The sequence below is a fragment of the Microbacterium sp. A8/3-1 genome (genome assembly GCF_040267695.1).
GTDB lineage: Bacteria > Actinomycetota > Actinomycetes > Actinomycetales > Microbacteriaceae > Microbacterium > Microbacterium luteolum.
The window spans coordinates 2,373,543-2,430,941 of record NZ_CP158357.1 but is presented as its reverse complement, the minus strand read 5'-3'; the positions used below and the strand labels follow the sequence as shown (position 1 = coordinate 2,430,941).

53 protein-coding genes (2 of these 53 running past the window's edge) are annotated in these 57,399 nt (G+C 69.1%); 46 read left to right on the top strand and 7 right to left on the bottom strand.

Annotated features, from left to right (window positions below; all coding sequences use genetic code 11):
• Both ABS642_RS11920 and ABS642_RS11915 read right to left on the bottom strand, forming a co-directional pair.
• A protein-coding gene (locus ABS642_RS11920; protein WP_350350223.1) for a pirin family protein crosses the window boundary here: on the bottom strand, positions 1–100 show its beginning. 818 nt of this gene lie to the left of the window's left edge; the window shows 100 of its 918 coding nt (coding positions 1–100); it begins with the start codon at positions 98–100; its stop codon lies off the left edge, out of view.
• The gene (locus tag ABS642_RS11915) at positions 97–408 is read right to left on the bottom strand and encodes an N-acetyltransferase (RefSeq protein WP_350350222.1); all 312 of its coding nucleotides are present in this window, start codon (positions 406–408) and stop codon (positions 97–99) included. Before ABS642_RS11915 ends, ABS642_RS11920 begins: the two co-directional genes overlap by 4 nt.
• Positions 409–497: 89 nt before the next feature.
• On the opposite strand from ABS642_RS11915, the gene recQ reads away from it, so the two are divergent.
• The gene (gene recQ, locus ABS642_RS11910) at positions 498–2,555 is read left to right on the top strand and encodes a DNA helicase RecQ (RefSeq protein WP_350350221.1); all 2,058 of its coding nucleotides are present in this window, start codon (positions 498–500) and stop codon (positions 2,553–2,555) included.
• A 9-nt stretch (positions 2,556–2,564) separates the two neighbouring features.
• Here the strand turns inward: recQ and ABS642_RS11905 are convergent, their stop codons facing one another.
• A complete protein-coding gene (locus ABS642_RS11905) occupies positions 2,565–3,839 on the bottom strand; it encodes a TetR/AcrR family transcriptional regulator (protein WP_350350220.1) in 1,275 nt (424 codons plus the stop codon).
• A gap of 134 nt (positions 3,840–3,973) precedes the next feature.
• Between ABS642_RS11905 and ABS642_RS11900 the strand changes: the two genes are divergently transcribed.
• From ABS642_RS11900 to ABS642_RS11890, 3 genes are all read left to right on the top strand, one after another.
• The gene (locus ABS642_RS11900) at positions 3,974–5,272 is read left to right on the top strand and encodes an MFS transporter (RefSeq protein ID WP_350350219.1); all 1,299 of its coding nucleotides are present in this window, start codon (positions 3,974–3,976) and stop codon (positions 5,270–5,272) included.
• A complete protein-coding gene (locus ABS642_RS11895; RefSeq protein WP_350350218.1) occupies positions 5,269–7,038 on the top strand; it encodes a glycoside hydrolase family 3 N-terminal domain-containing protein in 1,770 nt (589 codons plus the stop codon). Before ABS642_RS11900 ends, ABS642_RS11895 begins: the two co-directional genes overlap by 4 nt.
• Positions 7,039–7,190: 152 nt before the next feature.
• Positions 7,191–9,275, top strand: a complete 2,085-nt coding sequence (locus tag ABS642_RS11890; protein ID WP_350350217.1) for an acyl-CoA dehydrogenase — start codon at positions 7,191–7,193, stop codon at positions 9,273–9,275.
• 10 nt (positions 9,276–9,285) lie between these two features.
• Here the strand turns inward: ABS642_RS11890 and ABS642_RS11885 are convergent, their stop codons facing one another.
• Positions 9,286–10,233, bottom strand: a complete 948-nt coding sequence (locus tag ABS642_RS11885) for a hypothetical protein (protein WP_350350216.1) — start codon at positions 10,231–10,233, stop codon at positions 9,286–9,288.
• An 89-nt stretch (positions 10,234–10,322) separates the two neighbouring features.
• Between ABS642_RS11885 and ABS642_RS11880 the strand changes: the two genes are divergently transcribed.
• From ABS642_RS11880 to ABS642_RS11685, 40 genes are all read left to right on the top strand, one after another.
• Positions 10,323–11,369 carry an NAD(P)-dependent alcohol dehydrogenase gene (locus tag ABS642_RS11880; RefSeq protein ID WP_350350215.1) on the top strand — a complete coding sequence of 349 codons (1,047 nt, stop codon included), beginning with the start codon at positions 10,323–10,325 and terminating at the stop codon, positions 11,367–11,369.
• Positions 11,370–11,397: 28 nt separating this feature from the next.
• Complete coding sequence (locus tag ABS642_RS11875; RefSeq protein ID WP_350350214.1) at positions 11,398–11,967, top strand: DNA-3-methyladenine glycosylase I; 570 nt, start codon at positions 11,398–11,400, stop codon at positions 11,965–11,967.
• A 131-nt stretch (positions 11,968–12,098) separates the two neighbouring features.
• Positions 12,099–18,155, top strand: a complete 6,057-nt coding sequence (locus tag ABS642_RS11870) for an Ig-like domain-containing protein (protein WP_350350213.1) — start codon at positions 12,099–12,101, stop codon at positions 18,153–18,155.
• Positions 18,156–18,201: 46 nt separating this feature from the next.
• A complete protein-coding gene (locus ABS642_RS11865) occupies positions 18,202–19,173 on the top strand; it encodes a MoxR family ATPase (RefSeq protein ID WP_282214765.1) in 972 nt (323 codons plus the stop codon).
• A complete protein-coding gene (locus ABS642_RS11860; RefSeq protein WP_350350212.1) occupies positions 19,173–20,435 on the top strand; it encodes a DUF58 domain-containing protein in 1,263 nt (420 codons plus the stop codon). Before ABS642_RS11865 ends, ABS642_RS11860 begins: the two co-directional genes overlap by 1 nt.
• Positions 20,432–22,834 carry a transglutaminaseTgpA domain-containing protein gene (locus ABS642_RS11855; protein WP_350350211.1) on the top strand — a complete coding sequence of 801 codons (2,403 nt, stop codon included), beginning with the start codon at positions 20,432–20,434 and terminating at the stop codon, positions 22,832–22,834. The genes ABS642_RS11860 and ABS642_RS11855 overlap by 4 nt, the downstream gene beginning before the upstream one ends.
• A complete protein-coding gene (locus tag ABS642_RS11850; RefSeq protein ID WP_350350210.1) occupies positions 22,831–24,138 on the top strand; it encodes an RDD family protein in 1,308 nt (435 codons plus the stop codon). The genes ABS642_RS11855 and ABS642_RS11850 overlap by 4 nt, the downstream gene beginning before the upstream one ends.
• The gene (locus ABS642_RS11845; protein ID WP_282214761.1) at positions 24,135–24,950 is read left to right on the top strand and encodes a protein phosphatase 2C domain-containing protein; all 816 of its coding nucleotides are present in this window, start codon (positions 24,135–24,137) and stop codon (positions 24,948–24,950) included. The genes ABS642_RS11850 and ABS642_RS11845 overlap by 4 nt, the downstream gene beginning before the upstream one ends.
• On the top strand, positions 24,950–26,356 hold the full coding sequence (locus tag ABS642_RS11840) for an FHA domain-containing protein (RefSeq protein WP_350350209.1): 1,407 nt from the start codon (positions 24,950–24,952) through the stop codon (positions 26,354–26,356). Before ABS642_RS11845 ends, ABS642_RS11840 begins: the two co-directional genes overlap by 1 nt.
• The gene (locus tag ABS642_RS11835; RefSeq protein WP_350350208.1) at positions 26,353–27,975 is read left to right on the top strand and encodes a serine/threonine-protein kinase; all 1,623 of its coding nucleotides are present in this window, start codon (positions 26,353–26,355) and stop codon (positions 27,973–27,975) included. The genes ABS642_RS11840 and ABS642_RS11835 overlap by 4 nt, the downstream gene beginning before the upstream one ends.
• A gap of 1 nt (position 27,976) precedes the next feature.
• Positions 27,977–29,422 carry an RDD family protein gene (locus tag ABS642_RS11830; RefSeq protein WP_350350207.1) on the top strand — a complete coding sequence of 482 codons (1,446 nt, stop codon included), beginning with the start codon at positions 27,977–27,979 and terminating at the stop codon, positions 29,420–29,422.
• 58 nt (positions 29,423–29,480) lie between these two features.
• Positions 29,481–33,995, top strand: a complete 4,515-nt coding sequence (locus ABS642_RS11825) for an FtsK/SpoIIIE domain-containing protein (protein WP_350350206.1) — start codon at positions 29,481–29,483, stop codon at positions 33,993–33,995.
• Between the two features lie 109 nt (positions 33,996–34,104).
• Entirely contained in the window at positions 34,105–34,398 is a 294-nt protein-coding gene (locus tag ABS642_RS11820) for a WXG100 family type VII secretion target (RefSeq protein ID WP_279303202.1), read from the top strand.
• 120 nt (positions 34,399–34,518) lie between these two features.
• Complete coding sequence (locus ABS642_RS11815; protein ID WP_116634138.1) at positions 34,519–34,743, top strand: hypothetical protein; 225 nt, start codon at positions 34,519–34,521, stop codon at positions 34,741–34,743.
• A gap of 10 nt (positions 34,744–34,753) precedes the next feature.
• On the top strand, positions 34,754–36,466 hold the full coding sequence (locus ABS642_RS11810) for an ABC transporter substrate-binding protein (RefSeq protein ID WP_350350205.1): 1,713 nt from the start codon (positions 34,754–34,756) through the stop codon (positions 36,464–36,466).
• 10 nt (positions 36,467–36,476) lie between these two features.
• A complete protein-coding gene (locus tag ABS642_RS11805) occupies positions 36,477–37,250 on the top strand; it encodes a hypothetical protein (RefSeq protein WP_350350204.1) in 774 nt (257 codons plus the stop codon).
• A complete protein-coding gene (locus ABS642_RS11800; protein WP_350350203.1) occupies positions 37,250–37,894 on the top strand; it encodes a hypothetical protein in 645 nt (214 codons plus the stop codon). Before ABS642_RS11805 ends, ABS642_RS11800 begins: the two co-directional genes overlap by 1 nt.
• Positions 37,884–38,267 carry a hypothetical protein gene (locus ABS642_RS11795; RefSeq protein ID WP_350350202.1) on the top strand — a complete coding sequence of 128 codons (384 nt, stop codon included), beginning with the start codon at positions 37,884–37,886 and terminating at the stop codon, positions 38,265–38,267. The genes ABS642_RS11800 and ABS642_RS11795 overlap by 11 nt, the downstream gene beginning before the upstream one ends.
• A 2-nt stretch (positions 38,268–38,269) precedes the next feature.
• On the top strand, positions 38,270–38,533 hold the full coding sequence (locus ABS642_RS11790; protein ID WP_350350201.1) for a hypothetical protein: 264 nt from the start codon (positions 38,270–38,272) through the stop codon (positions 38,531–38,533).
• A gap of 178 nt (positions 38,534–38,711) precedes the next feature.
• Positions 38,712–39,092, top strand: a complete 381-nt coding sequence (locus tag ABS642_RS11785; RefSeq protein ID WP_350350200.1) for a hypothetical protein — start codon at positions 38,712–38,714, stop codon at positions 39,090–39,092.
• Complete coding sequence (locus ABS642_RS11780; RefSeq protein WP_350350199.1) at positions 39,092–39,529, top strand: hypothetical protein; 438 nt, start codon at positions 39,092–39,094, stop codon at positions 39,527–39,529. The genes ABS642_RS11785 and ABS642_RS11780 overlap by 1 nt, the downstream gene beginning before the upstream one ends.
• Positions 39,526–39,849: a hypothetical protein gene (locus tag ABS642_RS11775; protein WP_350350198.1), complete on the top strand. Its 324-nt coding sequence runs from the start codon at positions 39,526–39,528 to the stop codon at positions 39,847–39,849. Before ABS642_RS11780 ends, ABS642_RS11775 begins: the two co-directional genes overlap by 4 nt.
• A gap of 53 nt (positions 39,850–39,902) precedes the next feature.
• Positions 39,903–40,259: a hypothetical protein gene (locus ABS642_RS11770; protein WP_350350197.1), complete on the top strand. Its 357-nt coding sequence runs from the start codon at positions 39,903–39,905 to the stop codon at positions 40,257–40,259.
• Complete coding sequence (locus ABS642_RS11765) at positions 40,256–40,540, top strand: hypothetical protein (RefSeq protein WP_282214746.1); 285 nt, start codon at positions 40,256–40,258, stop codon at positions 40,538–40,540. The genes ABS642_RS11770 and ABS642_RS11765 overlap by 4 nt, the downstream gene beginning before the upstream one ends.
• A gap of 13 nt (positions 40,541–40,553) precedes the next feature.
• A complete protein-coding gene (locus tag ABS642_RS11760; RefSeq protein ID WP_350350196.1) occupies positions 40,554–41,297 on the top strand; it encodes a hypothetical protein in 744 nt (247 codons plus the stop codon).
• Positions 41,294–42,484, top strand: coding sequence for a hypothetical protein (locus ABS642_RS11755; RefSeq protein ID WP_350350195.1), 1,191 nt, complete (start codon positions 41,294–41,296; stop codon positions 42,482–42,484). The genes ABS642_RS11760 and ABS642_RS11755 overlap by 4 nt, the downstream gene beginning before the upstream one ends.
• A gap of 84 nt (positions 42,485–42,568) precedes the next feature.
• Positions 42,569–43,447 (top strand): hypothetical protein, encoded by an 879-nt coding sequence (locus ABS642_RS11750; protein ID WP_350350194.1) that lies wholly within the window; start codon positions 42,569–42,571, stop codon positions 43,445–43,447.
• A gap of 81 nt (positions 43,448–43,528) precedes the next feature.
• On the top strand, positions 43,529–44,230 hold the full coding sequence (locus ABS642_RS11745; RefSeq protein WP_282217534.1) for a hypothetical protein: 702 nt from the start codon (positions 43,529–43,531) through the stop codon (positions 44,228–44,230).
• A gap of 3 nt (positions 44,231–44,233) precedes the next feature.
• The gene (locus ABS642_RS11740; RefSeq protein ID WP_350350193.1) at positions 44,234–44,875 is read left to right on the top strand and encodes a hypothetical protein; all 642 of its coding nucleotides are present in this window, start codon (positions 44,234–44,236) and stop codon (positions 44,873–44,875) included.
• Positions 44,876–44,989: 114 nt separating this feature from the next.
• A complete protein-coding gene (locus ABS642_RS11735; RefSeq protein ID WP_350353431.1) occupies positions 44,990–45,661 on the top strand; it encodes a hypothetical protein in 672 nt (223 codons plus the stop codon).
• On the top strand, positions 45,661–46,245 hold the full coding sequence (locus ABS642_RS11730; RefSeq protein WP_350350192.1) for a hypothetical protein: 585 nt from the start codon (positions 45,661–45,663) through the stop codon (positions 46,243–46,245). The genes ABS642_RS11735 and ABS642_RS11730 overlap by 1 nt, the downstream gene beginning before the upstream one ends.
• A complete protein-coding gene (locus ABS642_RS11725) occupies positions 46,242–46,712 on the top strand; it encodes a hypothetical protein (protein WP_350350191.1) in 471 nt (156 codons plus the stop codon). The genes ABS642_RS11730 and ABS642_RS11725 overlap by 4 nt, the downstream gene beginning before the upstream one ends.
• Positions 46,713–46,766: 54 nt before the next feature.
• Positions 46,767–47,351 carry a hypothetical protein gene (locus ABS642_RS11720; protein WP_350350190.1) on the top strand — a complete coding sequence of 195 codons (585 nt, stop codon included), beginning with the start codon at positions 46,767–46,769 and terminating at the stop codon, positions 47,349–47,351.
• Positions 47,352–47,391: 40 nt separating this feature from the next.
• Complete coding sequence (locus tag ABS642_RS11715) at positions 47,392–48,300, top strand: hypothetical protein (protein WP_350350189.1); 909 nt, start codon at positions 47,392–47,394, stop codon at positions 48,298–48,300.
• Positions 48,301–48,326: 26 nt separating this feature from the next.
• Positions 48,327–48,797 (top strand): hypothetical protein, encoded by a 471-nt coding sequence (locus ABS642_RS11710; RefSeq protein WP_350350188.1) that lies wholly within the window; start codon positions 48,327–48,329, stop codon positions 48,795–48,797.
• Between the two features lie 67 nt (positions 48,798–48,864).
• Positions 48,865–49,569, top strand: coding sequence for a hypothetical protein (locus ABS642_RS11705; protein ID WP_350350187.1), 705 nt, complete (start codon positions 48,865–48,867; stop codon positions 49,567–49,569).
• A gap of 3 nt (positions 49,570–49,572) precedes the next feature.
• The gene (locus ABS642_RS11700) at positions 49,573–50,229 is read left to right on the top strand and encodes a polymorphic toxin type 15 domain-containing protein (protein WP_282214735.1); all 657 of its coding nucleotides are present in this window, start codon (positions 49,573–49,575) and stop codon (positions 50,227–50,229) included.
• 9 nt (positions 50,230–50,238) lie between these two features.
• Entirely contained in the window at positions 50,239–50,799 is a 561-nt protein-coding gene (locus ABS642_RS11695; RefSeq protein ID WP_350350186.1) for a T6SS immunity protein Tdi1 domain-containing protein, read from the top strand.
• A 4-nt stretch (positions 50,800–50,803) separates the two neighbouring features.
• Positions 50,804–51,490 carry a hypothetical protein gene (locus ABS642_RS11690; protein ID WP_350350185.1) on the top strand — a complete coding sequence of 229 codons (687 nt, stop codon included), beginning with the start codon at positions 50,804–50,806 and terminating at the stop codon, positions 51,488–51,490.
• 145 nt (positions 51,491–51,635) lie between these two features.
• Positions 51,636–52,358 (top strand): hypothetical protein, encoded by a 723-nt coding sequence (locus ABS642_RS11685; RefSeq protein ID WP_350353430.1) that lies wholly within the window; start codon positions 51,636–51,638, stop codon positions 52,356–52,358.
• An 18-nt stretch (positions 52,359–52,376) separates the two neighbouring features.
• Here the strand turns inward: ABS642_RS11685 and ABS642_RS11680 are convergent, their stop codons facing one another.
• Positions 52,377–52,847, bottom strand: a complete 471-nt coding sequence (locus ABS642_RS11680; protein ID WP_116634161.1) for a dehydrogenase — start codon at positions 52,845–52,847, stop codon at positions 52,377–52,379.
• Between the two features lie 54 nt (positions 52,848–52,901).
• Positions 52,902–53,891, bottom strand: a complete 990-nt coding sequence (locus tag ABS642_RS11675; protein WP_350350184.1) for a malate dehydrogenase — start codon at positions 53,889–53,891, stop codon at positions 52,902–52,904.
• Between the two features lie 52 nt (positions 53,892–53,943).
• Here ABS642_RS11675 and ABS642_RS11670 point away from each other — a divergent pair, with 52 nt between their 5' ends.
• Positions 53,944–54,834, top strand: a complete 891-nt coding sequence (locus tag ABS642_RS11670) for a neutral zinc metallopeptidase (protein WP_282214731.1) — start codon at positions 53,944–53,946, stop codon at positions 54,832–54,834.
• Between the two features lie 19 nt (positions 54,835–54,853).
• Entirely contained in the window at positions 54,854–55,825 is a 972-nt protein-coding gene (pip, locus tag ABS642_RS11665; RefSeq protein ID WP_350350183.1) for a prolyl aminopeptidase, read from the top strand.
• 6 nt (positions 55,826–55,831) lie between these two features.
• Here the strand turns inward: pip and ABS642_RS11660 are convergent, their stop codons facing one another.
• Positions 55,832–57,399 carry the 3' portion of an aldehyde dehydrogenase family protein gene (locus tag ABS642_RS11660; RefSeq protein ID WP_350350182.1) on the bottom strand. Its footprint extends 229 nt past the window's final position, so the window shows 1,568 of its 1,797 coding nt (coding positions 230–1,797); its start codon lies off the right edge, out of view — the gene reads right to left on this strand; it ends in the stop codon at positions 55,832–55,834.

The window sequence follows — 57,399 nt, the reverse complement described above, 5'->3', positions numbered from 1 at the left end:
GCAGGTTGCGATGCGGAAGTGCACGCAGGACATTCATGCCGCGCACCCCGCCGAGCGGAACCTCGCGGGGCTCCAGGACGATGCGGCGCTGCCCGATCATTCGGAATCGGCCGTTCGGGGGCGCGGCCAGCGGATCTCGGCGCCCTCGATCTCATGCGTCTCGAGGTACTTCGCGATGTAGGGGCAGAGCGGCACGATCGCCTCGCCGCGACCCGCGGCATCCGTCAGCGCCGCCGCAGCGAGCTTCCCCGCGAGACCCTGACCCTGGAACTCGTCGTCGATCTCGGTATGGAGGAAGCGGATGGAACCGGGACGCAGATCGAACGCGGCGAAACCGGCGAGCACGTCGCCCGAGCGGATCTCGTAGCGCGATTCCTCGTCGTTGCGGGTGACGGTGATGTCGGTCATGGGTGCTCCTTCATGCGTCTGCATCCAACCTACGCCCGTATCTGTGGACGGGCGCCGCCGACGTCGGCGGGGATCGTTACGCTGGAGGGATGCCGCAGACTCCCCGTGACCCGTACGCGGATCTGCCGTACGCCGACGAGCCCTACGACGACGGCTGGGAGTCGTCCACTCCGCCCGAGCCGATGGACTGGGAACCGCAGGGAGCGGGGTTCGAACCGCCGCTCGACTGGGGTCCCGGGCCGGTCACCAAGGTCGCATCGAGATCGTGGGTCCCTGAGCCTGTCGAAGGGCGCGCTGTCCGAAAGGCCACGCCGAGCCGCTACGCCACCGCAGCCGAGGCGCTGCACACCGTCTTCGGCTACGACGAGTTCCGCGGCGACCAGGCCGCCATCGTCGACCAGGTGATCGCCGGGGGCGACGCGGTCGTGCTGATGCCCACCGGCGGCGGCAAGAGCATCACCTACCAGGTGCCGGCGCTCGTGCGCGAGGGCACTGGTCTCGTGATCAGTCCGCTCATCGCGCTCATGCACGACCAGGTCGACGCGCTGCGCGCCAACGGCGTCAAGGCCGCGTACCTGAACTCGACACAGGCGATCGACGAGCGCCGAGAGGTCGAGCGCGCCTACGTCGCCGGTGAGCTCGACCTCATCTACGTCGCCCCTGAGCGCCTGTCGAGCGCGCAGACCACAGCGCTGTTGCAGCGCGGCACGCTCAGCGTCATCGCGATCGACGAGGCCCACTGCGTGTCGCAGTGGGGGCACGACTTCCGTCCCGACTACCTCGCGCTGGGCGACCTCGGCGAGCGGTTCCCCGGTGTGCCCCGCATGGCGCTCACCGCGACGGCGACCGCCGCGACGCACAAGGAGCTCACCGAGCGGCTGCACCTCGACACGGCGAAGCACTTCGTGGCGAGCTTCGACCGCCCGAACATCCAGTACCGGATCGTGCCCAAGGTCGACCCGCGCAAGCAACTCGTCTCCTTCATCAAGTCGCAGACCCCGGCGACCGACGACGGCGCCCAGCCGGCCGGCATCGTCTACGCGCTCAGCCGCAAGTCGGTCGAGCAGACGGCCACCTACCTCGCGGCACAGGGTCTCGACGCCCTGCCGTATCACGCGGGGCTCCCGGCCGAGGTGCGCGCGGCGAACCAGTCGCGCTTCCTGCGCGAAGACGGCGTGGTCATGGTCGCGACCATCGCTTTCGGCATGGGCATCGACAAGCCCGACGTGCGCTTCGTCGCGCACATCGACCTGCCGAAGTCGGTCGAGGGCTACTACCAGGAGACGGGTCGCGCGGGTCGCGACGGCGAGCCCTCGGTCGCCTGGATGGCGTACGGCCTCGGCGACGTCGTGCAGCAGCGCCGCATGATCGACCAGAGCCCGGGTGACCGCACGTTCAAGATGCGGCTCGGGCAGCACCTCGATGCGATGCTCGCCCTGTGCGAGACGGTCGAGTGCCGTCGGCAGAACCTGCTCGGATACTTCGGTCAGGATTCGCAGCCGTGCGGCAACTGCGACACCTGCCTCGACGACACCGAGACGTTCGACGGCCTCGTGCCCGCGCAGAAGCTGCTCTCGACGATCGTGCGTCTGAAGCGCGAGCGCAATCAGTCGTTCGGTGCCGGGCACCTCGTCGACATCCTCCGCGGCGCCTCGACCGAGCGCATCCGTCAGCAGGGTCACGACAAGCTCGCGACCTACGGCATCGGCGCCGATCTCTCCGACCAGGACTGGCGCAGCGTCGTGCGGCAACTCCTCGCCCGCGGCATCCTCGTCGCGCAGGGCGACTACGGCACCCTCGCTCCCGGTGAGGCCGCGGCCGCCGTGCTGCGCGGCGAGACGCCCGTGCCGCTGCGCAAGGACACGATCGGGCGCCCGGCCTCGTCGACCCGTGCTCGCAAGGCCAGTGCGGCCGACGCCCTGGATGCCGGGGACCGCGGGCTGTTCGAGGCGCTGCGCGCCTGGCGTGCCGAGACCGCCCGCGAGCAGGGTGTTCCGGCGTACATCGTGTTCGGCGACGCGACCCTGCGGGCTCTGGCCGAGCATCGCCCGGCATCCCTCGGCGATCTCGACGGGATCACCGGCATCGGCGCGAAGAAGCGCGAGGCCTACGGCGAGGGCGTGCTCGCGGTCATCGCCGCGGCCTGACCGGCCTGGTCAGCTGACCGGCAGCACGTCGTCGATGTGCGCACGCAGGTGCGCGGCGACGTCGACGGCGTCCCGGTCGTACAGCCACTGATACTGCAGGCCGTCCCACATCGCGACGAGCCAGATGGCCTCGCGAGCGGGGTCGCGGTGCTCGGGCAGGTCGCCGTCGACCTGGGCGAGGCGGAAGAGCTCGGTGAAGTACGCGATCGCACTCCGGAAGCGGTCCGTGAAGTACTCGTGCGCCGGATGCGACGCCGGCACGGCCTCGCAGGAGAGCACCGCGTACACCTGGATCAGGCCGGGCTCCTCGAGCGCGTTCACCCGTGCGCCGTCGGCGATGCCGCGGAGCAGCTCCCCGGCGCGCTCCGATGCGCGCACGACGCCCCTCTCGCGGATGGCGCTGTCGCGCTCGGCGAGCACGGCGCTGAGCAGCAGCTCCTTGGTGGGGTAGTGGTGCAGCAGGGTCGACTTCGAGACGCCGACGGCCTCGGCGATGTCGCGCAGGCTCGTGTCGCCGTAGCCGTCGCGCGAGAACAGCCGCATGGCGTCAGCGACGATCTGCGCGCGACGCCGGCGTCCGACCGCGTATCCGGGGTCGACGTCGACCGGCTCGTCGCCGAACGGGGGAGGCAGGGGCCCCGAGGCCTCTGTCGCGGGCTCGCCGTCGTCGGGGTCGCGCCAGCCGACGGGCAGTGCCCACAGCGCCTCGCGCTCTTCCAGCATCTCGACCACGTCGACCTCGCCCGGCAGGTACTGGGCGAGCAGCTGTAGTCCGTCCCAGCCGGCGGTGTGGCGTGTGATCTCGCCGTCGACGTCACGCTCGGAATCGATCGCGCCGAGGTGCTGAGCGTCTGCGAGCACGTCGCGGCTCAGGCTGCGCAACTGCGCGTAGCGCTCCCGCATCCGCTCGTGCGCGGGGTGTCCCGGAGACGATGCCTCCCCGGTCAGCGCGGCGAACAGCTCGAGATAGCCCACGGTCCGCGCATTCCGTTCGGCGAGCTGGGCGAAGATCAGCTCGCCGGGTTCGGATGCCGCGGCCACCGCGCTGAAGACCGCCTCGTTCTCCGCTTCGAACTCGCCGACCACCTCGGCGAGCAGGGCGTCCTTCGATGCGAAGTGGCCGAGCAGGCCCGGATGGCTGACCGATGCCGCCGTGGCGATGTCGCGCAGGGAGGTGGAGCGATAGCCGTGGCTGACGAAGAGCTCGCGCGCGGCGGACACGATCCGTCCGCGCGTCGCGGCGGCGCGGTCGTGCCGTGAGCCCTGGGGCACCGTCGTCGTCATCGCATCCTCTTCCCTGCTCCTATCCTGTCTCATTACCAGGCGGTCGGCATTCACTTACCAATCGGTCGAGATTGATGTAAGGTCGTCCCAGAGCCGCCTCGCCCGAAGATGTGCGGCGCATCGAAAGGACTGTCATGACAGAGCTGTCATCCGCCGCGACTGCGGCAGCGGTCGGCACGACCGGCTTCAAGGCCCCGGGAACGACGCCGCCCCGGACGCCCCGCGGGTACACGCCGGGCCTCGCCGCCGTGAACTTCGGCGTCTATCTCGCCCTGCTCACCCCGGTGATGGTGTCGATGGCGTTCAAGATCCAGCACATCGACCCGACCAACACCGAGGGCAGCCTCGGCCTCGTCATGGGGGTCGGCGCGGCATTCGCCCTCATTGCGAACCCGCTCGTCGGACGCCTCTCCGACCGCACCACGTCGCGGTGGGGCATGCGTCGTCCGTGGATCCTCGGCGGCGCGATCGTCGGCCTCGGCGGCTTCGCGCTGATCGGCGCGGCCGACTCCGTGCTCGTCGTCCTGCTCGCCTGGTGCCTGGTGCAGGCGTCGATGAACGCCGTGCTCGCAGCGGCGAACGCGACACTGCCCGACCAGGTGCCCGTCTCGAGCCGCGGCAAGGTCTCCGGCATCATCGGGATCACCACGCCCATCGGCATCCTCGCCGGCAGCTTCCTCGTGAACTTCCTCCCCGGCGACTTCGAGCGCTTCGTCGTGCCCGGCGCGATCGCTCTCGTGCTCGTGATCGTCTTCGTGCTGCTCCTCAAGGACCGCCGTCTCGCCCAGAAGCCCGCCGAGAGGTTCACGATCGGCACCTTCTTCGGCTCGTTCGTGTTCAACCCGCGCAAGCACCCCGACTTCGGCTGGACCTGGCTGACCAAGTTCTTCGTCATGTTCGGCTACGCGGGCATCGCCACCTTCCTGCCGCTGTACCTCGTGACCAAGTTCGGCCTCGACGAGCAGGGGGCGGTCGGTATCATCCTCGCCGCGAACCTCGCGTCGATGGCCGCGATGGCGATCTCCTCGCCGCTGGGCGGATTCCTCTCCGACAAGATCGGCAAGCGTCGCCCGTTCGTCGCCATCGCGGGTCTCATCATGGTGGTCGGCCTCGTGATCCTCGCCGTCGCCCCCGACATCACGACCGTCATCGTGGCGCAGGCGATCATCGGCCTCGGCGCCGGCTCCTTCCTGTCGGTCGACCTCGCCCTCGCGACCGAGGTGCTGCCCAACCCCGACGACGTGGCGAAGGACCTCGGCGTGCTGAACATCGCCAACGCCCTGCCGCAGTCGATCGCCCCCGCCATCGCCCCGGGCATCATCGCGCTGGGCGCGGCTACGCCGCTCGGCGGCTACACCACCTGGTACCTCTTCGGCGCGCTCGTCGCGCTCGCCGGTGCCGTTCTCGTCTACCGCATCAAGGGAGTCAAGTGACCATCTCCGACACCACCGCCACGACCACCGCCCGCCCGTGGCTGAACGCCGACCTACCGGTCGACGAGCGGGTGCAGCTCCTCCTCGACGCGATGACGATCGAGGAGAAGGCCGGGCTCTTCTTCCACACGATGATCGCGATCGGCGATCTCGAGGAGCCGAACCCCGTCTTCGCGACGCCGTCGGCGAGGGAGTTCCTCGAGACGAAGCGGATGACGCACTTCAACCTGCTCGGCGCCGCTCCCACGGGCCGGGAGATCGCGGCGTGGCAGAACGCGCTGCAGCGGCTCGCGGCATCCACGCGTCTCGGCATCCCTGTCACCCTGTCGACGGACCCGCGCCACTCGTTCAGCGAGAACCCGGGTGCGTCGATCCTCGCCGGTCCGTTCTCGCAGTGGCCCGAGACCCTGGGCCTCGCCGCGACGCGCGACGAGGAACTGGTCGAGCGCTTCGCCGACATCGCGCGTCAGGAGTACACCGCGGTCGGACTCCGCGTGGCTCTGCACCCGCAGGTCGACCTCACGACCGAGCCGCGCTGGGCGCGGCAGACGGCGACCTTCGGCGAGGATGCCGAGCTCTCCGGCCGACTGGGCGCCGCCTACATCCGCGGGTTCCAGGGTGTGGCCTTCGGCCCCGGCTCGGTCTCGACGATGACCAAGCACTTCCCCGGGGGTGGACCGCAGAAGGACGGCGAGGACCCGCACTTCCCGTACGGTCGCGAGCAGGTCTACCCGGGCGGCGAGTTCGAGCTGCACCTCAAGCCGTTCGAGGACGCGCTCGCCGCAGGCACCCGGCAGATGATGCCGTACTACGGCATGCCGGTCGGCACCGAGTACGAGGAGGTCGGCTTCGGGTTCAACAAGTCCGTCATCACCGGCCTCCTGCGCGAGCGCTACGGTTTCGACGGTCTCGTGTGCACCGACTGGGGGCTGATCAACGACTCCGAGATCTTCGGCCAGCCGTTCCCGGCGCGCGCCTGGGGAGTCGAGGACCTGACGCCCCGCGAGCGGATGAAGAAGGTGCTGGATGCCGGTGCCGACCAGTTCGGCGGCGAGGCCGACCCGGAGCTGCTGCTGGCGCTCATCGCCGACGGCGAGATCACCGAGGAGCGCATCGACGTCTCCGCGCGCCGGATCCTGCGGGAGAAGTTCGAGCTGGGGCTCTTCGAGGATCCCTTCGTCGATGAGGATGCCGCAGACGAGGTCGTCGGCCGCGCCGACTTCCGCGCGGCGGGAGAGAACGCGCAGCGCGCGTCGATCACGGTCCTCACGAACGACGGCGCCCTGCCGTTCGTCCGCGGTCTGAAGCTCTATGTCGAGGGGATCGACGCCGCGGTCGCGGCATCCTTCGGGGAGGTCGTGGCGACGCCGGACGAGGCCGATCTCGCCGTCATCCGGCTGCAGGCTCCGTTCGAGGAGCGGGCGACGATGTTCGAGAACTTCTTCCACGCGGGGTCGCTCGATTTCGCCGACGACGTGGTCGCGCACGTGCGCGAGGTGGCGGCGGCCGTGCCGACGGTGGTCGACGTGCTCGCCGACCGCCCGCCGATCCTCACCCCGATCACGGATGCCGCGGCTGCGGTCACCGTGAACTGGGGAGCCTCGGGTGCGGCGCTCCTCGACGTGCTCAGCGGAGCCGTCGTCGCGCAGGGGAAGCTGCCGTTCGACCTCCCGCGCTCGATGGCGGCCGTCGAGGCGTCGCGTCCCGACGTGCCGTTCGACACCGCCGACCCGCTGTTCCGCTTCGGGCACGGCCTCTCGCTCTGACACCTCCCGCGGATTGTCGGTTCCTGTCAGGAGCCGACAATCCGCGGCGGCCCTGGCCCGGCGACGCGTTAGAGGATCAGTACAGGCGACTTCGCCTTGATTTGTCGCAGACCTACCATGGGGGCATCCCTACTTCTCTCTGGAGGAATGCCATGGTCGACGCCGCCGTCCGTCCTTCGACGACACCTGACGTGTCGATCGAGCCGCTCACCGTCCCGCAGATCGACGTCGCCGCCGTCAACGACGCGCTGATGGGCACCTGGGCCGACACCCGCCGCGAGGCGCGCGAGATGATCAAGGACTCCGCGTTCTGGCGCAAGGACGAGCTCGGCAAGGACGAGCACCGCGAGCGTGTGCTGAGCCAGCTGCACCTGCTGGTCGAGAACAAGGCCGTGCACCGTGCCTTCCCGAAGTCGCTCGGCGGCGAGGAGAACAACGGCGCGAACATCGCCGGCTTCGAGGAGCTCGTGGTCGCCGACCCGAGCCTGCAGATCAAGTCGGGCGTGCAGTGGGGGCTGTTCGGATCGGCGATCCTGCAGCTCGGCACGACGGAGCACCACGAGAAGTGGCTCCCCGGTGTCATGGACCTGTCGATCCCCGGCGCCTTCGCCATGACCGAGATCGGCCACGGCTCCGATGTCGCGGCCGTCGGCACGACCGCGACCTACGACCCGGAAACTGAGGAGTTCGTCATCCACACGCCGTTCCGCGCGGCGACGAAGGAGTACCTCGGCAACGCCGCACTGCACGGCATCGCCGCGACCGTGTTCGCGCAGCTGATCACGAACGGCGTCAACCACGGCGTGCACTGCTTCTACGTGCCCCTGCGCGGCGAGGACGGCAACGATCTCCCGGGCATCGGCCGTGAGGACGACGGACTCAAGGGCGGACTCAACGGCATCGACAACGGTCGGCTCTCGTTCGACCAGGTCCGCATCCCCCGCACGAACCTGCTGAACCGCTACGGCGACGTGGCCGCCGACGGCACCTACTCCAGTGCGATCGACAGCCCCGGCCGTCGCTTCTTCACGATGCTCGGCACGCTCGTGCAGGGACGCGTCTCGCTCGACGGTGCGGCCAGCTGGGCATCCGCCCTGGCGCTGAAGATCGCGATCACGTACGCGACCCAACGTCGCCAGTTCGACGGCGCCGACGGTCAGGAGGTCGTGCTCCTCGACTACGGCAAGCACCAGCGCCGGCTGCTCCCGCGGCTCGCCACCACGTACGCGCAGATCTTCGCGCACGACGAGTTCCTGCAGAAGTTCGACGGCGTCTTCTCGGGTCGTATCGACACCCCCGCCGACCGCGAAGACCTCGAGACGCTCGCAGCAGCGCTCAAGCCGCTGTCGACCTGGCACGCGCTCGACACTCTGCAGGAGGCGCGCGAAGCCTGCGGCGGTGCCGGGTTCATGTTCGAGAACCGGCTCGTCGGACTCCGTGCCGACCTCGACATCTACGTCACCTTCGAGGGCGACAACAACGTGCTGCTCCAGCTGGTCGGCAAGCGCCTGCTGACCGACTACGCGAGCCAGTTCAAGGGCAAGGATGCCGCGGCGCTCGCGAAGTTCGCCGTCGGCATGACCGCGGGCAAGGTCTTCCACGGTGCAGGACTCCGTCAGCTCGGTCAGGCCGTGTCCGACTTCGGCCAGGTGTCCCGCTCGGTCGAGCGCGGCCTGCGCGAGGAGCAGCAGCACGATCTGCTCGCCGGCCGCGTGCAGCAGATGGTCGCCGACATCGCCGCTCGCCTGCGCCCCGGCGCGAAGGACAAGGCCCTCGGCGCGCGCCTCTTCAACGAGAACCAGGCCGAGCTCATCGAGGCCGCCCGTGCGCACGGCGAGCTGCTGCAGTGGGAGGCCTTCACGGATGCCGTGCACGAGATCGACGACGCCGACACGAAGAAGGTGCTCACCTGGCTGCGCGACCTGTTCGGTCTGCAGCTGATCGAGAAGCACCTGGCCTGGCACCTGATCAACGGTCGCCTGTCGACCCAGCGTGCTGCCGCGGTGTCGAGCTACATCGACCGCCTCTGCGCGCGACTGCGTCCCTACGCGCTCGACCTCGTCGACGCCTTCGGCTACGAGCCGGAGCACGTCCGCGCCCCCATCGCGAGCGGTGTCGAGAAGCAGCGTCAGGACGAGGCCCGCGCCTACTACGCCGACCTCGAGGCATCGGGTCAGGCGCCCGTGCGGGAGAAGAAGGTCAAGCGCGAGCCGCTGGGTGATCTGAAGCAGCGCTGATCGGCCTGCGTCAGGCGCCTGGGGCAGGCGGGTACTGCGATGGGTACGGCGGCGCAGGAACGGGCGGATAGCCGGCGGCCGGGAACGCGCCCGTTCCCGCCGCCGTCGACATCGCCTGCTTCCGGACGCGCAGCAGCACCACGGTGAAGGCGAGATAGACCAGCGCGATCGCCGTCCCCACTCCGAGGATCAGCAGCTGCGGCAGCGTCCGGCCGACCATGGGCAACCGGCCGACCATCATGAAGACCGCATCAGGGATGAGCACGAGCAGGCCGAGCAGCAGCAGGATGGCAGCCGGCAGCACCAGCGCGAACGTCGACCAGCGGGTGGCGAACACTCCGGCGACGGAGAGCAGCGTCCCGATCAGGACGGCTGCGGCGGCATCCGGCAGGAAGTCGAACCGGAACTGCTGGAGCGCGGTGAACTGACCGCGAGCGATGCCCCACGACAGCAGCAAGATCCCGGCCGCCAGGAGGATCGGTGAGGCCACGAGGCCGATGATCGACAGGCCGGTCGCGGTCCGCTCGGGATGGCGGCGCACGATCGCGAGCACGACGCCCATCGCTCCGAGCGCCGGGAACAGGACCAGAGGGATGCCGTACGTGAGGCCGTCGAGCCATTCGCGCGGGAGGACCGACCCCAGCACCCGGTACGACTGCAGCAGCAGCGCCGGCAGGAGCGCGAGCAGGAGCGGCACGACCGCCAGCACCCCCACCGCGATCAGGCCCGCCGAGCTCCAGATGCCGGTCAGCACCACGAGGAGCAGGAGCAGGATGCCGAGCGCCTGAAGGAGCGTCGGCATCACCAGCGGGCCGAAGCCGTCGCGGGCGCCCCCGTACTGGAAGTAGGTCATGAGCCACGACGTGCCGCCGCTGGAGAGCAGCCCCACGGCGACAGGTGTGACGATCACCGCGATGACGATGGTGATCAGGCGAGCGAGCGTGCGGGAACCGCGCATGATGACTTCCCCCTCCGGAGTCTCCGTCCACCGTATCGACTCCGCGTGCGGTCGGTAGTCTCGAAAGACCGCACACCCGAGGAGCCCGCATGACCCGCGTCCACGCCTACGCCGCCCCCAGCGAAGCCGCACCGCTCGAGAAGACCGTCATCGAGCGCCGCGAGCTCGGCCCGCTCGACGTGCTCATCGACATCGCCTTCGCCGGCATCTGCCACTCCGACATCCACACGGTGCAGGGGGATTGGGGTCCGCAGCAGTATCCGCTCGCTCCCGGGCACGAGATCACGGGCACCGTCGCGGCCGTCGGCGCCGAGGTGACGAAGCATGCCGTGGGCGACCGCGTCGGCGTCGGCTGCCTCGTGAACTCCTGCGGCGAATGCCGCAACTGCCTGCGCGGCGACGAGCAGTTCTGCACCGAGGGCGCGATCTTCACCTACGGCGCGACCGACCGCGACGGCACCGTCACCCAGGGCGGCTACTCCGAGCAGGTCGTCGTGACGGAGTCGTTCGTGCTCCGCATCCCCGACGGGCTGGCGCTCGACGTGGCAGCACCCCTGCTGTGCGCCGGCATCACGACGTACTCGCCGCTGAAGCACTGGAACGTCGGTCCCGGCACCCGCGTCGCGGTCGTCGGACTCGGCGGACTCGGCCACATGGGTGTGCAGATCGCGCACGCGCTCGGCGCCGAGGTGACGGTGCTCTCGCAGACGCTGAGCAAGAAGGACGACGGGCTCCGCCTCGGCGCCGACGACTACCGCGCGACGAGCGATCGCGGGACCTTCCGCGAGCTCCGCAGCTCGTTCGACGTGATCCTCAACACCGTGAGCGCCGTGATCGACACGCGCTCGTACCTCAGCCTGCTCGACGTCGGCGGCACCATGGTGTGCGTCGGCGCTCCGGCCGAACCGCTCCCCGTCCAGGTCATGTCGCTCATCGGCGGGCGCCGCTCGCTGGCCGGCTCGAACATCGGCGGCATCGCCGAGACGCAGGAGATGCTGGACTTCTGCGCCGAGCACGGCATCGCCGCCGAGATCGAGGTGATCCCGGCATCCGAGATCAACGCGGCCTACGAGCGGGTGCTGGCCTCGGACGTGCGGTACCGGTTCGTCATCGACGCCGCGACGTTCAGCGAGTGATGTCGGTCGTCGCGGATAGCCTCGACGCATGACCTCGCTGATCACAGGCCCCGATGCCCGCGCCCGGTGCGCATGGGTCGGCGACGACGTCGAGTACCGGCGCTATCACGACGAGGAATGGGGCTCCGCACTGCACGGCGATCGCGCCCTGTTCGAGAAGATGGCGCTGGAGGGGTTCCAGGCCGGCCTCTCGTGGATCACGATCCTGCGCAAGCGCCCGCGGTTCCGCGAGGTGTTCGCCGGCTTCGAGCCCGAGGTCGTCGCGGAGTTCGACGAATCCGACGTGGAGCGTCTGATGGCGGATGCCGGGATCATCCGCAACCGCGCGAAGATCGAGGCCACGATCGGCAACGCGCAGCTCGTACGCACGATGGCCGATGGCGAGCTCGACGAGCTGATGTGGTCGTTCGCGCCACCCGCGTCCGGCATCCGTCCGGCGACCATGGCCGACGTCCCCGCCGTCACCCCGGCCTCGACCGCTTTGAGCAAGGAGCTTCGCCGTCGTGGGTTCCGATTCGTCGGGCCCACGACCATGTACGCGCTCATGCAGTCGGCCGGCATGGTCGACGATCATCTGGCGGGATGCTGGCGCGCCTGACGCCTGCGGGGATGGGCAGATCAGCCCATCAACGATATTTCGGTACGCGGTTAGGATGAACGGGTGTGTTGCAGGGCCTTCGCGCCCTGCACGGAAGAGTCGAAGTGTGTCGACCCTGGGGGGAACCGGGTATGAAGGCGTTGTCGTGGATGCGGGCGCGGCCGAAGATGCTGGCGTCTGCCGCCGGTGTCACCGTGGGCATCGTCGCCATCACGACGATGGCGCTCACCTATGAGGGCTTCCCGACCACCAAGGTCGATCTGAACGACGGCGGCGTCTGGATCACCAAGACCTCGAGCCTGCTCGTCGGGCATTTCAACCACGAGTCGACCGTTCTCGACGGTGGTCTGCGCACGGCAGGCGAGGACTACGACATCGTCCAGGACGCGGCGAACGTGCTCGTGGTCGACGAGGGAAGCTCGACGGTCACGGCCGTCGATCCCGCTCGTGTCTCGCTGGGCGACTCCGCCGGCATCCCGAGCTCGGCCAAGGTGGCCATGGGCCTTCAGACGGCCGCCATCCTCGACACGAAGTCCGGCAACCTGTGGGTCGTGCCGGTCAAGGGCATCGCCTCGTTCGAGATCGAGGCCGCCGACCCCGTCGCCGAGCTCGGCGAGGGCGCGGATGTCGTCGTCGCCGAGGACGGCACGGTCTTCGGGCTGTCGAGCGCGAAGGGCGAGGTCGTCACCGTCCCCGTCGACAACGAGGGCGAGCCGCTCGAGCCGTCCACGGCGTCGGTCGGCGAGCTCGACGCGTCGAAGCCGGTGACCATCACCGCCGTCGGTCGCACCCCGGTCGTCCTGGAGTCGGCGTCCGGCGCGGTGATGACGCCCGGCGGATTCCGCACCGAGATCCCCGATGCCGAAGGAGCCGCGCTCCAGCAGGCATCGGCCGAGACGGATGCGGTCGCGGTCGCGACGGCATCCGCCCTGGTTCGTGTTCCGCTCGACGGCTCCGAGGCGACGACGACGGATGCCGGGGGCAAGGGCTCGCCGGCGGAACCGGTGTGGCTGAACGGCTGCACCTACGGCGCCTGGGGCGGCACCGGCGCCTTCGTGCGGGAGTGCGCCGGATCGGCGAACGACGTCTCCGCCACGATCGAGGAGGCGCAGGAGTCGAACAGCCTCGTCTTCCGCGTGAACCGCGACGTGATCATCCTGAACGACGCTGTGGGCGGCGCGGCCTGGCTGGCCGACGAGAGCCTGCAGCGCGTCGACAACTGGAACGACCTCACCCCGCCGGAGGGCGAGACCGAGAACGAGGAGGACTCGACCGAGGAGACGGTCGAGACCACCCTCCCGGAGCGCAGCGAGATCAACACCCCGCCGATCGCCGAGGACGACTCCTTCGGCGTGCGACCGGGCGCCTCGGCGCTGCTGCCCGTGATCGACAACGACAACGACCCCGACGGCGACGTCCTCGTCGCCGCGATGGCGCAGGAGCAGCCGTCGATCGGCACGGTCCAGCCGATCTACAACGGCGCCTCGCTGCAGATCGCCGTCGCGGAGGACGCCTCGGGCACGGCCACCTTCCAGTACGAGGTCGACGACGGTCGCGGTGGCAAGGACACCGCGACGGTCACCCTGGCGGTGCACGACGAGGGCACGAACTCGGCGCCGGCGCCCAAGCGCAAGACCTCGCTCACGGTCGAGACCGGCGGCACGGTGTCGTACAACATCCTTCCGGACTGGATCGACCCCGACGGTGACGACATCTACCTCAAGGACGTGGTCCCTGCCCCCGGCGACGAGGTCGACTTCAGCACCGACGGCCAACTGACCTACAAGGCGACGGCGAGCCTGCAGGGTCGCAAGGACATCCAGGTCACGGTCGCCGACGGCTTGGGCGAGTACACCACGGCCACGGTCACCCTCGATGTGCGACCGCAGGGCACCACCAAGCCGAAGACGAACGCCGACCACGTGGTCACCCGCGTCGGCGAGCAGATCACGGTCGCCCCTCTCGCGAACGACACCAGCTCCGGTCGCGAGCGCCTGCGTCTCGGCCGCGTCGACGAGGTCCCGGGTGCGACCGTGCTGCCCGACATCACCAACAACACCTTCAGCTTCACCGCTCCGGCGGTTGGCGTCTACTACGTGCAGTACCTCGCGACCGCCGGCCCGGAGAACGGCGAGGGACTCGTCCGCATCGACGTGACCGAAGCCGCCGAGGTGACTCTGCCGCCCGTCGCCGTGCGCGACGTGGCGCTGCTCCCCACCGGCGGCGACGTGCTCATCGGCGTGCTCGACAACGACACCGATCCGTCCGGCGGCATCCTCGTCGTGCAATCCGTGTCTATCGAACCCGGCACCGGCGTCTCGGTGTCGGTGCTCAATCACGAGACGCTCCGCATCACCGACCAGGGCACCCTCGACGAGCAGGTCCGCATCAAGTACCGGATCTCCAACGGCGAGCAGTCCGCCGAGGGCGAGGTCGTCGTGGTGCCGATCCCGGCCCCCGAGGAGATCCTGCAGCCGGTCGCCAACCCCGACTCGGTCTACGTCCGCGCCGGCGACGTGGTGACCATCCCGGTGCTCGACAACGACACGCATCCGAGCGACGACGCCCTGCATCTGGCCCCCGATCTCATCGAGCCCTTCGTCGACCCCGAGGACGGCGAGGCCTTCGTCTCGCAGGACGAGGTGCGGTTCAAGGCCGGCGATGTCGCCAAGACCGTCTACCTGACCTACGAGGCCGTGGACTCCCGCCAGCAGAAGGCCGCGGGGTACGTGACCGTCCAGATCCTGCCGATCGACGAGGAGACGAACGCGGCGCCGCGACCGCGTGACCTCGTGGCCCGCACGCTCGCGGGCACCGAGACCAACATCGCGGTGCCGCTCGACGGCATCGACGCCGACGGCGACTCGGTCGAGCTCCTGGACATCGCCTCGAACCCGACGAAGGGGCGCATCACCGAGGTCGCGCAGGACTACTTCACCTACGAGGCGCTCGACGGTGCGACGGGTGTCGACGTCTTCAAGTACCGGGTGCGCGATCGGCTCGGCAAGGAGGGCACTGCCACGATCCGCGTGGGCATCGCTCCCGCCGAGCAGGTGAACCAGGCGCCGTTCGCGGTGAAGGATGCCGTCGTGGTGCGTCCCGGTCGCGAGATCGCCGTGCCCGTCATGCTGAACGACTCCGATCCCGAGGGCGACAAGATCTCGCTGGTGAAGAAGGGACTCGAGGTCCCCGGCGAGCTCGAGGCCCGCGTCTCGGGAGACCGGGTGCTCGTGCAGGCGCCCGATCGCGCGCTCGAATCGTCCCTGCAGTACACGGTCAGCGACGCGCGCGGCGCGACCGCGACGGCCGTGCTGCAGGTCACCGTCGATGAGGACGTGCCTCTGCAGGCACCGGTCGCGAGAGACGACCGGCTGCGTCCCGCCGATCTCGAGGACGGCGGTCTCACCGCCGACCTCGACATCCTCGACAACGACGAGGACCCCGACGGCACGACCGAGCGCCTCGACCTCGATGTCGGGCCCGGGGCGACGGTGCTGGAGAACGGCAAGGTCCGCGTCACCGTCACCGACGAGCTGCAGCTGATCCGGTACACCCTCACCGACCAGGACGAGCTGCAGTCCTCGGCGTTCATCTTCGTCCCATCGGAAGACGGCCTGCGACCGACGCTGACCTCGACCAAGCCGCTCGAGGTCAAGAGCGGCGAGACCAAGGACGTGCCCCTCGAGAAGTACGTCACCGTGGCCGGTGGCGGCGACGTCGTCATCACCGAGCACGCCAAGGTGAGCGCACTCAAGGCCGACGGATCCGACCTCGTGAAGGATGAGCGCACGCTCGTCTACACCTCGGCTCCCGGATACTTCGGTCAGGACTCGCTCACGTTCGAGGTCACCGACGGCACCGGACCCGATGACCCCGAGGGTCGCAAGGCGACGCTCAGCATCCCGATCAACGTGCTGCCGCCCGACAACCAGCAGCCGAAGTTCGTCGGCGGCCAGATGAACGTCGCCCCCGGCGAGAAGGCGAGCGTCCTTGACCTGGCGGCGCTCACGGTCGACCCGGATCCGGAGGACAAGGGCAAGCACAAGTACACCCTCGTCGACGGCGAGGGCAAGGGGATCACCGCGAAGATCGACGGCGACAAGCTGCTCGTCGAGGCATCCTCGAACGCGAAGAAGGGCGCGGCGACCACGCTGACGCTGCGCGTCAGCGACGGCGAGACCGAACCGGTCGAGGGCTCCGTCCTCGTGCAGGTCGGAGCGTCGAACCGCGCGATGCCCGCCGCCAACACCGACACCGTCGCAGAAGCCGATCAGGGCAAGAGCGTCACGGTGCCGGTGCTCGCGAACGACTTCAACCCGTTCCCGGAGACGCCGCTCAAGCTCTTGACGGTGAACGTCGAGACCGGCTCCGGCCAGGCGAGCATCAAGGGCGACGACGTCGTGGCCACGCCGTCGAAGGACTTCGTCGGCACCATGGTGGTGCGCTACACGATCCAGGATGCGACGGAGGACGTCGACCGTCAGGCGACCGGACAGGTCGTGCTCACGGTGCAGGGCGTCCCGAATGCGCCGGGCGCGCCGACGGTCACGAGCGTGCAGGACCGCACCGTGGTGGTGTCGTACGGCGCTCCGTCGAACAACGGTGCCGAGATCACCAAGTACACGGTGAAGGCGGTGCAGGGCGGCTCGTACTCGAAGGAGTGCCAGTCGACCACGTGCACGCTCGACGGCCTCACGAACAACGTCGAGTACGTCTTCCAGGTCACCGCGACGAACCGCGTCGGCGAGTCCGAGCCCTCCGGCTCGTCGGCCGTCGCGCGTCCGGATGCGCGCCCGGACACGCCCAACCCGCCGACCCTGAAGTTCGGCGACAAGTCGCTCCAGGTCGCCTGGACGACTCCGACGACCCCGGGATCGCCCGTCGAGCGGTACACGCTGCAGATCTCGCCCGCCCCGCCGTCGGGCATCACCCAGAAAGAGGTGACCGGCAACTCCCTCACCTGGGAGGGCCTCGAGAACGGCGGCAACTACCAGGTGCGCGTGCAGGCCCACAACCGTGCGCCGGATCCGTCCAGCTGGAGCGCCTGGTCGGCATCCGAGGTGCCCGCAGGTCCGCCGCTGGCGGCCGGGGCGCCGACGACGGCGGAGTTGCAGCCCGTGGGCGACCAGGCGCAGATGCAGGTCAACTGGGGAAACGTTCCGGCGAACGGCGATGCGATCGACTCCCTGCAGCTCGAGGTGTGGGAGGGGTCCAGTCTGCAGAGGACGCTGACCCCTAGCCCGGGAGCATTCAGCCAGGCAGTCGTGGTACCGACCTCGGAGAACGGCTACACCTACCGGATCCGCGGGCACAACAAGGCCGGCTGGGGCGAGTGGAGCGCGATGTCGGCGCCTCGACGCGGTGTCATCGCCCCGTCCGCCCCGTCGATCAGCGCCGTCAACGCAGGCGACGGATTCGTGGACGTGGTGTGGACGGCAGGCAACCGCAACGGCGCCAAGACGACCGAGGTGAGCTATCAGTACCAGCTCAACGGCGGCGGCTGGGCCGGGATGCCGGGCAACAACAGGATCGGCGGGCTAAACAACGGCACGTCGTACACGGTCCAGGTGCGCGGCGTCGCGAATGTCGACGGGCAGCAGTACGTCGGCGCGGCATCCAACGGCGTCGCGCAGACCCCGTTCGGCCCGCCCCAGGCTCCGGCGGCCAGCGCCAGGAACCTCGGCACCAGCGTCGAGGTCAGCTGGAACTCCGACCGCTCGTACAACGGTCGTCCGATCCAGACCACGCAGATCCGGATCGACGGCGGCGGCTGGCAGGACGTCGCGGCCAGCGGCTCCCGCACGGTGGGCAACGGATACCAGCAGAACCACAGCATCGACGTTCGCGCGCAGGACTCGAACGGGACCTGGTCTCCTGTGAATTCGGCGTCGGCGCGTACGAGCGATCCGCCACCGCCGCGCGCGTGGGTGACGCGAGGTGACTCCGTCAGCAATGCGCAGTGCAACGACGGGACCTGCGCGAAGTTCAAGGTCACCACCAAGGACTTCCCGGCAGGCACCTACACGGTGGTCTGCAACAGCACAGTGAGCGGGAGCTTCTCCTCCTACAGTTCGGTATCCGTTCCCGCCAACGGGACTTTCAACCTCGGCTGCTTCCACGGCTACGGCGGCCGCACCGACGTCTGGGTCACCATCGGCGGAACCAACTACGAACACCGGGCCTGGTAGTGCCCCGCTCGACCCATCGTCACCACAGAGGAAGCAGAGACAACGCATGAGCATGACCCCCGAGCAGGCAGCCTGGTTCCAGGGAACCTTCACGCGCCTCGTGGACAACATCGACAAGGCCGTGCAGGGCAAGCGCGAGATCGTCGGCCTCGTGCTGGCGTCGATGCTCGCCGAGGGGCACGTCCTCCTCGAGGACGCCCCCGGAACCGGGAAGACCAGCCTCGCCAAGGCGCTCGCCGCGACCGTGCAGGGCACGAGCGCGCGCATCCAGTTCACGCCGGATCTGCTGCCGTCCGACGTCACCGGTGTCACGATCTACGACCAGCAGTCGCACCGCTTCGAGTTCCACAAGGGCCCGATCTTCGCGTCGATCGTGCTCGCCGACGAGATCAACCGCGCGTCGCCGAAGACGCAGTCGGCGCTGCTCGAGGTCATGGAGGAGTCCCGGGTCACGGTCGACGGCGTCACGCACGAGACCGGACGCCCGTTCCTCGTGATCGCGACGCAGAACCCGATCGAACAGGCCGGAACCTACAAGCTCCCCGAGGCGCAGCTCGACCGCTTCCTCATCAAGACGTCGATCGGCTACCCCGACCTCGCGGTGACCGAGAGCATCTTGGCCGGAGCATCCGACCGCAACCCGTCGGCCGGCCTGGGGGCGATCATCACGACGAGCGCGGTCGCCGACATGGCCGACCTCGCGGCATCCGTGCACGTCGAACCCGCCGTGCTCCGGTACGTCGCGGAGCTCGCCGAGGCGACCCGCAACGACTCCGCGATCCGTCTGGGCGTCTCGGTGCGCGGCGCGATCGCCATGATCCGCATCGCGAAGGTCTGGGCCGCCGCGCACGGCCGCCACTTCGTCCTGCCCGACGACATCAAGGCCCTCGCGCGTCCGACGTGGCAGCACCGTCTGCTCCTCGACGCCGAGGCGGAGTTCGCCGGGACCAGCAGCGACACCGTGATCGCTCGCGTGCTCGACGGGATCGCGGCACCCCAGGCGCGAACGGCGGCCTGATGACCACGGAGGCACTCTCGGCGCCGTCGGCGCAGACGGACCGCGACGCCGGCTGGCGTGACGTCGCGGCCGTCATCGGCGCGCGCGTCCTGACCCGCCTCCGCATCATCGCCTCGGCCATCCGCCCGCTCGCGTGGGTGCTGATGGGCCTCGCCGTCGGCTTCTGGATCCTCGGGCAGATCGCCGGCTGGTCGGAGTTCACCGTCGCGGCGATCGTGATCGCGATCACCGTGGCCCTGTGCGCCCTCTTCCTGATCGGCCGCACCGCCTACGACGTGTCGCTCGACCTCGCGCGCACGCGCGTGGTCGTGGGCGAGCGCGCGGTCGGCGCGCTGACGCTGGCGAACCGCGGCACCCGCGCGATCCTGCCCTCGCGCATCGTGCTCCCGGTCGGCTCCGGTCGCGGTGAGTTCGGCATCCAGCGTCTCGCCGCCGGCGAGGAGGCGGAGGAGCTCTTCGCGATCCCCACGCAGAAGCGCGGCGTGGTCAAGGTCGGTCCGGTGAGCGTCGTGCGGGGCGATCCGCTCGGCCTGTTCGAGCGGGCGCACCGGCGCGACGAGCCGGTCGACCTCTTCGTGCATCCGCGCACCGTGCTGTTCGACGGGCAGTCGCTCGGCTACCTGCGCGACCTCGAGGGGATGCCCGCCGCCGACCTCTCCCGCGACGACGTGTCGTTCCACGCTCTCCTCGAGTACCAGCCCGGTGATGACCTGCGGCACGTGCACTGGAAGTCCACGGCGCGCACCGGGACCATGATGGTCCGCCAGTACGAGGAGACCCGCCGCTCGCACTTCGTGATCGGGCTGTCCAGCTCCAGCGGCGACTACGCCACGGCCGACGACTTCGAGCTCGCGATCTCGGCGGCGGGGTCCATCGGCCTCCGTGCGCTCCGCGACTCGCAGCGCGTGGACATGCGTGTGCAGGGACGCGAGCTGCCCGCCGGCACCGGCAAGCAGCTGCTCGACTCGCTGTCGGCGGTCGAGAACAGCAAGCCCCGCGACGGCGGCATCGCCGAACTCGCCGGCGTCCTCTCCGCCACCATGCCCCTGGCGAGCGTCGTCGTGCTGGTGTGCGGCTCGAAGGTGCGCTCCGACGACCTGCGCCTCGCCTGCTCGCGGCTGCCGTTCGGAGCACGCGCTCTCGCCGTGGTCGCCGACACGTCCGCTCAGGCTCCGGCTCTGCGGCGCATCGGCGACGCCGACGTCGTCACGATCGGCGCGCTCGACCAGATCCCGCTCGCCCTGCAGAAGGTCCTCGCATGACAGCGCCAGCTCCCGCACCCGCTGCTATCTCCGTGCGCCGCTGGAGTCTCGACCTCGGCGCGACCGCGCTGCTCGTCGCCGTCGCGCTCGTCGGCTTCTGGCCGACGTTCGCGGGCCCGGCGTTCGTGCCCGCGGTCGTCGGCGGCATCGTCGTCGGCCTCGCCGTCGCGGGCGTCGCGGCGTGGCGCCGCTGGGGCATCCTCATCATCACCGGTCTCACCGTGGCCGCCTACTTCGTCTTCGGCGGCGCATTCGCCCTTCCGCACACCGCGATCTTCGGCTTCATCCCGACGCTCGACACGCTGCAGCGCCTCGCCGTGGGAACGGTCACCGCGTGGAAGCAGCTGCTCACCACCGTGGCCCCCGTCGCCGCGGCCGACGGGCACCTGCTCGTCCCGTTCCTGCTGGCGCTCGTCGTCACGACGCTCACCGCCTCCCTCGCCCTGCGCCTGCCGCAGGTGGCCTGGGCGCTGCTGCCCGCCGGTGCGGCGCTGATGCTCGTGATCGCGCTCGGCACCCCGCAGCCCGCGTTCCCGATCGTGCAGGGTCTCGTGTTCGCCGTCGTCAGTATCGCCTGGCTCGCGCTCCGTCAGATCTGGGCGCCGCAGAACGCGGCCGTCTCGGTCAGCGAGGTCGATCCGTCGCGCGCCGCGCACATGCGCCTGCGGCGCCTGCTCGCGGGTGTCGCCGTCCTGACCGTGGCCGGAGGGGCCGGTGTCGCGACCAGCGCGATCGCCGCGCCGACCGAGCCCCGGCACGTGTTCCGCGACGTCATCATCCCGCCGTTCAACATCCGCGACTACCCGAGCCCGCTGCAGGCGTTCCGCAAGAACGTGCGCGACGAGGTCGACGAGACGCTCTTCACGGTGCAGGGGCTGCCCAAGGGCGCGCGGATCCGCACCGCCGTCATGGACGAGTACGACGGCATGGTCTACAACGTGACCGACGGCGGGCCGACCTCCTCGAGCGCGTTCTCGCCGCTGCGCTCCGGCATGTCGCCCGACGCCGAGGGCGTACCCGTCACGCTCAACATCGAGGTCGACGAGTACAACGGGGTGTGGATGCCGACGGCCGGTGAGCTGTCCGAGATCCGCTTCACGGGAGATCGCGCGGAGGAGCTGCGCCGCGGAACCTACGTGAACACGGCGACCGGCACCGCTGTCGCCACCCCGAAGCTGCGCAAGGGCGACGAGTACTCGGTCGACGCGGTCATGCCGGACCTGCCCGACGACGACCAGCTCGCGGATGTCGAGTTCGGCACGGTCGCGCTGCCGAAGCAGAGCAACGTGCCGGAGGAGCTCACCTCGCTCGCCGCGGAGACCGTGTCGAGCGCCGAGTCGCCCATCGAGAAGGTCCGTGCGCTCGAGACCTTCCTCTCCGAGGGCGGATTCTTCAGCCACGGGCTCGAGGGCGAGGTGCTCTCGCGCGCCGGCCACACGTCCGAGCGCATCACGACGCTCATCGGCGGCGATCAGATGATCGGCGACGACGAGCAGTACGCCGTCGCCATGGCGCTCCTCGCCGGTGAGCTCGGCATCCCGGTCCGCGTCGTCATGGGCTATTACCCCGACGAGGAGCAGGACGGCGACCCCCTCTTCACCGCCACGGGCGACAACGTGCACGCCTGGGTCGAGGTGAACTTCCAGGGGTTCGGGTGGCTGCCGTTCAACCCGACGCCCCCTGAGGACCAGGTCCCCAACGACCAGAACACCAAGCCGCGCGTCGACCCGAAGCCGCAGGTGCTGCAGCCGCCGCCTCCTCCGCAGGAGCCCGTCGACCTGCCCCCGACTCTGCCCGACGACCGCGAGTCGGAGGACGAGAACCTCAACCTCGCCGGCATCATCGGGGCGATCCTGCTGATCGGCGGAATCTCGCTCGGGATCATCGCGCTGCTGATGTCGCCGTTCATCGTGATCGGGGCGTGGAAGGCCGCCAAGCGGCGCTCGCGCCGGGCAGCGGCTCGCACCGCGGATCGGATCAGCGGCGGGTGGGACGAGCTCACCGACCGCGCCGTCGACTATGGTGCACGCCTGACGCCGGGAGGAACGCGACCCGAGGAGGCCGCAGCCGTGGTGGCGACGCTCGCCGTGCCCCGTGTCACGGACCTCGCGCACCGCGCCGACGCGGACGTCTTCGGACCCACCGACCCGTCGCCCGAGGATGTCGAGGCGTTCTGGAGCGAGGTCGACACGATCGTCGGCGGCCTGGGGGAGGATGCCGGATTCTGGAAGCGCACGAAGGCGCGACTGAGCCTCCGATCGCTGATGGGCGGCACCGCCATCTCGACGGGTCTCCAGGGACTCCGAGAAGCGGCGACCGCGCGCGTGCGGCGCGAACCTGGCACGATCGAGAGCAGCAGCACCAGCACGCCCGTCGCACCCGAGAGCGAGACACCATGACGCAGCCCGCGTTCGCACAGATCGCGCCGATCTCCCGTCGCGCGATCGGCTACCTCATCGACGCGCTGATCGCGGCCGGCCTCTCCGTCGTCCTCGGCGGCGCGCTGCTCATCACCGCCACTCTCGCGGGCGGCCTCGAGGGGATGCTGACCACGCTGCTCATCGGCGGACCGATCGTCTCTCTCCTGCTGCTCGGCTGGTTCGTCGTCTACACGCTCATGCAGACGGGCAAGGGCTCGATCGGCATGCGCGCGCAGGGTCTACGCCTCGTCTCCGCCAAGGATCAGGGACCGCTGGGCTTCGGTCGCACGCTGCTGCGCAATGTCATCTTCGGACTCGCCGGATCGATCGTGGTGGGCTACTTCACGCCGCTGTTCGACGGATCGGGCCGCTTCCAGGGGTGGCACGACAAGGTCGCCGGCTCGCTGATGCTCGATGCGCGGGTGACGGCTCCTGCCGTCCCGACGTCGGGCGTCCCCGCGGCCGTCGTACCCGGACTCGCGGCGGAGCAGGCACGCCCCGTCGCTCCCGCGATCCCCGGCATCCCGCATCCGACGGCGCAGCCCGTGCCGCCCGCTCCCGCGCAGCCGGCGGTCGCCCCGTCCGTGCCCGCGGCGCCGGTGTTCCCCGCGCAGCCCGTGATCCCCGCATCCGTGTCGCGCCCCGCGGCTCCGGCGAACGACGACGGCTCGCTCATCGCCTTCGTCCCCGGCATCACCCAGGATGCGCCGCCGCCCCGCGTGACGCCGGCGCCGCCGACGGATGCCGGGTCGGAGCTCGACGCGACCGTGCAGGGGTACCCCGCCGCGCGGCCCGTCGCACCTTCCGCGCCGAGTGCTCCGCCCGTGCCGGAGGCTGCGCCCGCCCCGCCGGTGCCCGTCGTCCCGCCCTTGCCGGAAGCCGTGCCCGCGCCCGCTCCCGCGGCGGCGCCCGCCGCAGCCGAGCCCGAGGACATCGAGGACACGCGGATCAGCATCCCCGGACACCGTCTCGTGTTCACCTGGGACGACGGGACCCGCGTCGCGGTGTCGCGGCGCACGATCTTCGGCCGCAACCCCGCTGCCGAGGATGGCGCTGTCGTCGTCCCGGTGCGCGACGAGACCCTCTCGCTCTCCAAGACGCACTTCGAGGCGGCGGCGGAGTCGTCCGGCGGATGGGTGCTGGATCGCCACTCCACCAACGGCATGACCCTCGTCCGCGAGGGACAGCGCATCGCCTGCCCCGCCGGACAGCGCGTCCCGGTGAGGCTCGGAGACGCCATCGAGATCGGCGACCGCATCGTCACGATCGGGGGCTACGCGTGAGGCCCGCACTCATCGTCTCGACGGGGTCGGCCACGCACCCCGGTCTCCGTCGCGCGCTGAACGAGGACGCGCACCTCGCGAGCGCTCCGGTGTTCGTGGTCGCGGACGGCATGGGCGGTCACGAGGCGGGGGAGCGGGCGAGCGCGGCGGTCATCGCCGAGTTCTCCGGCTCCGTCGGGCGCGCGTCGCTCGAGCTCGACGACGTGCGGCTCGCGTTGTCACGCGCCAGGGCGAGCGTCGAGGAGCTGTCCACCTCGGGCAACGGCCGCGCCGGCACGACCCTGAGCGGTGTCGTCATCGCCTCGGTCGACGGCATGGGCTATTGGCTGGCCGTCAACATCGGCGATTCGCGCACGTATCGGCTGGCCGACGGGGAGCTCGAGCAGATCAGCGTCGACCACTCGGTCGTGCAGGAGCTGATCGAAGCCGGCGAGATCACCGTCGAGGATGCGGCGACCGATCGACGGCGCAACATCATCACCCGGGCGATCGGCGCCAGCAGCACGGGCGACGCGGACTACTGGCTGTTCCCGGCAGAGCTCGGCGACCGGATCATGGTGTGCTCCGACGGCCTGACGTCCGAGGTCTCGGACGCGCGGATCCGCGAGGTGCTGCAGGGCACGCCCGACCCGCAGAAGGCGGCCGACATGCTCGTCGACGACGCCGTCACGGCGGGTGGCAGGGACAACATCACCGTGGTCGTCGTGGATGCCGTCTCGGTCGCTTCGCGACCGGGGACGCTCCTGGAGACCGACTCGGACATCGACATGGACACGCGTCCGCGCGAGGCCGCAGCAGGAGGGGTTCGCTGATGCAGACGATCTACCGACCGGGACAGTGGTACGTCATCGTGATGCCGGGCGCGCTCGTGGCGCTGCCGCCGGATGTGCCAGGAGACGTCGTGGCGCGGCTGTGGGAGCGGATGCCGGAGAGCAAGACGCTCGCGACCGTCGTCGACGTGCTCACCGCGCGCGCCGGCGGGGACTTCTCCTCGCTGCCTCCGTTCGTGGCCGCCGTGGTCGAAGGGACCGACATCCGCATCGCGCTGCGCGGCGGGGTCAGCGCGCGCGTGAGCTCCCGCACGGAGTCGTACGACTTCTCCGGCGCCGAGGTCACGACGTGGAGCGAGCGGTTCGTGGGCGGGGCCTCGCGCGTCGAGGTCACGGTCGAGGCCGTGGAGAGCGAGGCCGCCCTTCCCGTGCAGAGCGGCGTCGTGCGCGCTGCGGCGGTGAGCGCGGAGCTCGAGCCCGGCGACGACCGTCCCCTCGTCGACGTGCTCGGACCGGTCCCGGTCATCGAGATCGAGGAGGCCGGCGCGTCCGCTGCCGCCTTGACCGGCACACCAGGACCCTCGATCGCGAACTTCGGGACGGCCGCGACGTCGGCGGCATCCGTGGATTCCGCGTCGGATGACATCCCCACGTCCGCTCCGGTCGACGCCGAGCCTCTGGCGGCCGATGTTCCGCCGGCACCGGCCGAGGCCGAGGCGGATGCCGAGCCGGTCATCGAGCCGACTGTCGAGCCGGCCACCGACGACGTCGACGAGCAGATCGTCGACGACGCCGTCGAGGAGGCTGCCGTCGAGGCGGCCCCCGAGCCGGAGGCTGCGGAGGCGGTCGACGGCGCCACGATCGTGCCGACGGAGGTCACCCTCGCTCCCTCCACCGAGGACTTCGACCAGCTCTGGGGTGCCACGGTGCATTCCGTGCCGACGGCCGGTGCGGCATCCGCGGCACCGGCGGTTCCGGCTCCGGCCCAGGGCGACCACGACGGTGCGACCATCTCGGCGGCAGAGCTCAGGGCCATGCGGCAGCAGGCTCCGACCGGCGATGACGTGCCGACGGCCGTGATCCCGGTGGCGACCGGGGCGATCGGCGCGACCGGTCGCATCCGTGTGTCCACCGGTCAGGTCGTCGCGCTCGACCGCACGGTCATCATCGGTCGTCGTCCGCGTTCGACCCGGGCCAGTGGAGCCAACCTCCCTCATCTGATCGCCGTCGAGAGCCCGCAGCAGGACATCTCGCGCAGCCACCTCGAGATCAGGCCCGAGGGCGACACCGTGGTGGTCATCGACCTGCACACCACCAACGGGTCGACCCTGCTGCGACCGGGCGCCGACCCGATCCGTCTGCACCCCGGCGAGCAGACGCTCGTGCTGTCCGGTGACGTGGTGGATCTCGGCGACGGAGTGAAGGTCGCCTTCGAGGATCTGCCGTGAGTCGTCCTCCCTCTCCTCCTCCGCAGCTCCCCGGATTCCGGTATCTCGAGCCCCTCGGCACGGGTGGTTTCGCGGACGTCTTCCTGTACGAGCAGGAGATGCCGCGCCGCCAGGTCGCGGTCAAGGTGCTGCTCGCCGACCGCATCTCCAGCGGCGCCGCACAGGAGTTCGCCGACGAGGCGAACGTCATGGCGATGCTGTCGACGCACCCCGCGATCGTCACGATCTATCAGGCGGGCGTCGCCGGCGACGGCCGCCCCTACCTCGTGATGGAGTACTGCCCCCGTCCGAACCTGCAGCTGCGCGCGCGCCGCGAGTCGTTCTCGGTGGCCGAGGCGCTGCGCGTCGGCGTGCAGGTCGCCGGAGCAGTGGAGACCGCTCACCGCGCCGGCGTGCTGCACCGCGACATCAAGCCGGCGAACATCCTGGTGACGGCGTACAACCGGCCGGCGCTGACCGACTTCGGCATCGCGTCGACCACCGGCGCCACGGGCGAGGCCTCCGGCATGTCCATTCCCTGGTCGCCGCCGGAGTCGTTCGCGGATCCGCCCCAGAGCGGTCCCCGCACGGACGTGTGGGCTCTCGGCGCGACCATCTACACGCTGCTCGCCGGGCGCTCTCCCTTCGAACGGCCGGGGGAGCGCAACTCCAGCGCCGACCTCATCGAGAGGATCGAGCGCGCGGCCCTCACGTCGCTGGGCCGTCCCGACTCACCGGAGAGCCTGCAGCGCGTGCTCGAGCGCGCGATGGCGAAGAACCCGGACGACCGCTACCCGAGCGCCGTCGCGTTCGCGCGTGCGCTGCAGAAGGTGCAGATCGAGCTCTCGCACTCGGTGACGCCGATCGACATCGTCGACGACCACCCGACCGCGGAGGACCTGGACGACGACGGCGACGGCCTCACCCGTGTGCGGGAGATCGTCAGCATCGATCCGGATGTCGCGGCCTTCACTCGTCCCTCTGCGACCACCCAGCCCAAGAGCGCCCTGCCGCCGCTCCCCGATGTGCCGCGCTTCGACTCGCCGCCGCGCGTGGACGCCGTCGACGAGGCGACGCAGATGCGCGTGCCGACTCCGAGCGCGCCGCCCGCGCCCGACGACCGGACCATCGTTCGGCCGCCGATGGTGGTCGCGCCGCAGGCCGCTGTGCCCGCCGCATCCCCTGTCGCGCCTGCCGCACCCGTCGGCGACGCTTCGGTCCCGACGGCTCCCCGCAGTCGACGCGGTCTGTGGATCACTCTCGCGGCCGTCGCCGCCGTGGTGGTCGTCGTGGGGACGATCGTCGGTCTGAACGTGCTGGTCGCGGGCATCGAGACCCCGGTGGAGACGACCGAGACGACCGAGCCCCAGGATGTCGTCTCGGACTTCGTCCCCAAGGTCGCGGAGCTGAGCGGCACGCGCCAGGGCGATCTGATCGCCTTCACGTGGGTCAACAAGGACCCGCAGGAGGGCGACACCTTCATCTGGAGCGTCGTCGACGTCTCCGGTCAGGTCGACCCCCAGCAGTCCGAGGCGCCCGCCGCGCAGGTGCCGGCGACCGCGGGCACGGTCTGCATCGATGTCATGCTGCGCCGCGACGACGGACGCGTTTCTGAGCCGGCGCGGGGGTGCGTCGACTGACATGATCTGGGAAATCGACGAGCAGCAGCAGACGATCGAGGGGGTCGATGCTCAGGGGCGCCCCGACCCCGCGTACGCCGCGGCGCTCGGCCTCCTGCGCGCTCCCTTCGGACGGCGCGCGCTCGCCGCGGCGATCGACGTCGCGATCTGGATGCTGCTGCAGCTGCCCCTCTGGATCGGGGCGATCCCGCTGCTGCTCAAGCTCGCGAGCGGGGCGATCTCGTCGTACGGATTCGTCAACCACCCGGACTTCGTCCTGGCCGTCGTCGCGGCGTCGGTGTCGACGCTGCTCAGCCTGATCTTCCTCATCGTCCAGCTCTTCCTGCACGGACTCAAAGGCCGGACGATCGGCAAGGGGCTCACGGGACTGCGCAGCGTGAACGTGGTGACCCTGGAGCGTCCGCGAGTCGGCGCCGTCCTGCTGCGCTTCCTCATCGTCTTCGCCGCGGGCGTCGTGCCGCTCGTCGGCCCCGCGCTCATCCTCATCTCGCCGACGTTCGACCCCGAGGGACGCGGTCGCGGACTGCACGACAAGGCCTCGAAGATCTGGCTCATCGACGTGCGCAAGGGACTCAACCCCTTCGACGAGAAGCGGATGCGCGTCGCCCGCAAGGTCGTGAAGGCCGAGCCGACGCCGGAGCGCTCCGCCCTGCCGTCGCTGGCCACGCCGATCGACCCCGCGGCTCAGCCCTCCTACCGGCCGGGCAGTCGCGTCAGCGCGGGGGTGCTCGGCGTCGCGCGCCCGTATCAGGCGCACGAGCGCCCGTCGGTCGGTCTTCCCCTCGCTGCCCCGACCGTCGACGTCGGCCCGGGCGAGGCCGGAAAGCCGGTGCTCGGCGGGTATCGGATCGCCGACGGCGACCGGGTCGTACGAGCAGACCTCTCCAGCGCTGCGCCGGCCCCTCAGCCTGCGGCACCGCCGGCTCCCGCGTCGGCTTCCGCATCCGAGCCTGCGCCGGCCCCGCCGTCCGCGCCGACCGCCGCTCCGTCTCCCGCGCCGCAGCCGGTGCCGAGCCCCGCACCCGCCGCCGGCCCCGACCCGGTCGCCGCACCTCCCGCGCCGCCGGCCGCACCCGTCGCAGCGCCCGTGGCCCCGGCCGCACCGGCCGCACCGGAGCCTGCCGTCCGTTACGGACTGCGGTTCGACACGGGCGAGAGCATCCTGATCGCGGAACCCGTGCTCCTCGGACGCAACCCGGATGCGGCGGAGCATCCCGGCGCGCGCCCGATCGCTCTGGTCGACGACAGTCGCTCGCTGTCCAAGACGCACATGCTGGTGCGCCCTGTCGACGGCGGCCTCGAGATCGTCGACTGCCGCTCGACCAACGGCTCGGGACTGATCCGCGGCGGCACCGAGTACGGCGTCGCGGCGGGCACGCCCGTGCAGACCGTCGACGGCGACATGATCCGCCTCGGCGATCGCGTGGCCGCGGTGGTCCGCGCGTGATGGAACGTGAACGAATGATGAGGGTCGCTGGCGAGCCCAGCGGCATGGGGAGACACGCATGAGGCTGAAGCTGACCCTGCACCGTCAGGAGGGCGAGCCCGTCGACATCGTGATCACGACGGACTCGACCGCCACCGCCGGCGACGTGGCGCGCCACGTCGCGACGGCCGACCCGACGCGATCGATCCCGGTCGCCGAGGGCGATGTGCTCACGCTCGCCGTCGCGCCGCCGAACGGCGAACGGCTCGTTCCCCTGCAGCCCGAGGTCCCGATCGGCGAGGCGCCCATCGGCTCCGGGTTCGCGGCATCCATCATCAACTACGGTCCGGACCACTCCTTCGCGGGCCAGCGCGACGTCGCCGGCGTGCTTCTCGCGACATCCGGGACGCTGGCCGGTCAGGAGTTCCCGATCTCGTCGGGGCACGTGTTCCTCGGCCGCGAGGCCGGCAACGACGTCGTCCTGGCGGATCCGATGGTCTCGAAGCGCCACGCGCGGCTCGAGGTCGGCACGCACATCGAGGTCGTCGACCTGAACTCCGCCAACGGCGTGCTCGTCGACGGCGTCGCCGTGCAGCGCGTGCGGATCGAGGAGGGCGAGCCGTTCATCATCGGCGGCACCACCCTCGTCCTGCGTCTCGCGCGCTCCTTCGACGGGTCGGCGACCGAGGAGCCGATCATCGAGCGCGGCGGTGGTCTGCTCTTCAACCGCAGTCCTCGCGTCGAGGTGCGCTTCCCCGGGACGCTCTTCAAGGTGCCGCGGCTGCCCACGGAGAAGATCGGCAAGATGTTCCCGTGGCCGATCATGGTCGCTCCGATCCTGATGGGCATGGCGCTGTACGCCATGAACGGCAATCCCCGATCTCTCCTGATGATCGTGATGACCCCGCTGATGGCGTTCGGCAACATCATCAACCAGGCGGCGCAGAGCAAGAAGAGCGAGGGGCACGAGGTGCTGCTCTTCGAGCGGCAGTACGAGCAGCTCGAAGAGGACTTCTTCAAGGGGAAGCCCGAAGAGGAGCGCGCCCGCAACGCGGAGGCGCCGCCCGTCGCCGAGATCTACGACCACGCGATGCGGCTCGGCCCCATGCTGTGGACGCGGCGGCCGGAGCACTGGAACTTCCTCGGCCTGCGGCTCGGCAGCTGTCGGCTCCCGGCGCGGAACAAGATCGACGACGCCGAGGTGCCCGACGGTCTGCCCGAGTTCATCGATCGTGTCGACCGGCTGCGCGAGCGCTACGAGTTCGTCGACGACGTGCCGGTGTTCGAGAAGCTGGCGGTCGCGGGATCCATCGGCATCGCCGGCCCGCAGGGACCCGTCGCCGACACGATGCGCGGCATCGCCGTGCAGCTGCTGGGACTGCACGCGCCCAACGACGTGGTGGCCGTGGCGTTCGCCGATTCGGCATGGACACCCGAGCTGGACTGGCTCAAGTGGATGCCGCACACGTCCAGCGAGAAGAGTCCGTTCCGCGACATGGCGCTCGCGGATTCCGCCCCGACGAGCGCCGCGCTGCTGAGCAGCCTCGAGGAGTATGTGCAGCGGGCGACCGGTGACCGCGAGGGCGAGCCGCGCGGGCCGTTCAAGGAGGAGTGGAATCCGCTTCTGTACGGCACCGACGTCTCGCGCGCGGCGGGCGACCATCAGGGCACCCCGCCGCTCTCGGTCATCGTGTTCGTGAGCGGCGATGCCCCGGTCGATCGCGGACGCCTCACCGACGTGCTCGAGCGCGGCGCGGATCACGGCGTGCACGCGGTGTTCGTCTCGCCCACGGTCGAGTCGCTGCCCGCCGTGTGCCGCAGCTACATCGACGTGACCGCAGGGCTGGAGGACGCGCAGGTCGGCCTCGTCCGCAACGGCGAGTACTTCGAGCACGTGCGCGTCGAGGGCGTGTCCAACGCCTACATGCACATGCTCGCGCGACGCCTGGCACCCGTGCTGGATGCCAGCACCGCCGTGCACGACGCTTCCGACATCCCGGGTGCGGTGATGTTCCTGCAGCTCGTCGACCCGGCGATCGCCGAGGACCCGCACGTCGTGATCGAGCGCTGGCGGCAGAACAACACGATCGTGGACCGCTCCACGAACCCGAGGCCGCGTCTGAAGAAGGCCAGCACCCTGCGCGCGATCATCGGACAGGGCGCCAGCGATGCCATGGCCCTCGATCTGCGCACGCAGGGACCCCACGCGCTCGTGGGTGGAACGACCGGCGCCGGAAAGTCCGAGTTCCTGCAGGCCTGGGTGCTGGGCATGGCGGCCGCGCACAGCCCGGACCGCGTCACGTTCCTGTTCGTCGACTACAAGGGCGGATCGGCGTTCGCCGACTGCGTCGAGCTGCCGCACTGCGTCGGACTCGTGACCGACCTGAGCCCGCACCTGGTTCGTCGCGCGTTGACCAGCCTCCGAGCCGAGCTGCAGCACCGCGAGCACCTGCTCAACCGCAAGAAGGCGAAAGACCTGATCGAGCTCGAGAAGCGGCAGGACCCCGATGTTCCGCCGGCTCTCGTCCTGGTGATCGACGAGTTCGCCGCCCTGGCATCCGAGATGCCGGAGTTCGTCGACGGCGTCGTCGACATCGCCCAGCGCGGCCGTTCGCTCGGCATCCATCTGATCATGGCGACGCAGCGACCGGCCGGCGTCATCAAGGACAACCTGCGCGCGAACACCAACCTGCGCATCGCCCTGCGCATGGCCGACGAGGCGGACTCCCGCGACGTCGTCGACGACGGCGTCGCCGCGACCTTCCCCGCGTCGATCCCCGGCCGCGCCATCGCCAAGACCGGTCCCGGCCGTCTGGTGCCGTTCCAGTCGGCGTATGCCGGCGGCTGGACCACGGACGAAGACGGAGCGGCCGCCGAGGTGCGCGTGGCACCGCTGCGCTTCGGCTCCGCGGCGGAGTGGGAGCCGGATCTGCCCGCCGACTCCGACGCGCACGAGGCCGACCTCGGTCCCAACGACCAGAAGCGCATCGTCTCGACGCTGATCCGAGCCAGTGAGACCGCGGCGCTCCCGCGTCCTCGCCGGCCGTGGCTCGACGACCTGGCGCCTCTCGTCGACCTGCACGACCTGCCGAACGAGGGCGACACGCGCATCCCGCTCGCCCTCGTCGACGTGCCGGAGAAGCAGCTGCAGCAGTCGGCGGTGTTCGCGCCCGACCGCGACGGCTCGCTGGTGATCTACGGCACCTCCGGATCGGGCAAGTCGACCGTGCTCAAGACGATCGCGACGGCGGCCGGCATGCGACCGGACCTCGGGCGCGTGCAGGTGTACTGCCTCGACTTCGCCTCGGGTGCGCTGGGGGCGCTCAACGTCCTTCCGCACGTGGGCTCGGTCGTCGACGGCGCCGATGTCGAGCGCATCCAGCGTCTGCTGCGCACGCTCGACGGCGAGATGGACCGTCGTGCCGCCGCGTTCTCGGCGGCCAGTGCGGCGTCGGTGCAGGAGTACCGGGAGCTGCGGGATCCGCGGATGCCGCGCATCCTGCTCCTGATCGACAACTACCCCGAGTTCAAGAAGGACTGGGAGGTCACGGCAGGCCGCAACGCGTTCTACCGCATGTTCATGCGCATCCTGGGTGAGGGCCGCACGCTGGGCGTGCACACGGTCATCACCGCCGACCGCGGGAATGCCGTCCCCAGCGCGGTCGCCGCGAACATCTCGCGCCGTATCGTGCTCCGCATGGGCGACCCGAGCCAGTACATGCTGCTCGGCGCACCGCGCGACGTGCTCGACGAGCAGTCGGCGCCGGGTCGTGCGATCGTCGACGGCCACGAGGCGCAGATCGCCGCGCTCGGCGGAACGCTCAACGTGGTCGAGCAGACCAAGGCCCTCGGCGTGCTGGCCGACAAGCTCCGCGAGAGCGGCGTGCGGGATCTGCCCGAGATCGGGGCGCTGCCGACGATGGTCCTGTCGTCCGAGATGCCCACGAAGATGGACGGGATGCCGGTGTTCGGCGTCGCGGACGACACGCTGTCCGCGCACGGCTTCGAGCCGATCGGGTCGTTCGTGATCTCCGGCCCCCCGGCATCCGGCAAGACGAACACGCTGAAAGCGCTCGTCGTCGCGATGGAGCGGTTCGACCCGAGCATCCGGATGTACCACTTCGGCACGCGCCGTTCCGAGCTCAAGGACTTCCGTCCGTGGGTGAAGAGCGCCGTCCGGCCGGAGGAGGAGAAGGATCTCGCGACGGAGCTCGCGGAGCTGGTCGTCAGCGACATCTCCGGCGGCCGCATCCTGATCGTCATCGAGGACATCCCGCACCTCGCGGACGGCCCCGCGGACCGTCCGATGCGCGCGCTCCTGCAGGCGATGAACAACAGCGACCACATGCTGATCGCCGATGCCGAGATCAGCCGCGCCAGCGGCAGCATCGGCGTGCTCGGCGAATGGAAGACCGGTCGTCAGGGCATCGTGCTCAAGCCTGACACCTACGACGGCGACGCGATCTTCAAGGCTCCGTTCGGTCGCGTCAAGCGCACCGACTTCCCGGTCGGTCGAGGGATCTTCGTGCAGGCGGGCCGCACGGTGACCATGCAGATCCCGTTCGTCCCCGACGCCCCGGCGACCCGGGGGTAGCGATTCGAGCTCATGGGCACCGCTCCCCATTTGTCTATCGGGGATCGTTGGCTAACCTCGACGTAAGAGGCCGAGCGGCCTGAACGAGAAGATACTGGAGGCGGTTCTCATGGCCCATGATTTTGGCGCAACGTACAGCGAGATGGAAAGCGCCGCGGCGCGACTTCGTGACGGACGCAGCTCTGTCACCGACACGCTCAAGGAGCTGCAGGGCGTCATCGACGACCTCGTGCAGGACGGCTTCAAGACCGAGAACGCGTCCGACGCCTACGCCACGGCGTACGAGGAGCTCACGACGTCGCTCGACGACGCAGCCGAGGCCGTGAACGACATGGCCCAGGCCCTCGACCGGATGGCGGACCAGATCCGCGACACCGACTCGAGCATGGCCGGCGGCGCCTGAACCATCGCGCACAGAGGTCGTGGGGTTGATCGGAAGATCGACCCCACGACCTCTCTGTGCAGGGGCGGGTTCGGATCGCCCCGAATAGAATCGATCGGGAAGACGAGGGGAACACGAGCGATGACCGGAACACAGAGCTACTACTGGTACAACCTGACTTCGCAGTCGGTGGTGCGCGCGGACGAGCGTCCCTCGGAGGACGTCATCGGACCGTTCGGCTCACCGGAAGAGGCGGAGGAGTCGCCGGCCATGCTGCTCGAGCATGCCCGCGCCTGGCTCGAGAGCGAGGAGAGCGAGCCTTTCCGCGCGCTGGTCGAAGAAGAAGACGGCACCGACCTCGCGTGACGGACGGCTCATGAGGGGGGTGCGCCGCGTCGCGGCACCGATCGCCGTGCTGCTCGCGGTGGGCTTGACCGCCTGCACGCCGGCGCTGCCGGAGACGGTCGTGCCGGACACGAAGATCACCGTGGGCTGGACGGGCGCGTTCACCTCGGCGAATGCGGCGGCATCCCCCACTCCGGGCAACGTCGACATCGCGGAGACGATCCGCGGCGACTTCGGCGATCTGGTGGACGGCGAGTTCGTGGCGGACGAGGGTTTCGGCACGGTCACGATCGTCTCCGACGACCCGTTCACCGTGCGGTACGACCTCGCCGAGCCGGTCTGGTCGGACGACATCCCCCTCGACGCCGCCGATCTGCTCCTGGGGTGGGCGGGCGCGGCCGGATACTTCGACGACGCGGAGGATGCTGACGGCGAGGATGCCGCTGCCGACGGGGACCCCGTCGAGACGACAGTGCCCGCGCTCGACGAGTTCGCCCGCGCGATCGAGGTGACCTTCCCGCAGCCGATCATCGGATGGCAGCGGGCCGTCACCGCGCCGGTGCCCGCTCACGTCGTCGGGCACCGGGCGTTCGGCACCGACGACCCCATGGAGGCGAAGCAGGCCGTCATCCGCGCGATCCAGGACGGCGACGACGACGCCCTCGCGAAGATCGCCGAAGTATGGAACGAGGACTTCGAGGTCGGGAAGGACGGGAAGCTCGCGGCGGACCTGCTGCTCTCGAGCGGACCCTTCCGGGTCGACAGCTTCAGCGACGACGGCGACGGCCAGAGCGTGGCGCTCGTGCCCAACCCGTCGTATCGGGGCCTCGTGACGCCGAAGGTCGCGCGCATCGAGCTCGTGCCGGCCGGCGACCTGCCCGAGGCGGAGGTCGGCGAGCGGCTGAACGTGGCGCAGGTCGCCCCCACCACGGCCAACCGCGAGATCATCCGGCAGCTCGAGCGCCAGGACTTCACGGTCGACACGCGGCACGACGGCACCCTCTGGGCGCTGATGCTGGACCCGACCGGACTCTTCACCGAGCCGCAGGCCCGGGCCGCCTTCCTCCGTGCGATACCGGCGACGTCGCTCACCGAGCGGGGCTCAGGGGTGTGGGCGACCGCCTACACAGGCACCACGTCGATGGTGACCGCGCCGGGGTCCCGCGCCTACGACATCGTCAGCGAGGATTCCGGCTTCACGGCCGCACTGGGCACGCCGGCCGATGACGCCGCGCTGGAGCGCGAGAGCGCCGGGATCGCCGCGGGATCATCGGTATGCGTGCTGTACGACACCGGGAGCGAGTTCGCCACCGGGGCCTTCGTCGCCCTGGGGGAAGTCGCCGCGGAGGCCGGCTGGAGCATTGCCGACTGCGGCAGCTCGGACTTCGACGCCGCGCTCGCGGCGGGTGCCTGGGATGCCGTGATCGCCCGCGTGCCGGTGCCGCAGACCCCGGAGCAGATCCTCGATCAGTGGGGCAGCCAGGGCGCGGCATCCGTCACCGGGAACGTCGACCCCGACCGTGATGCGCTGATCGCGGAGCTCGCGCAGACCACAGACGTGTACGAAGCGAGAGACCTTCTCGCGCAGATCGAGGCGACCATCGTCCGCGCTGCCGTCGCGCTGCCCATCGCGATGAACCCCCGGGCGACGATCATCGATCGTTCTGTGACGGGAATCGCGCCGCGCACCGGTGCCGCGGCCCCCCTCACCTACGGCGTCTCACAGTGGGAGTCGGTTCCGTGAGCCTGGCACAGTGGGTTGTTCTCCCCATCGCGACCATGCGGTCGCGACTCGTAGAGTCATCTGTGGAGGTGTCGCTGTGGGAATGATGTTGCCGAATGAGCTTGTCTGGGTGATGGAGAAGCTCGGTTTCGAGTGGCCGGATATCGATGAGGACGAAGTGCGCAAGGGTGCGACCCTGGTGCGGAACTTCGGGTCGGATCTGGAGGATGTGATCCAGGCGGTGGACCGTCAGGTGAACGGTGACCTGGGTGGGGCGCTTCGGGGGCAGACGGGTCCGGCGACGATGTCCGCGTGGAACACGAACCGTTCGCAGAACCTGCAGCAGCTGATCGACATCATGCCGCCGGCCGCGACCGCGATGGATGTCGGTGCGGATGCGATCTTCGCGTTGAAGATGAAGGTCATCGTCGATGTGTCGTCGACGCTGATCACGCTGGTCGCGATGCTCACGAACCCGATCACGGCAGCGGGCGCGGGGCCGATGCTTTTGATCAAGAAGAAGCTGTTGAACGCGGCGGTGGACATCGCGGTGGAGCAGTTGTTGAACCAGTTGGCGCCGATGCTGATCGAGCCGATGGCGGAGAAGCTGCCCGCGGTGATCGACGCGATCCTCGATGCGCCGATGGTCGAGGGGAACATCGGGGATTCGGATGAGTTCTATGCGGATCTGCAGGCGTTGGACGATGCGCAGTCGACGATGAAGCTGCACGGGTCGGATATCCAGTCGTTGACGACGAACTTCTTCACGGAGTTCGAGGCGTTGGACTTCGGCGGTGATGACTGATGAGTGCGATCAAGCCGATCATCCGTGAGGTGAAGCAGTCGGTGCTGAAGGGCTTCGCTCACGCGAAGGACAAGCTGCACCAGCTCGCCGACAACATGACGAAGCACGTCGATGACGTCGCAGTCCGCGTGCGCGGCCAGGACAAGTTCGACGGGCCGGGTGGCAACGGCGGTGGCTCGAGCACTTCCGGCGGACCGCACTACACGCACGGTGTGCGATTCTTCGGACAGGAACAACTGACGTATTACACGCGCGACAACGCGACGCTCGGTGCGCCGGGCGGTGATCCGGTCTTCATGATGCCTGCCGAAGATGCGGTCAACGTGAGCGATTCGCTGGACGCTGCCATCGAGAGCGGCATGGCGCCCAGCGTGATGAACGCGTGGCGCAATGGTGAGCCGGTATACGGTGCCATGATTCCTGTCGATCACCTTCCGCAGTGGGCACCCACGGCGCAGGACGCCGGCGGATACGAGCACTATCTTCCTGGCGGGCAGACTGCCGTGAACATCGGTGGGGAGCACTTCCAGAATCCGACGCGCGAGTTCGTGGTGCCGTCGGGGAGTTCGCTGGAGACGGGGACGGTGGTCTTCGAGCTCAAGGATGGCGGAGTTTGGGATATTGTCGGTGTCTATGGCAGGTGACGGCGGACCCCAGACGACGCTCCTCGATGCACTGGCCCTCAAGGCTGCAGACGGAGGACAATCCGAGCACGATGCCCTCATCAACGCGTTTCTCGAAGCCGTCGTCGTGCTCCCCAGCGGTACAGAACCCGGCAAGGGCCCCGTTGAGCCGGTCATCGTCGAGATCGACGGGGTTTCGCACATGCTCGTGTGCGACAGCCTTGCGACGGTGGGACAGGTGACCGATCTCGCATCCTACGCGGTCTCGATGCGAGGTGCTGACGTCGTTCGCGGCACTGCTCCCGGCTATGCGATTCTCGTACGCACGTCGTCCTCAGGCTTCGGCATCGATGTAGGGCTGCTCGACGAGATACGTTCGCGGCGAGTGGACTGAGCATGGCTCGTCCTGGTGCCTGCGAGATCTGCTCCGCATTCTGGGTCACGGGTCTCGGACGGGCGGAAACGCTCGGCGTCAGCGACGAGTTCATGGCAGAGATCCGCCGCTGCCGCCACTGTGGCGCGTACTGGGAGGTCGGTGCGTTCAGTCACCCCAAGGTGATCACTCGGGCGCAGGCGACGCGAGAACTCCCCGACCTCGATCGCCTCGAACAGGGGCTCGGGATCGCGTTCCCTGATCCGCCGACAATCGAGAGCGGGTGAGTCGGACAATGCCGACACGCCCGCCCATGGCCTGACTCGATGGTCAGGACATTCTGTTCACACGAGGGATCGTTCGGGAGGAAGAGACGCACATGACGACACCCGTCATCGACCCCGCAGACATCCCGAAAGCATGACGGCAGGGTCGCGCGGGATCCAGGTGATGCGCGAAGGGATCGTGCGAGACGCCACTGCATCGTGGCGGTACGAGGAGCCCTTCTCCTGGGTCGTGGAGGTACGCAGCTCCGGATTCGGCACGGCGGAAGCACGCGCGGACGACGCCTTCGAGGCGCTCTGTCTCGTACGGGAAGAGCTCGAGCCGTTCGGCTGGCGGATCGGCGTAGCGGGTGCGCAGGCCGATGTATGGCCGAGTGGAATGGCCCGTGACCAGGGCGGCGGTCTGCGCGCGTATCGGATGACGTCCGAGAGCGTGGGGGATCTCGTGGACACGTTCGAGCCGGTGGATCCCGCGTCGGTGACCACGGTGGCCGTGCAGCGGGCGGAGACCGAGCGGCTGTACGAGGCGATTCGGCATCGGGCGCGAACGGGTGAGAACTGATGAAGAACCTGACCTACGACGGCATCATCGCTGCTGCGGGTGATGTCTCTGTTCCCGCGACTATCGCCGTGGTGCAGGACTTCGATCGCCCGAACGGCAGGGAGTACACGGTCTCGGTCGAGTTCGACCAGCGTGTGTTCACCGGCGTGGGCGCAGACGCGTTCTGGGCCTTCGAGCGAGCGCGTGAACAGTACGAGCCTCTGGGGTGGAGGGTGGCGGTTCAAGGCGCCTCCGTGCATTGCTTTCCCAGCGGAATGCAGGGCGAGGCCGGCGCCCTCGTGGTGTACAGGCACCCGGAATCGCTTGAAGATGCGCAACCGGAGCCGGTCGTGACCTTCGCGGCCGCGGCGCTCGACGAGATCGTGACCTTCGCGGAGCAGATGGCAGCGCAACGAGAACGCATCGAGTCCTGGCGTCGATCATCGAACCCCGCATGAGCCTGAGCGAAGCGCGCACGATGATGGATGCCACGCTCACCGCCGCGATCATCGCGTACGTCGGATACGGCTCGCGGCGTACGCCGGGAGCCGATGACGCGGCGGTCCTCGCGATGGACGTGCCCGACGCCGAAGCACTCCTCGGCGAGGTGAAACAGATCGTGAAGGCCAGCGACGCCCTGAACATCCGCAGAGAGGCCTTCGGCGATCAGGACAAGTCGATTCTCTTCGGCATCGAATTCGAGAAGATCCGCCCCGGCCTGGGTGCTGAGGCTCTTCGCGCTCTCTCCTGGCGGTGGTCCTACCATGCGTTCTTCTGATCGGGTGGCGGTAGCGTGCAGGACCAGACCCGACTTCGACGGAGGAGTGACAGATGCCGCATGACGACATGACCGTTGACGATGTGCTCGACCTGGTTCTCGCGCATCTCCCCGCTGCGACGAAGAGGTACAAGAGGTCGGATGTCGAACTGACCTTCGTCCTGTACGACGCCTTCGCCGTGCGCGGCTCGTACGACGACTACGGCAGCGGTAGCTGGGGATTCGGCATCCTCTTGGGCGGAGACGCGTCGGTGTCCGAGATCCTCGGGCAGCGGCTGTCGATCCGCGGCACTCGGGACCAGGTTCGGGAAGCGCTGAAGGCCATCGACGAGTACGTGCGGTTGCGGCTGGGGAGCGAGTATCTCGCGGCCTACGAGGCCGCGTACGGGGCGAGAGGAACCCAGCCGTGACGGACCAGAACACAGATCTGAGCGAGGCCATCGTGGTCCACCTCACGAACTATCCGGGGAAGAACGAGGCCGCGTTCGAGGCACGGTACGGCTCATCCGGGATGCGCGAGCAGGTACGTGCGATGCTAGACGAGACGATCAGCACCCGGATCGACTGGGCGGGCATGTCCCTCAGCGAGATCGGTGACGAGCTCGAACGCGTGATGCGTGAGAGGCATCCGGAGCTGTCGGATGCCGCGATCACCGGGCTCCGCAACTACTACACGTATCTGGTCAAATGAGGGGAATCGACCGATGAGCGCGATCAAGCCGATCATCCGCGAGGTGAAGCAGGCGGTTCTCTCGGGCATGGCCCACTCGAAGGACAAGCTGCACCAGCTGACCGACAACATGCTCAACCACGTCGACGACGTCTCGAAGCGGGTGCGCGGCCAGGACAAGTTCGAGGGCAGGGATGCGCCGTGGGCGCTGCGCGGGGGTTGGGACCGGAACTCGTCGACCCAGCCGGGCGACTACACCCCCGGCGGGCGGTACGACCACGACCACAAGAGCGACCGTCCCGACCCCGAGGACTACCTGAGCAAGGACTACATCGACCGGCACCTCGCGCGGTTCGACAACGGTGCGAGCCGCATCTACGTCTCGGACTCCCTCAACAACTACGGGCCCGCGCAAGCCGACCACGACGCTTTCGTCTTCCCGACCGAAGACCTCGACCGGGTGCTCAACGAGGCGGGGCATGACACCGACAAGCTCGAGGACCTGCTCGGGTTCGACCGGGGATCGCTGCGCGACGACGCCGGCAACCCGCTCCAGATCGAGATCCGCCACTTCTCGCCCGATGAACTCAACGGGCTCACCGTTCCGTCGGGGCGCGAGAACGGCGCGAACGACAACTGGCTCCCCGGCGGCTATCTTCCGACGGGTGTGCCCGAGGGCGTGATCACGATGCCCGACACCGCCACCGGATCGCGCAACGGCGGCGGCGGACCGGCATCCTGGCCGGGAACGTTCGGCGGCAACTACGAGCTGCGGTGACCCGCGCCATGATCTTCCGCAAGAAGCAGAGCCCGGGCGACGCCGGCCTTCCGGACGGCACGGTCGCGCTGCATCCGTTCGATGACCGGCTCGGTCGGACGTCCGGGGTGCCGCAGATCAGCGCGCAGGATGCCGAGACGCGATGGGCAGCCGGGGAGGAGATCCATCTGGTCCCTGAGCATGAAGCGGGCGCTGTCGTGCCCTGGTCGCTCACGGCCCGGCGCGGTCGGGACTACGTCGTCAACGAGTACGCCGCCGACGGTCGCCGCGTGCGGAGCGAGCGTTGGGTGCAGGACGGCGATCGGGTGCGGATGGCCGGCGGCGAGGCGCGGTTCGAACAGGACGGCGGTCAGGGCCCGACGGCTTATCAGGTCGAGTGGGACGCGTATCCCGGCGGGGCGATGCGGATCGAGACCATCGCTCCGCGCGCCGAGGACGACCAGGCGACCGGTTTCCGATCCGTTCCGGAAGCGCTGATCGAGCGGCCGGCCCCCGCGCTCGACACTGTTCTCGGCCTGCGCGACGCCGACGACCTCGACGCTGCGGCTTTCGCGGGTCTCGGACCTCGGGAAGCTGCCGAGCTCTACGCACGCAGCCGTGCCCGCGGCGCGGCACCGCTCACGACCGAGGACGTGTTCGGCGAGGCGTCGTTGCGTACCGGTGCTGTCGTCCTCGCCTCGGCCCGCCAGATCATCGACATCGTCGACGGGATCCTGCGTCGCGGCACAGCCACCGATGCGGTCGTGGAATCGCGGGTTCCGGTGCTGCAGCGCGGGGCGGCGACCATCATCCCGCTCGGTGCGCAGGGAGCGGCCCTGGAGTATCAGGCGGATGTGCGTGCCGAGCTGGTGGAGCTGTCGAACAGCGTCCGGTGGGCCCTCGAGCACCGCGCAGGGAGTCGGGTGAGCCTGGACCTCGCGGACGCGCCGCCGTCGGGGGTGCGTTCGTATCGATCGCAGCTCGTGGCGGCCGGGGCGACGCGTGCCGGCGTCTGGCGGCCGGAGTCGGGTCTCGCGGTGGTCTTCGTCGTCTCGGGCGACCCGGATGCCGGGACGCTCACCCATGCGCTCCACATCGTGCCGAGCGGATGGGTGGCATCGCCCGAGACGGCGGAGCGACCCACGGACGAGCCGGTCGACATCGCCTGGTCCTGGACTGACGTCGTGGCGCTGGCGTCCTCCCGGTGACCGACGCATGGGCGGTCGAGACCGGCTCAGCGCGCCACCCGCGCCGGATAGTCTGATGAGAAGCCGAGGAGAGGACCGCAGCGCATGTCGATGGCATTCGAGGGGCTGGACGTGAGCGTCGTCCCGCGGGTCTATGGCGCGAACGAGCTCGGGGTGCTCGCGATCACCGCACCGGGCGAGGCGCACCCTCGTGTCCAGTACGCCGGCGGCGAGCTCTTCGTGGGACTCGACCAGGCGGGAGACCGCGCGGCAGTCACCGAGGGGCAGGCCGAGGGATGGCCGCAGCCTTTCGCCGATGTCGTGGCGTCGGCGGTGGCCACCGCGAGCGCTCTCCCGGATGCCGCCGAAGGCCTCATCGTCATCGAGGATGAGGCCACGGCATCCGCTGTTCTGATCGATCCGTCGCGGCTGGCGGGAGCCCGGATCGCGGGTGCTCCGGTCGTCTTCGGGCTTGCGCGCGATCGCTTCGCGATCGTCGGGGCCGATGACGAGCCCGCTGCCGTGCGGGTGCTCGATCTCGCCGAAGAGCTCTACGACGCGGGCACTCCGCTCGTCAGCGCGCACCCGATCGTGCTCACCGACGACGGCTGGGCGCCGTTCCCGTGGCGCCAGGGGTTCCCAGCGCTCGAGATGCGGTTCGAACGTGTGCTCCGTCTGTTCAGCGTGCGGGCATACGAAGCCCAGACGGCGGCTCTCCAGCGACCGGACGTGCGCTACATCGATCCCAAGATCCGCGTGCTCGACACGGGCGTCACCACCACGTTCGCCGCCTGGCCGAAGGGCGTCGCGTCGTTGCTTCCCGTCGTCGACAACGTCATCATCGCCGACAGCTCCGGCGAAGGCACGCAGCTCAGCGTGGCGACGATGGATCAGTTCCTCGAGGCCGGGGGCGACGCCATCGTCCGCACGGGCCTGTCTCCCCTGCGGTACTTCGTGCCGGGCGAGGCGCCCCGCACCTCCTGAAGCGGTCGATGGGCTGATCTCCCCATCGCGTCGGCATCCGCTCCCTGGGTAGCGTCGGGGCCGGAGGTGGTCGCCGTGGGAATGATGCTGCCGGACGAGCTCATCTGGGTGATGGACAAGCTGGGCCTCGAATGGCCCGACATCGATGAGGACGAGGTGCGGAAGGCCGCCGTCTACGTGCGTGCCTACCGCGACGACATGGAGTCGCTCGTGCAGACCGCCGATCGTCGGATCAACGGCGAGCTGGCGTCTGCGATGCGCGGCGAGGCCGGCACGGCGCACGTGACCGGCTGGAACCGCAACCGCTCCGAGAACGTGCAGCAGCTGCTCGACATCCTGGGGCCCGCAGCCGTGGGCATCGACATCGCCGCCGACATCGTGCTCGCGCTGAAGGTGAAGGTGATCGTCGACGTCACCGTCACCCTCGCTCAACTGATCCCGCTGCTCGCCGCCGGCCCCTTCGGGGCGGGTGGGGCTGCGCTGCTGATCATCGCGCGGAAGAAGCTCTTCTCGATGGCGATGGAGATCACCCTCGAGAAGGTCATCGACGAGGTGCTCCCGCTGGCGATCGAACCCCTCGCCGAGCAGGTCCCCGGGCTGGTCATGGCACTCATGGACGCGCCCGTGGTGGAGGGGACGGTCGGCGATGTCGACGAGTTCTTCGCCGATCTCGACGCTCTCGATCAGGCGGCGACCGACATGGACGCGCACGCCGCCGACGTGGAAGACCTCACCGACCGGCTGCTCGCCGACATCGCCAACCTGCAGATCTCGGGGGACTGACCCATGTCCTTGAAGAAGCTGATGCGAGACCTGGTCGATGCGGTGGACGGTGCAGGGCACGAGTTCAAGCAGGGGTTCTCGAGCGCCTTCCGCAAACGCGGCGGCAAGCACCGTGCGGACGCCGACGTCATCCGCGGGTGGGATCGGCGCAATGTGGACTACGAGCCGCGGCATCGTGGGGACGGCAAGCCGCCCACCTCTCACGCGAAGGACTACGACATCCGCGATGACGTGCGGCGCGGTCTCGAGTCGCTCGGGCACGTGCCGAAGCACGCCGACCCCGACTACGACACCGCCCGCGATCTCGGGACCTCGCTGGGCAAGGACGTCCGCGGGCTTCCCGGCGACGTGCTCGACGAGGTGAAGGGCGTGCCGAAGAAGGCACCGAAGCAGCTGGTCGAGGAGCTCTACGAGGACGCGATCGGGCAGGACAGCCCCGACAAGTACGGCGAGACGGCGCAGGGAGACATGCGCTTCCTCGCACCCGCGAGCGAAGCCTCGGATCTCAGTGGCCTGAGCAACAGCGAGCTGGAGGCGCGGTTCGGGCTGGCGCCGGGTTCCCTCGACGGGGCGACCGTCGAGGTCACGTCGATTCCCGGCTCGCGCTTCACGAGCGTCGAGATCGAGCGTCCCGACGGGAGATGATCCTTCCCTGGTCGGGGGAGCGCTGCCCATGGTGGGGATGAGTGACTCCCACGTACAGTCTGTGCAGGAGGTGTCGCTGTGGGAATGATGTTGCCGAATGAGCTTGTCTGGGTGATGGAGAAGCTCGGTTTCGAGTGGCCGGATATCGATGAGGACGAAGTGCGCAAGGGTGCGACCCTGGTGCGGAACTTCGGGTCGGATCTGGAGGATGTGATCCAGGCGGTGGACCGTCAGGTGAACGGTGACCTGGGTGGGGCGCTTCGGGGGCAGACGGGTCCGGCGACGATGTCCGCGTGGAACACGAACCGTTCGCAGAACCTGCAGCAGCTGATCGACATCATGCCGCCGGCCGCGACCGCGATGGATGTCGGTGCGGATGCGATCTTCGCGTTGAAGATGAAGGTCATCGTCGATGTGTCGTCGACGCTGATCACGCTGGTCGCGATGCTCACGAACCCGATCACGGCAGCGGGCGCGGGGCCGATGCTTTTGATCAAGAAGAAGCTGTTGAACGCGGCGGTGGACATCGCGGTGGAGCAGTTGTTGAACCAGTTGGCGCCGATGCTGATCGAGCCGATGGCGGAGAAGCTGCCCGCGGTGATCGACGCGATCCTCGATGCGCCGATGGTCGAGGGGAACATCGGGGATTCGGATGAGTTCTATGCGGATCTGCAGGCGTTGGACGATGCGCAGTCGACGATGAAGCTGCACGGGTCGGATATCCAGTCGTTGACGACGAACTTCTTCACGGAGTTCGAGGCGTTGGACTTCGGCGGTGATGACTGATGAGTGCGATCAAGCCGATCATCCGTGAGGTGAAGCAGTCGGTGCTGAAGGGCTTCGCTCACGCGAAGGACAAGCTGCACCAGCTCGCCGACAACATCACGAAGCACGTCGATGACGTCGCCGTCCGCGTGCGCGGCCAGGACAAGTTCGACAACCCCAACGGCAACGGGGGTTCCGGGAACGGTCCCGACACCGATCGTCCGGGCGACGGCGACGCGCCGGCGCCTCGCAACGATGGACGAGACGATCGGGGTCGGTTCGTAGGAGACGGCAATCGACCGTGGGTTGATCGTGAGCAGATCGGGTTGGACAACGTCGCCAACCGAGAAGGCGTCGATGTCATTCGCGATCAGGTCGCGTCGCGGCACCCGAGCACGGGCGACCAGATCCGCTACTACGACGGCCTGTTCGCGAACGCCGACGGCACCTACACGGGTATCGAGGTCAAGAGCGGCTCAGCCTCCCGAAACCCTGCGCAGACGTTGTTCGACGGAGCCGTTAGTGTAGAGACGCCCGCGATCGCGAACCTGCCGAACGTCGGGCAGATCAGCATCGTGCAAGTCATTCTGGAGAGGGTGCCATGACTCGGCATACCCATGTGGTGGAGTCCAACGGCTACAGTCGGGGTCCGCTCATCGACAGCGTGCGTCCGTATCCGGACGCCATCCGCTTCGCCCTGAACCGGCTGAACGGCACGTCGTTCTGGGCGTACAGCCTGTGGCGCGCCCCCGCGGGCACCGACTTGCTGGAGGACATCCCCGTCTCTGACGAGTACATGCAGAGTGCGGGGACGGCAGGGGCGCTGACCGTCGAGGTCCGCGTGCTCGACGAGAACGGCGTCGCACACCAGTACACGGTCGGAAAGCCGGGCGAGACGCCGACCGGAGCGCCCGCCGAGATCATCCGGTGGGACGAGGGACGCCACAGCACTGCGGTCTATCCGCACGAGGTGTTCACCGCGGACGAAGCAGCCGATCTGTTCTATGCCTATTTCCAGACTGACGAAGTCCCCGATTCGTACACACTTCGCGAGCTCGATCTGACGCGCTGAGCGGGAGTCGATCGCCGCCATCCGTCCTCGGAAACGGGTATGACTAGGACCACCATGACGGAGCGATACATCTACACAGACAGAGTCGGAGCAGGTCCGGAGCACCCGAAGAAGCAATGGGGACTCTTCAGCAAGGAGTTGACCACTGATGAGGCCGTCGCTCGCTACGACCTCGATGCCGCACGTCGCGAGGACTGGTTCGGAGTGGTGCTCCAGTCCGGCGATCAGCGGCCGCACGCCTACCTGCAGATGTGCCCGAGGGCCAATGGGGTGGAGATGCACAAGCTGAACGCGCAGGGAAGCGTCGACGTCGCCTACACCTGGCGCGCTTATTACACCCCGTCCGATTCAGCGCACTACGACGGCGACGACAGCCGGGTCTTCTTGAGCGCGATCACGGGGTACACCTATCCGGACGAGTTGCGCTTCTATCTGAGGAACGCGTCCGTGGGCAACGTGACGATGACATTCGGTCCCGACGGTTACGGCAAGGAAGAACGGGTCACGAAACGGGGTTTCGGCGAGCCCGCGGACGTGGAGACGCGCGAGTTCCGCAACGTCGAGGTGACCGCCAACTGGACCAGAATTCCGGACTTCGGTGACTGGGGTGCCTTCTTCCACCCCGAGACTCAGAAGTGACCGGTAGGACCCATGACGCGCTAGGAAACCGAGGTATCGGATGATCCAGGGTGACGTCTTCACCTTCCTGAACGCCCTCGGCGCACGGGAAGGAGATCCGCGCCTGGAGGAGGCTCTGGCGTTCGTCGGCGGTCCGCACGAGGATGAGGTGTTCGACGACGGCGGCGTGCCGGAGAAGTACCTTGTCATGACGGATCGCGGCGTCGACTTCCTGCTGAAGGACGGCGTGCTCACCACGGTCTTCGTCTACGCGACCGACACCCCGGATCAGGGCATCTACGGCGGATGGGAGAGCCTCGTCGCCGGAGTCGGCTCCGATGCGTCATCCGACGCTGTCGTGCAGGCGCTCGGCGCACCGCTTCGCTCGACAGAGTCATTCGTGCGGTATCAGGTAGACCCCGGATTCGTGCAGTTCGACTTCGACGGGGACGCGCTCAAGATGCTCGTCGTCATGCAGGAGGTGGTCGGCGGCGACGCTCCGCAGGCCGCGGCCGATGAGGTCGAGGGGGCGGAGACCGTCGAGGGCGACCTCGCCGTCTTCATGCGCGCTGTCGGCCACCCGATGTTCTCCTCGGCGCACATGGCGGTGATCGGGCTCGCCGGTCCGGCGACCGAGTCCTACGACGAGGAGCGCGGCGGTGCGATGTGGCAGTACGAGGATTCGGCCAGAACCGGTGTCACGCTCCAGTTCACGCAGGACGTGCTGGTGGGCGCGCTCATCAAGCTCCGAGCGGAGGACGGCAAGCCCGGCTATCCGACGCCCGAGCTCTTGATCGCCGGCCTGGCCCTGCCGGCGAGCCGCGACACCATCGGGGCGCATTTCGGGACCCCGCGACAGACGAGCCAGCAGATGGATCTCTACCTGGTGGATGACCGCTATCTGCGCTTCGACTTCGATGCGGGACTGAGCACGGCCGTCACCGTCGTGCTGCCCGGCGCCGAGGCGTGAGACCCGAGCACCGGACCAGGAGATCCATGAGCCGTCACACCCATGTGGTGGAGTCCAACGGATACAGTCGGGGCCCGCTCATCGACAGCGTGCGTCCGTATCCGGACGCGATCCGCTTCGCCCTGAACCGGCTGAACGGCGCGTCCTTCTGGGCATACAGCCTGTGGCGCGCCCCCGCGGGCACCGACTTCCTGGAGGACATCCCGCTGTCCGACGAGTACGTGCAGAGTGCGGGAACCGCGCAAGCCATGACCGTCGAGGTGCGCATGCTGGACGCGAAAGGCACTGCGCACCAATACGTGGTCGGGAAGCCGGGCGATCAACCAGTCGGAGCCCCGACCGAGGTGATCCACTGGGACGACGGACGTCACAGCGCGACCGTGTACCCGAACGAGGTGTTCACCGCCGACGAGGCGGCCGACGTCTTCTCTGCCTACCTCCAGACCGACAGGGTGCCTGAGTCGTACACACTCCGCGAGCTCGATCTGACCCGATGACGGTGGGTTGATCTACCCATCGCGCTGCGCCGTCCCGGCTGGGTAACCTCATGGCGGAGGTGCTGCCATGGGAATGATGTTGCCGAACGATCTGATCTGGATCATGGAGAAGCTGGGCTTCGAGTGGCCGGATGTCGATGAGGATGAACTCCGTCGGGCGGGCGACATCGTCAGCACCTTCACGGGTGAGCTCGAGGATCGGATCCAGGCCGTGGATCGGAAGATCAACGGCGATATGGCGGCCGCCATGCGCGGAGAAGCGGGTCCTGCCTTCGTCGCCGCGTGGAACAGCAACCGCTCCAACAACCTGCAGAAGCTTCTCGACGCGCTGGGGCCGGTGCCGGCAGGGCTCGAGGTCGGGGCGGGCGTCGTCTTCGCCCTGAAGATGAAGGTGATCGCCGACCTCACCACGACGGCCATCGCGCTGGTGGCCATGCTGACGAACCCGTTCACGGCGCCCGGGGCGGGCCTGATGGTCATCGTCAAGAAGAAGCTGCTGAACGCGGCCGTCGACATCGCGCTCGAGCAGGCCCTGAACCAGATCCTGCCCATGGTGATCGAACCGCTGGCGGAGGAGCTGCCGGGGCTGGTGATGGCCGCGCTGGACGCGCCCGTGGTCGAGGCCGCCGTCGGCGACTCCGACGAGTTCTACGCCGACCTGCAGGCGCTGGAGCAGGCCGAGTCCGATCTGGACATCCAGGCTGCTGACATCGACGAGCTGATCGAGCGGCTCGGTGCCGACCTCGCCGGCCTGAACATCACGGGGGACTGAACCATGGGAAGAGTGGGAGACGAGCTCGCGCGACCGATCATGAGGGCGCTCCAAGATGCGTCCCCGAACCTCAAGGCGCTGGCGGACATCCCTCGGAAGCTGCGCACGAAGGCGCGGGGCAACCAGGGCAGCGTCCGATCGATCGACCGGTACGACGCCGATGCGCGCCACATCGATGTGACGACACGACGGTTCACCCAGAACCCGGAGCACCGTCCCGAGCAGTTCAACGACCAGCTCAACGAGCAGATCGATACGCTCGAGAACACATCGATGGCGGACTGGGTCCTCAACCGCGTCGACTATCTGAGGAATGGGCGACCCCATGACTCGGTCGTGGAGCAGGAGCTGGTTCGCGACGCCGCGCACAATGACGCGCTCCGAGAGATCATGCGTGAGAATCCGGGACTGGATCTGGCGACCGCGAACAGGTTCGTGGACCAGTGGATGGAGACGCAGGCCGCTCTGCACCGTCTGGACGGAATCGCGGGCGGCAACCCCACCGACGTCCCCCGCGTGGGTGACGGGAACGTGAACTCGTCGCTCGGCAGGCAGTGGCAGGAGCGGGTGGCAGATCTCGATGCCGCGGTCATCGACTTCATGCAGCAGAACCCCGGTGTCGACCTGAACACCGTCTTCATGAACATTCACTTCCGATAGGTTGAAAACATGATCGAGATTTCGGACTTCGTGTCGCACGGGCCGGTCGAGCCGGAGATCATCGAGGCCTACAGGGGCCGCGTTCCGGACGAGGTGATCGAGCTGTGGGAGACCTACGGGTACGGCACCTTCGCGTGGGGGTTCCTGCGCGTGATCAACCCCGCGGTGTACGAGGCGCAGCTGGCGGACTGCATCGGCAAGACCCAGGGTGACGGCATCGCGATCCCCATCATGGTGTCGGGCCTCGCCGACCTCATCACGTGGGAGCCGAGTATCGGCTTCGTGGGTCTGAAGTACCGCGAGGGTCGTGCCTCCGGTCTCAACAGCGAGCTGAGCGGGTTCCTGGAGATGCTGCAGCTGGCGGGTCAGGACTACCTGTCCATGACGCTGAACTGGGACATCTTCCCGAAGGCCGTGGAGGCGCATGGCGAACTGCCGTACGAGCAGTCGTTCACGTTCGTGCCGCTGCGTTCGCTGGGTGGTCCGGAGAAGGTGGAGAACCTCAAGAAGCGGGAGACGATCGCCGCGATCCAGGTGATGGTCGAGTTCCAGGGCGTCATCGGGCACTGACCTCATGCAGGCCATCTTCAAGGAGATCGTCGACGGCGAGGACCAGAAGGTCCGCGACCGGATCACGAAGGATCCTTCCCTCGTCGACCTCGTCGCCACAGGGCAGCCGAAGCAGTACGCAGGCCAGTCCGCTATGCAGGTCGCGGTTCGCACGGGAGCCTTCGCTCTTGCGAGGTTCCTGCTCGAGAACGGCGCCGACGCGAACTTCGCCGACACGGATTCGCCCAGTGGGTGGGCGAAATCGGTGCTCCACGATGCGGCGGTCGCCGCGGTGATGCGGTCGCGCTGGGTCAAGATGACGATCAACAAAGACTCTGAGAAGGAGTGGCGCGTCAGGAACAGCGGCGCGGATGCCGACGAGGCCTTCGAGACGCTGGTGGCACTGCTCGACGCGGGTGCCGTCGTCGACGCTGTGGACTCGAAGGGTGCCACCCCGCTCGGGCGGGCTGCCCTGACGGCGAACGACGTGCTTCCTCGGCGCCGCGATGACCAGCCGGAACGGAACGACGATCGCCCGCTGAATCCAGAGCTCGTCCACGACCTCTCCCGCATCTTCGAGGCTCTCATGTCGCGCGGGGCCGATCCGGACCAGGTCGAGCCCCAGCTCGACATGAGCCTCACTCAGTACTACGCGCACCGACTGGTCGGGAAGTTCCTCGCCGGCGAAGCGCAGCCCGATCCCGCGTCCTGACCGAGCGGATCCCGGAAATCCGGTAGTCACCCTCTACCACCGCCCGAGTCCGAGCGTGGCAGGATGTAGCCCGGGGGGTAGTCACGTGACTGATCGGAATGCGACGGAGCTCGGCGCGGGCACGAAGGTGGCCGAGGGGAAGCAGATCGTGCCGCTGCGGTTGGAGTTCGCCGGGGAGTGGCACGACCTGCCGCACGACCGGCCGTTCATCATCGGCCGAGAGGGCGACCTCGAGATCGACGACAACCCCTATCTTCATCGCCATTTCCTGGAGCTGCAGAACCGGGATGGGCTGTGGTGGCTCGCGAACGTGGGTGTGCGCCTCGCCGCCACGATCTCCAGCGCCGGCGGTGCCGTCCAGTCCTGGCTCTCGCCCGGAGCCCGCATGCCGCTCGTCTTCGAGCGCAGCGTGATCGTGTTCACCGCGGGGCCCTTCACCTATGAGCTGAGCCTGCACACCGAGCAGGCCCCCTACGAGGTCTCGCGTCAGGTGGAGATGTCGATGAGCGGCGAGACCACGGTCATGCCGGCCAGCTTCACGCCGCTGCAGAAGCAGCTCATCGTCGCGCTCGCCGAGCCCATGCTGCGTCGCGAGGGCGTGAGCATGAACGAACTGCCGTCGTCGAGCGACGCCGCCAAGCGCCTCGGCTGGACCATGAGCAAGTTCAACCGCAAGCTCGACAACGTGTGCGACAAGCTCGATCGCATGGGCGTGCAGGGGCTCCGCGGCGGTGCCGGCAAGCTGGCGACCAACCGCCGCGCCCGCCTGGTCGAGTACGCGGTGACGTCGCAGGTGGTCACGCGCGCCGACCTGCCGCTGCTCGATGACGAGGCGCTGAGGAACCAGAACGACTCCGACGGCGACTGAGACCCGCCGCAGCAGCGCTCAGCGCGTCGCGTCGGCCAGGTGGCGTGCGTTGTGGTTGAGCACCTTCACGATGATCCCGTGCCGGCGCAGCTCTGCGGCCGTACGCCTGCCCTCTTCGGCGTCGCGGCCGAGGGCGTTGATGTTCGCGACGACCAGCACGTCGCCGACGTTGAGCGTCGCGATGAGGCGGCCGAGCCGGTCGCCCCAGCTCTCGAGGATGTCGGGCGCCGGGTGACGGAACCCTTCGATCGGCACGCCGAAGCGGGTGAGATCGTCGCGCTGCTCGACGACCGACGGCATCCCCTCGCGGGAGACGACCAGGCCGACCAGGCGTGAGCCGACCGGGCGGGCGAGCCACCAGTCGCGGTTCTGCTGCAACTCGGTGAAGCACTTGGGGCACTCGGCCGCGGCGTGCGGCAGGTGCAGCGGGCTGGTGAGGGCTTCGTCGACGGATGCCGCTGCCTTCGTGGGATCGATCGTCTCGCTCATCGCGCACCTCCAGGGTCCATTCTGCCCTGATCCGGCCTCGCGCGGCGACCACTCTCAGAGCATGCCGAGCGACCGCACCGCCTCGCGCTCCTCGACGAGCTCGGCGACCGAGGCGTCGACGCGGGCGCGCGCCCACTCGCTCAGCTCCAACCCCTCCACGATCTGCCATTCGCCACCGACGGACCGAACCGGGAACGACGAGATCAGGCCCTCCGGCACGCCGTACTCGCCGTGCGAGACGACGCCGGCCGACGTCCAGTCGTCGGTGCCGCGTACCCAGTCGCGCACATGGTCGATCGCCGCGTTCGCGGCGGAGGCCACGGAAGACGACCCGCGCACCTCGATGATCTCGGCTCCGCGTTTGGCGACGCGGGGGATGAACGTCGACTCGAGCCATGCGGGCACGTCGCCCACGATCTGCTCGAGTGCCTCGTGCACCGGCTGTCCGCCGACGGTGGCATGCGAGATGTCGGGGAACTGCGTGGCCGAGTGGTTTCCCCAGATCGGAACGCGTCGGACCGTGTCGACCGGCGTGCCGAGGGCCAGCGCCAGCTGAGCCCGCGCGCGGTTCTCGTCGAGCCGGGTGAGCGCCGTGAAGCGCTCGGCGGGCAGGCCGTCGGCGGATGCCGCGGCGATCAGCGCATTCGTGTTGGCGGGGTTGCCGACCACCGTGACCCGCACGCCGGATGCCGCGTTCGCCGCGATCGCGGCGCCCTGGGGGCCGAAGATCCCGGCGTTGGCCGCGAGGAGGTCGGCGCGCTCCATGCCCGGTCCGCGGGGACGCGCGCCGACGAGCAGCGCGAGGTCGCACCCGTCGAAGCCGACCGCCGGGTCGTCGGTCACCTCGACGTGCTGCAGCAGGCCGAACGCGCCGTCCTGCAGTTCGAGTGCCGCGCCCTCCGCGGCCGCGATTCCCTGCGGGATCTCCAGCAGTCGGAGCCGCACCTTCTCGTCGGGGCCGAGGAGGTCTCCGGCCGCGATGCGGAACAGCAACGCGTAGCCGATCTGTCCGCCCGCGCCCGTGATGGTGATCGTCGTCGTCATGTCATCGAGCCTACGTCCGTTGCTTGTGCGTCGCTCGGAGTACCCTCGTCGCATGACCTTCAATCCCGACGCCGATCTCTCGAACAACACGACGCGTCGACGCGGACGCAACGCTGCCATCGCCGGCGGCGGCGTGGTGGGTGTGCTCGGCATCATCGCGCTGATCGCCGGACCCCTCCTCGGTATCGACCTGACCGGTCTGCTCGGCGGGGGAGCCGCTCCCGGCGGGGGCACGGAGCCGGCCGGCGGCTCGGTGATCGAGAACTGCGACACCGGCCAGGATGCGAACGAGAACGTCGACTGCCGGATGGCGGGGGCGCAGCTCGCCCTTGACGATTTCTGGAGTGAGAACGTCGAGAACTACAGCGCCCCGCAGCTGATCGTCGTCGACGGCGCCACGAACACGGCCTGCGGTACGGCGTCCAACGCCGTCGGACCTTTCTACTGCCCGCCCGACCAGACCGTCTACATCGACCCGACGTTCTTCCAGCTCATGCAGCAGCAGTTCGGAGCATCCGCCGGCAATCTCGCGCAGCTCTACATCGTGGGTCATGAGTGGGGCCACCACATCCAGTACATCACCGGCGTGATGGATGCCTATCCGAACAACGGCACCGGCCCCGACAGCAACGGCGTGCGGGTCGAACTGCAGGCCGACTGCTACGCCGGCGCGTGGATCGGACAGATCACGAAGCAGAAGGATGCCGACGGCGATTCGTATCTCCAGCCGACGACCGAGGAACAGCGGGTCGACGCGCTCAACGCGGCATTCGCGGTCGGCGACGACAACATCCAGGAGCAGTCGTCCGGCACGGTGAATCCGGAGAGCTTCACGCACGGAACAAGCGAACAGCGCCAGCGCTGGTTCGCTGAGGGCTACCAGAACGGATTGGGCGTATGCGGGCAGACGCTGACGCTGCCCGGCGATCAGCTGGGCCCGTGAGGCCTGGGCTGGGGGACCGATGACGAAGAACCTGGATGCACTTTATCCGCCGATCGAACCGTTCGAGACGGGCGAGCTCCTCGTCGGCGACGGCCAGCGGATGTACTGGGAGGTCAGCGGCAACCCCGCCGGCAAGCCGGTCGTGTTCCTCCACGGGGGTCCCGGGAGCGGGACCTCGCCCTGGCAGCGGCGGTTCTTCGACCCCGCCGTCTACCGGATCGTGCTGCTCGACCAGCGCGGCTGCGGGCGCAGCACCCCGCACGCCAGCACTCCCGAAGCGGACTTCCGCTTCCTCACGACCGCGCACCTGATCGCCGACATCGAGCTGCTGCGCAAGAACCTCGGCATCGCGCAGTGGCAGGTCTTCGGAGGGTCCTGGGGGAGTGCGCTGGCGCTCGCCTACGCGCAGGCGCATCCGGATGCCGTGTCCGAGCTCGTGCTCCGGGGCATCTTCACGCTGCGACGCGAAGAGCTGGAGTGGTTCTACGAGGGCGGCGCCGCGGCGCTGTTCCCCGACCTCTGGGAGGACTACGTCGCCCCGATCCCGGTGCTCGAGCGCTCGCGCATGATCGAGGCGTACCACCGTCGCCTGTTCGACCCTGACCCCGCCGTGCACGTGCCGGCCGCGGTCGCCTGGTCGACCTGGGAGGCGTCGACCGTCACGCTCCGCCCGGATGCCGCCCAGATCGCCGCGATGTCGGATGCGCGCAACGCCACCGCGTTCGCCCGCATCGAGAACCATTTCTTCGTCAACCGCGGCTGGTGGACCGAGGGGCAGCTGATCGCGGGCGTTGCCGGCATCCGTCACATCCCCGCGGTCATCGTGCAGGGCCGACACGACGTCTGCACACCGATGATGACCGCGTGGGATCTGCACACGGCGTGGCCGGAGGCGGAGTTCGTCGTGGTCGACGACGCCGGTCACTCGGCCGCAGAGCCCGGCATCCAGCGGGCCCTGCGCGACGCGACAGACGGATTCGCCGCTCGCTGACCGCCCTCAGGCGCGCATCGCGCGGAGAAGCGTCTTCACGAGCCCGAGCACGCCCCCGCTCGCCCGGAAACGGGTGAGGCCTTCGCTCACCTCGGCTCCGGTGCGTGACGAGACGAACCACGGCGGCTTGGGCAGGATGGTCAGACGCCCCCCGCCGTTGAGCAGAGGCAGGGAACGGGGCAGTGGCCGGAAGGGCCCGCGGATCACCGAGCGCTCGACCCGGTCGAGCAGCAGGGCGTTGTGCACGACCCCGATGCCGCTGCCGACGTCGTCGATCGTGTTGCCGGGGAAGGCGCCCCAGGTCATCGTCGGGGTGATGAACCCGAAGGCCGTCCAGCCGTTGATCGCGATCGATCCGTAGTGCAGAGCCGTGATCGCCCGCTCGAAGCCGGCACCGAGTGCCTTCTCGGTGATGGGATCGATCAGCAGGTTGGCGCCCAGGGTGCCCTGGAGCTTGTCGTTCGCGTGGGCCACGGCCGCATCGAGGAACGCCTGCCCCGTGCCCGGCACCGTGACGACGCCGAGGACCGGGGCGAAGTACTCGGTGCTCTGGAGTGCCGACGGATCGTCGTCGCCGTCGACCTCGACGAGGAGGCGGTCGCCCAGCACGAGGGCATCGGGGTACTCCTCGGTCGCGAGGTGCATCCGCGAGGGGGAGCCGGGGTACCAGGTCGGGCGTTCCGGCGCGTTCGCGTAGGCCCGTCGGAGCGCGGCCCGGAAGGCATCCGCCTGATCCCAGTCGGAGGAGAGGATGACCACCTGGCCGGCGATGCAGTTGTGGCCGGCGTTCTGCAGCCGCATCGTCGCGACGTGTTCGGCGTGGTACGTGAGGTCGGCATCCGTCCACGCGCCCGGCACGATGATGATCGGAGAGACGCCGCCGAGCTCCGCTGTGATCGGCTTCTTCAGCTGCGGACGGTTCTCGCGTCGTCGTCGCGCTGTCGCCGCGGCTCCGGCGCCCTTCGACGGACCCCAGACGATCGCGTCGAAAGTGGCCGCCGACCCGGTGATGTGCACGTGCGCGAGGTCAGGATGGCCGGTGAGGTAGGCGCCGACCTCGGGCCCGCCGCGGACGATGCGCAGGAATCCCGGTTCGATGAGGGGCGCGAGCGCACGCTTGTACACGGGCACGAGAGCATCCTGCGTGGGGTTCACCTTGAGCAGGGCGGTGCGGTTGTGCGCGAGCAGCTCGTACATCACGTCGAGCACCGGGATCGAGGTGATGTTGCCCGCGCCGAGCACGAGGCCGACGCCGGCGGGTTCGGCGGGCGTCCGCTGTGCGAGACCGGCGGCGGCGCGCGCGGCGTTCGGCGTGACGCCGGGTTTCAGCCAGACCTCGCCGGTGTAGCCGGACAGCAGGAACTGATCGATTCCGGTCAACGGGAACGCCTGCACACGCGTGCGGCCTCCGGGAGCACGGCCGACCCGGAGGCCGTCGAGCGGGTTCCGGCCCTCCGCGAGACGAGAGAGGGTCTCGATGTACGCGTCGAGTGCGCCCAGCACGCTGTACGGACCGCTGAGCCACTCCTCGCCACGCAGCGGATGCCGTCCGTCGAGGCCCTTCGAGGCGGCGG

Excerpts from the sequence above, each read along its gene's own strand:
- ABS642_RS11915 (WP_350350222.1), bottom strand. The coding sequence starts at position 408 with ATGACCGACATCACCGTCACCCGCAACGACGAGGAATCGCGCTACGAG.
- recQ (WP_350350221.1), top strand. The coding sequence starts at position 498 with ATGCCGCAGACTCCCCGTGACCCGTACGCGGATCTGCCGTACGCCGAC.
- ABS642_RS11905 (WP_350350220.1), bottom strand. The coding sequence starts at position 3,839 with ATGACGACGACGGTGCCCCAGGGCTCACGGCACGACCGCGCCGCCGCG.
- ABS642_RS11900 (WP_350350219.1), top strand. The coding sequence starts at position 3,974 with ATGACAGAGCTGTCATCCGCCGCGACTGCGGCAGCGGTCGGCACGACC.
- ABS642_RS11890 (WP_350350217.1), top strand. The coding sequence starts at position 7,191 with ATGGTCGACGCCGCCGTCCGTCCTTCGACGACACCTGACGTGTCGATC.
- ABS642_RS11885 (WP_350350216.1), bottom strand. The coding sequence starts at position 10,233 with ATGCGCGGTTCCCGCACGCTCGCTCGCCTGATCACCATCGTCATCGCG.
- ABS642_RS11880 (WP_350350215.1), top strand. The coding sequence starts at position 10,323 with ATGACCCGCGTCCACGCCTACGCCGCCCCCAGCGAAGCCGCACCGCTC.
- ABS642_RS11875 (WP_350350214.1), top strand. The coding sequence starts at position 11,398 with ATGACCTCGCTGATCACAGGCCCCGATGCCCGCGCCCGGTGCGCATGG.
- ABS642_RS11870 (WP_350350213.1), top strand. The coding sequence starts at position 12,099 with ATGAAGGCGTTGTCGTGGATGCGGGCGCGGCCGAAGATGCTGGCGTCT.
- ABS642_RS11865 (WP_282214765.1), top strand. The coding sequence starts at position 18,202 with ATGAGCATGACCCCCGAGCAGGCAGCCTGGTTCCAGGGAACCTTCACG.
- ABS642_RS11860 (WP_350350212.1), top strand. The coding sequence starts at position 19,173 with ATGACCACGGAGGCACTCTCGGCGCCGTCGGCGCAGACGGACCGCGAC.
- ABS642_RS11855 (WP_350350211.1), top strand. The coding sequence starts at position 20,432 with ATGACAGCGCCAGCTCCCGCACCCGCTGCTATCTCCGTGCGCCGCTGG.
- ABS642_RS11850 (WP_350350210.1), top strand. The coding sequence starts at position 22,831 with ATGACGCAGCCCGCGTTCGCACAGATCGCGCCGATCTCCCGTCGCGCG.
- ABS642_RS11840 (WP_350350209.1), top strand. The coding sequence starts at position 24,950 with ATGCAGACGATCTACCGACCGGGACAGTGGTACGTCATCGTGATGCCG.
- ABS642_RS11830 (WP_350350207.1), top strand. The coding sequence starts at position 27,977 with ATGATCTGGGAAATCGACGAGCAGCAGCAGACGATCGAGGGGGTCGAT.
- ABS642_RS11825 (WP_350350206.1), top strand. The coding sequence starts at position 29,481 with ATGAGGCTGAAGCTGACCCTGCACCGTCAGGAGGGCGAGCCCGTCGAC.
- ABS642_RS11820 (WP_279303202.1), top strand. The coding sequence starts at position 34,105 with ATGGCCCATGATTTTGGCGCAACGTACAGCGAGATGGAAAGCGCCGCG.
- ABS642_RS11815 (WP_116634138.1), top strand. The coding sequence starts at position 34,519 with ATGACCGGAACACAGAGCTACTACTGGTACAACCTGACTTCGCAGTCG.
- ABS642_RS11810 (WP_350350205.1), top strand. The coding sequence starts at position 34,754 with ATGAGGGGGGTGCGCCGCGTCGCGGCACCGATCGCCGTGCTGCTCGCG.
- ABS642_RS11800 (WP_350350203.1), top strand. The coding sequence starts at position 37,250 with ATGAGTGCGATCAAGCCGATCATCCGTGAGGTGAAGCAGTCGGTGCTG.
- ABS642_RS11795 (WP_350350202.1), top strand. The coding sequence starts at position 37,884 with ATGGCAGGTGACGGCGGACCCCAGACGACGCTCCTCGATGCACTGGCC.
- ABS642_RS11790 (WP_350350201.1), top strand. The coding sequence starts at position 38,270 with ATGGCTCGTCCTGGTGCCTGCGAGATCTGCTCCGCATTCTGGGTCACG.
- ABS642_RS11780 (WP_350350199.1), top strand. The coding sequence starts at position 39,092 with ATGAAGAACCTGACCTACGACGGCATCATCGCTGCTGCGGGTGATGTC.
- ABS642_RS11775 (WP_350350198.1), top strand. The coding sequence starts at position 39,526 with ATGAGCCTGAGCGAAGCGCGCACGATGATGGATGCCACGCTCACCGCC.
- ABS642_RS11770 (WP_350350197.1), top strand. The coding sequence starts at position 39,903 with ATGCCGCATGACGACATGACCGTTGACGATGTGCTCGACCTGGTTCTC.
- ABS642_RS11760 (WP_350350196.1), top strand. The coding sequence starts at position 40,554 with ATGAGCGCGATCAAGCCGATCATCCGCGAGGTGAAGCAGGCGGTTCTC.
- ABS642_RS11750 (WP_350350194.1), top strand. The coding sequence starts at position 42,569 with ATGTCGATGGCATTCGAGGGGCTGGACGTGAGCGTCGTCCCGCGGGTC.
- ABS642_RS11745 (WP_282217534.1), top strand. The coding sequence starts at position 43,529 with ATGATGCTGCCGGACGAGCTCATCTGGGTGATGGACAAGCTGGGCCTC.
- ABS642_RS11740 (WP_350350193.1), top strand. The coding sequence starts at position 44,234 with ATGTCCTTGAAGAAGCTGATGCGAGACCTGGTCGATGCGGTGGACGGT.
- ABS642_RS11735 (WP_350353431.1), top strand. The coding sequence starts at position 44,990 with ATGGAGAAGCTCGGTTTCGAGTGGCCGGATATCGATGAGGACGAAGTG.
- ABS642_RS11730 (WP_350350192.1), top strand. The coding sequence starts at position 45,661 with ATGAGTGCGATCAAGCCGATCATCCGTGAGGTGAAGCAGTCGGTGCTG.
- ABS642_RS11725 (WP_350350191.1), top strand. The coding sequence starts at position 46,242 with ATGACTCGGCATACCCATGTGGTGGAGTCCAACGGCTACAGTCGGGGT.
- ABS642_RS11720 (WP_350350190.1), top strand. The coding sequence starts at position 46,767 with ATGACGGAGCGATACATCTACACAGACAGAGTCGGAGCAGGTCCGGAG.
- ABS642_RS11715 (WP_350350189.1), top strand. The coding sequence starts at position 47,392 with ATGATCCAGGGTGACGTCTTCACCTTCCTGAACGCCCTCGGCGCACGG.
- ABS642_RS11710 (WP_350350188.1), top strand. The coding sequence starts at position 48,327 with ATGAGCCGTCACACCCATGTGGTGGAGTCCAACGGATACAGTCGGGGC.
- ABS642_RS11705 (WP_350350187.1), top strand. The coding sequence starts at position 48,865 with ATGGGAATGATGTTGCCGAACGATCTGATCTGGATCATGGAGAAGCTG.
- ABS642_RS11700 (WP_282214735.1), top strand. The coding sequence starts at position 49,573 with ATGGGAAGAGTGGGAGACGAGCTCGCGCGACCGATCATGAGGGCGCTC.
- ABS642_RS11695 (WP_350350186.1), top strand. The coding sequence starts at position 50,239 with ATGATCGAGATTTCGGACTTCGTGTCGCACGGGCCGGTCGAGCCGGAG.
- ABS642_RS11690 (WP_350350185.1), top strand. The coding sequence starts at position 50,804 with ATGCAGGCCATCTTCAAGGAGATCGTCGACGGCGAGGACCAGAAGGTC.
- ABS642_RS11680 (WP_116634161.1), bottom strand. The coding sequence starts at position 52,847 with ATGAGCGAGACGATCGATCCCACGAAGGCAGCGGCATCCGTCGACGAA.
- ABS642_RS11675 (WP_350350184.1), bottom strand. The coding sequence starts at position 53,891 with ATGACGACGACGATCACCATCACGGGCGCGGGCGGACAGATCGGCTAC.
- ABS642_RS11670 (WP_282214731.1), top strand. The coding sequence starts at position 53,944 with ATGACCTTCAATCCCGACGCCGATCTCTCGAACAACACGACGCGTCGA.
- pip (WP_350350183.1), top strand. The coding sequence starts at position 54,854 with ATGACGAAGAACCTGGATGCACTTTATCCGCCGATCGAACCGTTCGAG.